This window comes from Sulfitobacter sp. 1A15106 (assembly GCF_043556995.1).
GTDB lineage: Bacteria > Pseudomonadota > Alphaproteobacteria > Rhodobacterales > Rhodobacteraceae > Sulfitobacter > Sulfitobacter faviae.
Genome location: NZ_JBIFFM010000012.1, coordinates 55008 through 111281, shown reverse-complemented (window position 1 = coordinate 111281; position 56274 = coordinate 55008). Strand labels below are relative to the sequence as shown.

Genomic DNA, 56274 nt, shown 5'->3' with positions numbered 1-56274 from the left:
GCGTGAGTTCATCTAAAACAAATGGCTTTTTCCCGACTGGGCTCAGTAGTTGACCTGCTCGTAGCCATATTTGCCCCCGTAATCGCGCCACTCGACGAATACCGAACGGTGGCGGATGCTCGGACAATTGTCGCCCCACCTCTCCAGCCCCACATGATCTTTCGGCAAGGTTCCGATCGATGAACGCTGCCAAGAGAAGTCTCCTTGAACGCCATAAGTTCCAAGTACAACGACCGCGCTCCGCTCGCAGTCCCCCTCGCTGCCTGCCTCATATTGTCGAGCGTTCCGCACATCAAAGATTCGTATCGAGCGCACGAAGTTAAACTCCGGACCGCTGATGTCGATGTCGGCGCGTTCTCGACCAAGCGTAATAGAAAAGTCACTGCTCTTATCACCCGTTTCAACCCTTTCCGCCGGGAACACGCCCGTCGATGACAGGCCGACTTCCTGAGATGGGGCAACGGTAATCGTCTGGAGCAGCGGATGACGCGGTATATCGAACAGAATGTCGAAGATACGGCCGCCATTTTTACCAGTGCCATTGAGTTCATGGGATGCTCTCATCGGACAACGCCATATCTGCAATGGAGGCTCTACTGGCCAGGGGGTTATTCTTCGAATGAATTCCGCGCGGGCGCGTGAGCATGGCACTGATGCGGGCCAACCCCCTGAAAGACAGAGGAGAATCGCGCAATCGATCGGATAGGTTTGCGCCCTAACCCGCTCGGCCGTTCCGAAGAAAGACGTGGAGCCAAGAGCGACAAGGACGACGAAACGAGTAAGCGCTTTGGGCATGAATACTCTCCTACAGTTTTGGCAGGTTGACGGTCTCTCTAGATATTTTATATTCATTGCGCCAATAGTATATTTTTGAAAGACCTGCTCCGATGACTATTAAGGCCTGCTAATTTGGGTATGCTCGCCGCCACTCGAAAGCGCTTCGAGGTATTCGATCACTTTCACTGGTGTCGACGATTTTGCCTCTGCCAGCACTTCGGGATGAAGCGGCGGCTCGATAGAACCGGCAGGTACCTGCTCGTCCAGCCAGAGCACCGACAACTCAGAGGAATCCCACAGGTATACCCATCCAACCGTGCGCTCCCGATCATTTCCAAACAATCGGGCTATGGGCTCTGCTTCTTCTTTCAACAGTCTCACCGCTTTCTTCATTCCAGTTTCCAACCACCAAGCAGGATTTCGATCACGTCAGCCATTTTCTGGCCCAGTGGATGGCGATCGAATCACACTGCCTGTAGTTGCACTGTCGTGAGCCGCGAATTCACGATACGAAGCGAACGCCAGCGAAATAGAACGAAACGAACAACGGTACGCCTTTGATAAAAAATGGAAAATACTTTGTTCCTCCGTTGGATGACGGAAGTGACTTTAAGGAGTTGTTCAGACGGTTGAGCGCGGCCGGAGCGGGTCGGCCTACTGACAAAGATGGGATACCCTTGGGACCGTGGACACCCGAGCTTCTTGCTACCGCAATCACTCAGATCGAAGCCAACCGGTCCGGGATCGAGCTGCGAACAGTGCAGCTTTGGTACCAAGACAACGAGAAAGGAATCAGCGCCGAGAACATTCGATGGCTGGCAAGGGTGTTTGGGTGTGATGATCCGAAGGCGACCAGCGAGTGGCAGACGGAACTTAGTGTGGCCCGGGCCCGATTGGTAGCCAGGAGGCGAGCGCTGCGTGCGGGGTCAGACGGCCACGATGCGCATAGTCCTCCAGATACGGTTCAGAACGCGGCAATCGATGTTGGTACCGTGGTTCCGTCACCGTTGGCGCACAAAAGTGATGTTATTTCGCCGAGGCCGGGATTTAGCCTGGCGAGGACATCGGAGGCCGTGTTCAACCGGGGATCCCCTTTGGATTTGTCGGCATCGGTGTTCGCAGGGGCCGTGGCCCTTGGATTTTCCTCTTATTTTTTGGGCATTCACAGCATTGTTTATCCGCAGGCGAATGGTGTGATTAAGCAGGTTGGATACCTATGGGCGCCGAACTGGACCCTCCTCTTCATGGTGCTCATGCCGCTATACTTCGTATTCGTGCGCGATTTAGTGGTCTTTTGGAGAGGCGCAAGGCGGTCACAGTTAAACCTTGAAGGTGAAGGGATCGCGAATGACGACTTGTGGATGCGAAAAGTCGCGGCCTTTTCGGTGACGTATTGGGCAGCCTTTCTTGTTTGCTTACCTATAGCTACTGTTCTTCAGTGGATCGATAGGTGTTTAACCCCATTACTGACTCGCGATGCTGGCAATTACCCGGTGGAATGGGCTCGGTTGGCGATTGAGCGCCCCCACGTCATTTCGATACCGGAGGCGGTTGCGTTCACCGGGTTCGCCTATCTCTACATGGGTGTGGTATTTTATCTCTTCTTTGCGGGGCTCATTTTGCTCTTCACAATTGCATACGATTTTTGGGAACTTGGACGAGATCCTGAACCTGGGGTAGATGGAGAATATCACTGGCAGTCCAATCAACTCGATCTCAAAATCATGCGCGGGATTTTCCGGTGCTGTATTCTGGGACTCTTGATTGCCTTATGCATGAAGCTCCAAAGCACTTTTATGCTTTCAAGTGAATCGACCATGGCGGGTTGGTTGACTCGCGATTTCCTGTCAGTCTTGGGAAATCATGAGAAAGCAAGCGACTGGCTCGAATACAGCATGCCGACGAACTATAGCAGCCTGCTGATCGTATTGGCGACCTGCACTGTGTTTTTATATGGGCTTGTTCGAGTCCACGCCGCGTTGCGTCAGCAAGGAGACATTGGACATGGCCGAAATCAGAGAGAATTGGGAATCATGTTGGCGCTCGTCGCCCTGCTGATCATCGTCTACGTCCTGATCGGTGCAATCGCTGGTTTCTCGATCTTGCTGTGCATCGGGCTGCTGTCTGCAATCTACGGCCTGATTTATCCAAGCATCGATACATGGCGGGCGACTGACCAAGGAGAAGAAGAAAGTGTATCATAGCTGGCTCGATCGTTGGGATGAGCGACGCGCAGAGCGGGGGGACGAAGTAAAGAGGCGGACAGACTTCGCTCTGGACACTGAACTTGCCTTCCCTGGCTCCGGACATCCGGCAGGTATCGAGGCCTTCTGTAAACTTGCAGACCAGGCTGTCGAGGACCCAACCTATTTCGATGAACCGAGTAACAACGACTTGGTCGTCGAACGCAAAGGAGATTGGGCCAAATTTCCTTCAGGAATTTCCACTGACGTCGCAGAGAACAATCTCGTCTGGGCGAAAGTAACAGAAAGCAGATCATTCGATAAAGCTTTGGTTGTGTTTCACCATTGGAATGCGAGCGCGCGGTATCAACAGTTGGCGAACTTTTTCACGCGGCGCGGGATCACGGTCGTCGAGATGGCACTGCCGTATCATTTCGAGCGTAGTCGACCCGGCGCTGAATATGCCGATTACATGCTCAGCCCGAATCTTGGACGGACGATGCAATCCGTGAGACAAGCAGTATGGGATGGCCGAAAGCTCATTCGCTGGCTGAAGTTGCAGGGTTATAAAGAAATTTCCGTACTCGGAATGAGTTTGGGTTCTTGGGTTGCCGGGTTGATTGCCGCCAACGACAAAACTGTTTCAAAAGCAGCGCTATTTCTGACGGCTGGTAGTCTTGCTGACATGGTGTGGACCGGTCGCGCGACGCGAACGATTTGCGAAAGCCTTCTGCCCGCGATCGAATTGGCCGATCTCAGAAGGGCCTGGGGACCACTTAACCTGACGAACCATGCGCATCGGCTGGCGCGGGCTGATCTCGAACTACATGTGGTATTGGCCAAGCGAGACAAAGTGGTGCTGCCCGAACTTTCTAAGAGGTTGATCAAAGGGCTGAAGGACGCCGGAGCCAAGCCCAGCGTATTGGAACTGAATTGCGGCCACTATTCGCTGTCCATGCCGCCCTACATCGTGTCGACCGGCCGAAGCGTGGCTCGCTTGTTGAAAGCCAGCCCCTGAGCCGCTGACCGACGAGACTGGACCGGGTCTTCCGCTGAATTGCGCTCGTAGCCTAGTTATCGAATTCGGAACCCGCGCGACTCGGACCAAAAGTTTCGCCCGAAGTTATCGGTGAAGCGAATCCAAGAAGCGCCCATATTCCTCGCTAACTTCGCGCGCTTCCTCGAAGGCGCGCGCGCGCTCCTCGTCGAGGCAGCGAAAATAACTCTGGATGTCGCGAAAATAGAGATCAAAGTCATCATGGATGATGTGAACATACTCCGAAGCAGCCTTTGGGTCCCTTGGCACAAATGGGCGAGGTGGGGAAACGCATGTGTCGGCGAGTGCCGAGCCACTTTCAAGCGACAACAACACAGCCAACGCTCGCAGCAACCGCGGGACGCACGACTGGGGGTAACTCAAACCACATGTTTCCTTGAACGAGCGCATGTTTCGTGCCTAAAGATATCGGGATCAGCGTATAACCGCATCGTCTTAAATATACTATTGCGGTCAGTAATATACTATCGTAACTCTAGGCTTCAAGTGGGAATGCCTAGGTGTGCGTCTTTGAGAAAGCGTGAGCCGGGCCATGAACTGGGACATCGAAGCACCAAATGTGGTTACGGAAGCCAGGTTCCGCGAACTCGTGGAAAGCGGCTATAGCGCAGAAATCCTGTGCCAGGAGTCGGCACACAAAAAAGGCCCAAGTTATTACGGGGTCTGGGTCATGCGCGTTGTCTCTGACGACGGCGTCGAAAAGCTCCTCGTCACGGCCCGCACCCGGACGACCTACAACGATATCAAGATCCGCGAGTTCAAGACGATCTCCGGCGTGGTATCTTTCTTCATTGGCCTTGGCTTTGCGCATATCGACCTACCGCTTGAAGCGGGGACAAGCCGGAGCCACAAGCTCGCCCCATCAGACAAAGCCCCATCAGACGAGGGCGCTGACAACTAATCTCGTCTGTCTCTGGCTGGTCGCAGCACCTGCCTCAGCGCAAATGGTTCTGGTCATGGAGAGCGATGGCTCTCTGACCCCATCCCGGCCTCAGAGCGGTTTTACCCGGAACTACAATGACGGCGTTGGTCAGGGATCGGCTCCCGATGGTTTGGCCATTCTTGGTGAGATTGAGGCGGCTTCCGAGCCTGACGCGCTGAGGTTTGCAGCACTCGCCCAGTCAGCACCCTTGCCCCGCGCAGACGTTCTCTCGGGCATCGAGGCAACGGGCCTGCGCTATGCCGACCATCCCGGCCTGCGCCGCGCGGGACTGTCCGTCACGGATTGGCTGGCTCTCTACCGGGCCAATATCGAAGTGGAAAGCGCCTACAGACAGGATGCCATCTCAACTGCGGGCGCTTTGGGTCTGGGTCAATTGATGCCAGAAACCGCGCGTGATCTTGGCGTCGACCCGCGCGATCCTCTGCAGAACCTCGACGGCTCCGCCCGCTATCTCGCGATGATGCTGGAGACATTCGGCGATCCGCATCTGGCGCTGGCCGCTTACAACGCCGGACCGGACGCCGTGCGTCAATACGGCGGCATTCCCCCCTACCGAGAAACCAGAACCACGTGGCCCGCGTCATGGCCGTCGTGGCCCGATTGGAAGGATCAAATTCATGATGTCCCAACCTTTTTGGAAATCATTCCTCAAAACACTTATCGGCAATGTCACGAGAGCGCGCAGCGCGGCAGTGCATTGGCGATACCGCTTTTTCCAAACAAGTTGGATTTCAAACCTCTTTGTAGCCTCGCTGGCGCTATTCCTGTTCATTGCCGAGCCCGCCCTTGCACAGAGCATCGATCTCTCCCCGATCCAGAGCTTGTTGCAGGGCATTGTCGATGCGCTGACCGGACCTCTTGGTGTGGTCATCGCCACACTCGCGGTCCTCGGCGTTTTCTTGAGTTGGTTCTTCAACATCATCGACCTGCGCCAAGCGCTTTGGGTCCTCGTGGGCATCGCCGGTGTTGCGGCCGCCCCCACCATCGTTGCCGCGGTTTTTGCCGGTGGCTGAGCGCTCGCCTCTCTTTCTCGGCCTCGTGCGCCCGCCCAAGCTTCTGGGCCTGCCTATCATGTACGCGATGGTCTGGCTCTTCGGTTCGGTGCTCTTGTTCGTCTGGGTCCAGCACATCGCGGTGCTGGGCGTGGCCACCATTCTCTATCCGGTGCTGTGGAAGGCCGCGGATTGGGACCCGCGTTTCATCGACGTGATGATGACGGCCCTGCAGGAGACACCGCCCACGCGCAACAGGTCCATCCATGGCGGGGACAGCTATGCCCCGTGATGACGCCCGTGATGCTGCGCTCGATGTCCGCACCATGACGCCAGACTGGTATGCGCGCGAGACCCGCCTCGCGCATATGCTGCCCTATGTGAGCCTCGTTGACGACCAGACCGTGCGGACCCGGGTGAACGAACTCTTCCGCTGCATCCGGCTCGAGGGGATCAACAGCTACACGACCGACGATGCCTATCTCGACAAGGTGACGGCGCTTTTTGCCCGCATCATCGCGCAGCTTGGGCCTGAATTCAGCTATTACGTCCACAAGGTCTCCAAGGCCATCAGACCGGATCTGGACCCCATCCGTGAGGACAGCTTCGCAGGCGAGGTCGACCGGCGCTGGCGCGCGAAACTCGAGACCAGCGGGCTCCGCGACAAAACACTGACGCTCACCGTCATTCACCGCCCGCCCCCGAAAAGCCTCCTGCCGTTCCTGAGCCGCAGCGCGCCGGACCGACTGAAGGAGGAGACCCGCAAACGCCTGCAGCGCCTCGGTGAGGCCGTGAACGTCTTCCTCTCGGGGCTTACCGAACTCAAGCCGCGCCTGCTGTCAGCCGGATCGGGAGAGTTGGTGGGATTTTTGGGCGCGCTCAACACGGGCACCGAGCTGCCGCTCTATCCGGCGGGCACCTACGGCTTTTTGTCCTTCAACGTCGCCAATACCCGCGTGACGTTTCACGGCGACCATTTCGAGCTTTCCGAGGGCGTCGTGGGCCACCGCTACGGCAAGAGCTTCACCATCGGAGAATACTCGGAAGGCACCTCCTGCACCATGTTCGACATGCTGAACCTGCCGGTCGACATGATCGTGACGCACTCCTTCACGCCGATCAATTCGAACCTCATGGCGGGCCGCATCAAGCGGCAAAAGCGCCAGATGCAGGCCAGCCAGGACGCAGCCCTCTCGCTCCTGGAAGCCCTCGATATCGCCGCCGATGATCTCGAGGCCAAGCGCCAAAGCTTCGGCGAGCATCACATGGTCGTGACGCTCTTTTGCGACACGCTCGAAGAACTGCAAACCCTCAGCGCCGAGATCGTGAACGCCGCCGCAACCGAAGGCGTGAAGATGATTGGCGAGCGGGTCGCGGCCAAGGCGCATTACCTCAGCCAGCACCCCGGCAACCAGCCAAAGCGCGTCCGCGCCAGCGCCGTCACCAACCGCAACTTCGCGGATTTTGCGGCCTTCCACCGGACGCAGCTCGGCAAACCTGCAGCACGTACCCCCTGGGGCCGGGTCGTCACATATTTGCCCACGCCGGAGCAGAGCGCCTACCGGTTTTCCTATCACGAGCAGGGCAGCCCGGACAAAGAACCGACAAGCGGCCATACCCTGATCATGGGACGGCCCGGGTCGGGCAAATCGGTGCTGTCGGCCTTTCTCATGACTCAGGCCCGTCGCGCAGGGGTGCGGATCTTCGTCTTCGATTACCGTCTTGGCATGGAGATGGCGGTGCGCGCCAATGGCGGGCGCTACGCGTCCCTGAACGCCGGTCAGCCCACGGGCCTCAATCCGCTCTGGACCGAGACCGATGCGCGCGGCACCGCCTGGCTCTCTGACTGGCTCACAACCCTGCTCTACCGTGCCGACAAGCCGCTGACACCGGCACAGACCAACCGCATTCAGGAAGTCGTGCGCCAGAACGCGCAGGCGACAAACCCCGCCTTGCGGAACTGGCGGGATTTCGCATCGCTTTTTGTGTCTACGGATGACGGCGGCGATCTGCACCAGCGCCTGCTCGAGTGGACCGAAGACGGCCGCTACGGCTGGATCTTCGGGCAGAGCCTCGAGGACACGTTCTCGCTCAAGGGCGATGTCGTGGGCTTCGATCTGACCGGCATTCTCGACAGCGAGGCCGACAAGGAACGGATGGCGGTCCTGTCCTATCTTTTCCGCCGGGTCGAGCGCGAGATCGAGGATCGCCGCCCCACCATCATCGTGATCGACGAGGCCTGGAAGGCGCTCGACAACGCATATTTCGCCGAACGGTTGTCGAACTGGCTCGTGACTGCGCGCAAGCAGAACACCGTCGCGGTGATGATGACGCAATACGCGAGCCAGCTCGAGCGCACCCGGACCGGCAAGACCATCGTCGAAGCCGTTCCGACGCAGATCCTGCTGCCCAATATCCGCGCCAATGCCTCGGACTACGCCATGCTGAACCTCACGGAGAAGGAGCTCGACGTCCTTCTCAACACGGGCAGCAACAGCCGCCTCGCACTGATCCGGGACGATCAGGGCTCGATCGTCGTCGATGCCGATCTGAGCGCACTTGGGCCCAATCTCACCATCCTTGGCGGCATGGAAAAGGGCGAAGCGCTCGTCGGCCCCGATTACCGCGACCGCCCAGACTTCTGGAGGCTTTCATGATCCGTATTCTTGTCGCTTTGGCTGCGCTCGGCGCGCTGGCCTCCTGCACCCAGTACCGGGAGCCGCAGGCGAACTGCTTCACATTCCTTGCGTCCACGGCACCCGTCGCGCCTGATTGTGACTTCACGCCCCTTGGCACCCCGGAGGGCAACATTGAAGTCTAGCCTGCCTCATATCCTCGCGTTTTGCCTGCTGCCCGGTCTCGCCTTGTCTCAAGGCGTGCCGACCAATGACAGTGGGCTGACCGCGCGTGACATCGTCGAGACCGGCGATCGCGAGGCAGACTTGGCTGTTCAGGCCGACAAGCTAGCAGTGCGCGAACTCATCGCCGAGATCGAACGGGAGCAGCTGGAAACCCTGCAACGCATCCTCGATGCCCAAACCAGCTTCGGCGGTCAAGGACTGCCGGCGATGGTCTCGGGCCTGGAAAGCGGCAGTGGCGATCCAGCCCGCTCTGTCGAGGCGGTCTATGGCACGGGTGACATTGATCCCAATCCCGGCGGTGCGCAGATGTTCGGGGATGCGGCGGAAAACATCGAGCAGCTCATTATCCGCGTGGCTCAGGAGACCAGCGGCTTTGCCGGCGTTGGCCGCGCGGGCCTCTCCCCGGTCCAATGGCGCGCACTCCTACAGGCGCTCATCTGGCAGGAAAGCCGGTTCACGATTGGCGCCCGCTCACCCGTCGGCGCCTTTGGCCTCACCCAGATCATGCCCGGTACCGCCAGCGATCTGGGCATCAATCCGGAATACTATGACAGCCCCTACCTGCAGGTGCATGGCGGTGCACGCTATCTCGCGACACAGCTCAACACCTTCGATGGCAACATCATCAACGCCCTTGCGGCCTATAACGCCGGACCCGGCCGGGTTTTCGAGTATGGCGGCGTGCCACCCTTCCGCGAGACCCAGCACTACGTCCAAGTGATCCCCGAACGCTATAACCTCTATTTGACCCGTATCGGCGGGATCGAAGCGCTTGGCACGATCGACCCCGCGCTTCTGGCCAATGCCAACCTCTCGCTCACTGGGCACGGCGCGGCCTTTTATGGCAGCAACTCACCCGCCGCGATCAGGCAAGCCGCCATGCGCATCCGCGATATCGTCGAACGGATTTCCGAAACCGAGGACGTGCAGGAGAGCGTCGCACTCAACACCTATGCCCGCGCCGAACTGGTGCGTCTCGTGGCCGCCCGCATCCGGCTTCAGGCCGCCCGCACCCGCGTGCTCTCCGCCGAAGAGCTGGCCCAGGCCAGCGCCCGCATGGCCGAAGGCGCGTTCATGGATTTTACGATCAGGGAGATTGAATGATGGGACATCTGCTCTTGAGGACAGCTTTGGCCACGACACTTGGCGTTGGCTTGCAGCTCAGCGCCCTACCCCCTGCCGCAGCACAAGGTGTACCGGTCGTCGACACCCAGAACATCGCGCAAAACATCCAGCAGCTGCGGCAGATGATCGAAGACGAGATCCTGCAAAACGAGCAGCTGACGCAGCTCCGTGAACAGCTCGGCCTTCTCACGGATCAACTCGCGGAGCTGCAACGAACCTACGAGGCCCTCACCCGCCTTGCCGAACTGCCGGAGATCATCCGCACCGAGATGGAAGACGAACTCAATGGCCTGCTCGACCAAGAATTCGGCGACATCCTCGCGACGATTGACGCGATCAAGACGGGGGATTTCTCGGGCCTCTCGGGCTCCGGCGCAGGCGAAATCGAAACCCAGATGGATCGGGTGCTGGCCGATCTCGGATTTGACGATGACACCCTCTCGGAAATGGCCACGAGCGGCAATCCCGGGGCCAACCGCGTGGCGACGCAGGCCACCACCGGTGCCCTTGTCTCGGCGGCGGCCCAGAACAGCTATGAGGATGCCGGCCAATCGCTCGAGCGGGTCGATCGCCTTGTCGGGCTCATCGACGACATGGAAGAGCTCAAGCAAAGCGTCGATCTCAACACGCGCGTGACAGCTGAATTGGCCATCGCCCTCGTGGCGATGTGGCAGCTGGAAGCGATTCAAACCGTGGGCGATGGCACCGGCGGCGTGATCGATGCCGCCACCATCGCCGAGGAGCAGCGCTTCATGGATTTCACGCTGCCCGAGCTGCGGGCCGAGTGAGTGCGGGGTGTGACGCGTGGCGAGTGAACAAGAGATCATCGAGGAAGAGCTGGTCTACGGTGCCCTGCGCCGTGAACGGCTTTGGCAGCGTCTTGGCCTGATAGGCCTTGTCTTCGGCATCATCGGCTGTCTGAGCGCGGCAGCTGTCTCGATCCTCGATGTCGATCCGCCCCCCGTCGTTGTCCCCTATGATCCCGCCACCGGCTTTGCACTCCCCGAAGCATCGGTGGGCGCTTCCTCGGTGACCGCCAACCAGGCGATCATCGAGGCGGAAGTGTTCCGCTATGTGACCGACCGCGAGGTCTACAACCAGCTCGACAACGATCTGCGCATCCGCAGCGTCCTGCGCCGCTCGGACGGGGCTGCCGAGAGCGGGCTACGCCAGATCTGGAACAGCGCAAATGAAAACTATCCGCCGACCGTCTATGGCCCCAATGCCCGGCTCGACGTGGAAATCCTCAGCATCAACCGGATCGGATCCAACCGCGCCACCGTGCGCTTGCGCAAGCGGCTGACCTCCATCAACGGCACCCAGACCGGGCTCTTCACCGCCACGCTTCTCTTCGAGTTCCGTCCCGAAACCCGTCGCTCCATCGACGAGGTCTGGACCAATCCCTTCGGCTTCACCGTGCGCGAATATTCCATCCGCTCCGACAGATTGGAGAATTAGTTTGATCAATAAGGTCTTTGTTGCTGCCATATTTGTTTTGCTGCCTGCCCTTGCCTTTGCCGATGCGATCCCGCGCGGTGGTCCAAATGACAGCCGCGTGCGGCTGGCAACATATCAAGAAGGTCAGGTCTACCGCCTCAGCGTCTCGCTTACCCATGTGACCACGGTCGAATTCGGTGAGGGTGAAAGCATCCGCTCGATCATCGCGGGCGACACCGAGGGCTTCGAGATCGATGGCGTGCCGGGCGGTCAGGCCTTTGCGATCAAGCCCGTCGCGCGCGGCGTCCATACCAATGTGACCGTCTACACGAACAGGCGAAGCTACTATTTCAACGTCCAGGAGGTCCGCAGCCCGACCTTCTATGTGGTGCAGTTCCGCTATCCTGATGACGCTGCGCGCCCGACCCGGGCCATCGCCGCCCAAGCGCCGAACTACAATTACGGTGCCAGCGCGCGGACCGAGTTCACGCCAACGCGCATCTGGGATGACGGGACGTTCACGTATTTCGCGTTTCCGCGGAACGCACCTGTGCCAGCGATCTTTCGCTACGCGGGCGGCCGCGAGCGCACGGTCAACACGCAAACCCCTGAAGACGGCGTGATCCGCGTCAGCGGCGTGAACCGCCAATGGGTCCTGCGACTTGGCGAAGAGGTGGTCTGCATCGAGGCGATCCCGCCCGCGGAGGCCACCTCATGAGCGATACCGAGAACACCGAGCTGGAAAAACGCCTCGCCGCCCTTGAGAAAGGCAGTGCCCGCGCCACCACGGCGGCGCAGCGCCGGTCGCCCTTTCTTGCGCTGATCGTGGTCCTCGTCATCGGCGCAGGTGGTGCCCTGCTCTATCTCCTCTCACAGCCCGACGAAGAGGAAGCCTTGCCGACGGCCACTCCGGACGTCTTCCAAAACGAAGGGGATGGCTTTGGCGCTATCGAGACCTTGCCCCCGCCCGAGCCCGAGGTTGTGTTTGTCGGACCGGATCCAGTCGAGCCCAACGCGGAGCTTCTGGCGCAGATCACCGCACTGCAGGCTCAGATCGAGGAATTGCGCAACGCCCCCGAACCGGTCGTCGAGGAAGACACCGCCGCCGCAGAGGCGATCGACGCGCTGACCGCTCAGATCGCGGCGCTACAAGCCGCCTCGGAAGCCGCACAGCAACGATTTCAGGACGAACTGACGGCGCGGGATCGCAGCCTTGAGCAACTCCGCATGGATCTGGAACTGGCCCAACTCGAGGCCAGCCGACCGCAACCCGCGCCAACGGGCCCCACGGAAGATGAGCTGCGCGCACGCGAGCAAGAGCGACTGCGCCGCGAGGAAGAAACCCGGCGCATGGCCGAGCTGGAGCGCCGCGCCACGGAGGAACGCGCCTTCCAGGAGCGGCGCATCACCTCGCCCACCATCGCTTTTGGCGGTGCCTCCGGAGCGAATGAAACGGCTCTGACCGAACGCACCTTCGGCGAGGTAACGGATTTCGTGCTGAATGGTGCGTTGCCCTCGACCGTGACGCAGGCCGAGGTGATCGCCAATCCCTCCAACACGATTCTACAGGGCACCATGATCCAGGCCGTCATGGAAACCGCCCTCGACAGCTCGCTACCCGGCCAGACCCGTGCCGTGGTATCCGAGGATGTCTACAGCGTCGATGGCACGCGCCTTTTGATCCCGCGCGGATCCCGTCTCATCGGGCGCTACCGCGCCGGCGTCGATATCGCGCAGCGCCGGGTCACGATCGCCTGGGACCGGATTATCCTGCCCGCGGGTCAGACCGTCCAGATCAGCTCCTTCGGGGGCGACGAACTCGGCCGCTCCGGTGTCACAGGTTTCGTGGACACGCGCTTTGCCGAGCGTTTCGGGTCGGCCGCCCTGATCTCGCTGATTTCGGCAGCACCTGGTGCCGCCGCCTCCGAGGTCCAGGATGAGACTGCCGCCGACGTTCTCGAAGACGTTGGCGATGATCTGGCAGATGCCACGGACAGCGTCATAGGCGATTACCTCTCCATCGGCCCCGTCATCTATGTCGACCAAGGCGCGCGCGTCACTGTCATGGTCGACCGCGATCTGGAGATATTCTGAGCCCATGTCGCTGAGCTATCTGGAAACCTCACTCGACCGGATCGAAGCCGCCGCCCGCGACGATGTCATCGAGATCTGCATCAATCCCGACGGGACCTGTTGGGGCGAATTTCAGGGCGATCACTTCATGCGCGCGCTAGACCAGAGGCTGACCGGCGTTCAGGTCAGGGACCTCGGCAACCAGATCGCCTCATCGGCCAATACCACGATGAGCAAGGACCGCCCCATCGTCTCGGTTTCGATCACCTACAAGGGGCGCCCGATCCGCGCGCAGGTCATCACCCCGCCCGCCGTGCTCTCGGCCATGTCGATCAGCCTGCGGTTCTTCTCGAGCCTGCCACTCGAGGGCATTGCGCTCGATTTCCTCTACGGAAAAGAGCGCAAGCTCGAAGACCTGCGCGTGGAAAAGAAGCGCGCCTTGCGCGCCGTGGTGGCTGCCGGATTGATCGATGATGCGCTTGCCTTCTGCGTCGAGAATAAACTCAACATGATCGTCTCGGGTGGCACCTCCACCGGCAAGACCGTCGCCGCGCGCAAGATCCTCTCTCACGTACCGGCCGAGGAACGCATCGTGACCATCGAAGAAGCGGCCGAGCTTCTGCCGACCCAGCCAAATGCCGTGACCCTCATCGCCAATCGTGACGCGGAATTCCAGACCGCCGATGTGCTTCTCACCGCCACGCTGCGCATGCGCCCCGACCGGATCATCCTAGGCGAGGTGCGCGGCAAGGAGGCCATGACCTTTCTGGAAGCCATCAACACCGGCCATGGCGGGTCCATGACCACACTGCATGCCGAAACCCCGCAACTCGCCGTGCAGCGGCTCGCGATCGCGGCACTCAAGACCGAAATCCCGATGACCTATGCCGACATGATCCAGTACATCGAAAATTCCATCGATGTGATCATCCAGGCCGGCCGCCATGACGGCAAACGCGGCATCACCGAATTCTACCTCCCCGGCGCAACTGAGATTGGAACTTCCTCATGAAGACCTTTGAATACGATATCTTGTCCTTTCCCATGACCCGCAAAACCAGCCTTGCCGACATGCAGGCCAGCCTGAACGAGAAGGGCGCAGACGGGTGGGAGGTGGTGTCGATCAGCACTTCGGAATTCGCCAATATCGGGCACACCGTTTTCCTGAAACGCGAAACCACACCCGCTGGAGCCACGGCATGAGGCAGGCGCAGCACCTCGCCTTGGCCGCACTGGCCCTAAGCCTGACGCCTGCCTTCGCCGTTGCCGAGCGCGACCTAGTGCCAACCCTCGATCGCAGCTTTGACGTCTGTCCGGACCGGCCCGCCGAGCCCATCTGGATGCAGGAGATCCCCCTGCGCCAAGCCTATCAGCGGGTTCTGGTTCAGGACATCTATCGCGCCCAGAACCTCGAGCGGGTCGTCGAGATCGGCAACTGCGACTGCGCGACCCGGTTCCCGTCCTGGGACGCGGCCAAGGCGATGTTTCGGGAGAGCTACGCGAGCGACGAACGGTGGGAAATGCTCGAAGCCTCGGAAGGCTACAATCGCCGCGCCAACGCCGCCCGAACTGCCGCCAAGGCCATCTGCGACGCCGCAGGCAATTGGTAAGGCAATCCCGCGATGAGTGTCGTCACCTACTTCGTTGAAACCTCCCAGGCCTATCTCGACACCGCCGCTGAGACCCAGTTTGGTGCGGTTGCGGCAACGGTCGGCACGCTCCTAGTTTTGGGGACAACGTTGGTGGTGATCCTCGTCGGAATCAACATGATCTATCAATACCGGGCCATGGATGGGCACACAGCCTTCTGGCTCGCGGTCAAGATCGGGCTCATCGGGATTTTCGCGACCAATTGGATGCAGTTCAACGCCTTCTCGTCTGCCATTCTCTATGGGATCGACAGTATCGCGGGCGCGCTTGTAGCTTCCGTCGGCGGCGGCAGCCCGGGCCCTTCAGGCACCTTCGCGGAGGAATTCGACCGGCTGATCGCGGAGCTGGGCGACTACCTCAATGCAGCCGGATCAGAGCTGAACTGGATGGCCGGGGCCATGCTCGACATCGTCGGGGTGCTTCTGCTCTCGATACTCGGCGGGCTGGCCGCTTTCATCCTCGTGGCCTCTCGACTGATGATCGCGCTTCTGATCGGGATCGCCCCGGTGATGATATTCCTGACCCTCTTCGAGGTGACCAAGGATTATTTCGCGCGCTGGCTGTCCGCGCTGATCTCCTTCGCGATCTACCCTATCGTGGTCGCAGGGGTCTTCGCGACCATCACCGGGGTGGCCTCGGCTCTCATCGGCGAGTTGGGTGATCCGGAAGGGGCTTCCAACATCGGCGCGCTCATACCCTTCTTTATGATGGTGCTCATGGCCAAAGGGTTCATCATCGCAACACCCTTCATCGTCCGCGCGATCTCCGGCAACATCATGATGCCCGCCCTCTCCGGTGGTCTCGGCGGCGGCTACAGCTTCGTTCGCGCAGCGACGGGCAGCCAGCAAGCCTACAACCGCTATCTGATCGGCGGTGCGAGCGGCGCAGAATACGCAGCCCTCAGGGCGCGGCAGTTCTTTGGCGTGCAGCAAATGCCAGTGCGGCAAGGCATGGGACAGACGGGTTCCGGAGGCGGCACAGGATCCGCAGACTCGGGATCAAAAATGCTGGCGCAGCTGGCGAGACTGGGACGGCTTGGGCGACGGTGACGGCCCAAAGCGGTAGTTCAGGCGCTGCGAACGGCAGCTTTCCAAAAAAATTAGGAGCGGGGTTGCGTCGCCTACCTCGAAACGATGATCTAGGCGATGTACCGTCGCGCGAACGACAGCGAGTTTACGTCGAGAGGGTAGGAGTTCAGATAGTCGGCAGCCGTCAAATCACCCAACGTGGCCATGTGGAGACCGCCTTCGCGCAGAGAGAATGGCCCTTGCCAATCAATAGCGCTGATCTTTGGCCAAATTTGCTTCCTGATCTCTTCGCGATCTGCCAATTCACGTTTTCCTTCATCTTCAAGTATCGCGATAAAGGTGATTGGAACTGCCGCCATATCTGACCAACTCGCGTGAGGATATGCGCGGATCTCACGAATAGAACGAACGGCTTTGCCGAGGTCAGATTCGCCTTTCGGGTACTTCGAAAGGATTGCTTTGCGCAAAGACGCCACCGATGCCACGAAAGCATCTGGAAAAGCAAATCGGCCAAAGAAGGTTTCAAGTGCTCTAGCAAATTCGAGCTGCTGCCTCTCGTCTTCGCACCCGCGTTGCCGCTCCCAAGAGACAAGGAGCTTTTTTGACACGCTCATTGTGCGAGAGAAATCGACAACTACATTGTCTGGTGTTGCGGACAGAAAGCCGAAACGAGGTGCTTGGCCTCGTTCAATCTCCCCAATACGTTTCGCGTCGACAACCACCATTGGGCAAACAGAGACATACGGGACGCGCTCAGACTCCCGAGCTACGTCGCAAGTCTGAGATATCACAGCAAATCCGACTGTCTCGGAGTCGAATACTGCGCCTCCGTCGTCTTCGCCTTCATCTGTCAGCTCTGAGACGTCGCGAAACAGAAAGTCGCCACAATCAAGGGAGAAATCGCCTTGCTGCCATTCAGCAAGGCGAGCCAGAAAAACTTCGTCGCTCTCCGGTGTTTTCTCGGTCAACCGGCACTCCCTTTATGCCTTGTTTCGACGTGCTTTTGCGCGCCGCAGCTTCGGTTGACTGAGCGGCAAGATTTCTGTTTCGTCCATTCCGCTCGATGCTTCGATGCTATCGCCCCAGTGTCTTGGCACGTTGAACCTTTCGGCGTCTTGGGTCAACGCAGGTCCGAAGGTCGGGCGGCCCAGACCTTTGCCTGCAAGTGCACGGACAAGTTCATACTCACCGCCAGACAGCAAATCCAAGAAGGTTTGCCCCGGTTGCGCATTGCCCAGAAGCAGATTGCGGTTCTCTTCGGCTGACCCTCTGTCGATGAACCTGAGAGCGGTCACGACTTGCCCCAAGCGCTCATGGTTTTCAGCGGACACAGCCTTTCCAGACGCCCAATGATATGGAGCGCGCGCGGACACCTCGAAAACCTCTGCAATCTGAGCCCATGTTAGTCCAGAAATCCGCCGAAGCTCGTGGACCAATTCGGCAGGTGCTGTGTTCGCGGTCCGATTATTGTCCTCGAAGGAGAAAGACACCGGAATGTTCAGTGCAGTGCTGCCTTCAAGGTATTCTTGGCGCATGGCGAACGCTTGAATGTCTCGCTCGAACACTTTGAAACTCTGCCCATGCGAGAACGGTGCAGCCACTTCGGGTGCGGTTTGATCCATCACATCAAATCGAGTTGCCCCATTCACAGCGGGAGCGAAAAGGATCGCGGCGGATGCCGCGCCTGCGGAAAGTTGTTCAATCAGCATGTCACTTGACCCCAAAACGTTCCAAGAATTTTTCGGTCACACTCCACCGGAAGAAAGCATAGGCGCGCGCAGCTACCTTGTCGAGTTCGGCACACAGCATTTGGGTATCAAAGATCTGCCCCTCACAATTTGTGCTGTAGGAATCCACGTCGAGAACCCAGCTTTTCACATCAACCGGCGGTGCCATTTCGACGTCGTGGCTGAACTTGGGAGGCGCGAGGCCATACCGAGCGATGATCTTACCTTCTTTGGTCGAGCCTGTGATCTCGGTCATGGAAAAGTCGATGTGTTCGACCAATCCTGATTGCAGGACATTCAATAATTCTTGATGAATTAAATCCGACATGACTTCAAGGTCGTCAGGGTCCTGCAGACGATCAACGTATCTAAACCCTACACGCTGCACCAGCTTAGGGCGAATAGTCTCAACGAGCTTCCCAAGAATGAACTCGAACCGAGACAGGAAGTCATCTCGGGACACATAGCTCGCCGTTTCCAAAGTGATCGCATCCGGCCCCAAAGACACACGCAGCACCCTGCGTGCATCGAAGAACCGCCAGACAACAGTGGTGACTTGCCGGTGCTTCACCTCGTTGCCGTCGATAACGATGTCCACGCCTTGGATCGTGTCGCTCTGAAAATGTGGGTACTCGTCACGGATAGCCTCTTGGAAATCTGCGATGTAGCTTTCTTCTGCGATCTTAGAGATCCGAGGAAATTTCACTTGCCCGAGCACACGCACCAGGGGCGCGTTGCTCAGGAGCACACGATCAGGAACCTCCCCGAAGAGGGGGTCGTCGCAACGATCTGCCATGTTGTTCGCCCTCTTTTTTGAACGGATTATAGCATATGAAGTAGAGTGTGAAGCAAGAATTTCTAGCCTTCAGGAGGTAAAGATTGGTTTAACGGCTGGCACGCTACTCAATTGTGAGGTGGGTCAGCCCGCAACATCAAACCGAAGTAACAGACACAATGCAGCCGAACGGATGCGTTGGCTCGGCCCATACTGTGGCTTGGGGTTGGCACACGACGCAGCAGCCATTCGTGCGCTTCGCAGCGAACGGCAGCTCTCCGTCCTCCCCGACAAACAGGCGATGTCCGCCACCCTATCGCGCAACCAGCCTTTCACCATCCTCCTCTCGCAGCATCGCTTCCATTTCGTCCAAGCCATCGACTGCAGAGCGCATCTGCGCCTCATCAGCTACGCTCGCTGCTTCAGAATCCGCGACGCCGCTGCCAAAATCCATCTCCATCTGGCGCTGTTCCTCGGCGATGACGGCTTGAACGACAGGCGCGGTCTTCTTTGGAGCGGCGTCGGCTTGGCCTGACGGTTGACCATCGCCAGCCTGGCTCGCCCTCTCCACATCGGCTTCTGTTCCCCCTGGCCCATCCGACGGCGGCGTCATCGGCATGGCGCGCACACTCAGCGGCAGCGTGCCCTGCGATCCCCCTCCCCCCGGCTTCGGAAACGGCAGCTCCCCCGTCTGTGCCGCATGGATCGCCTTGAACAGCCGGTCGTCAAAATATTGGATCCGCTTTGCACGGACCGGCATCTGGGCATCGATCACCATGACGATTTCATCGAGCGGTAGGCGGCGCGCCTCATCCTCGGGCAGGAGAGAGCTTTCTTCGGTCCGGGTGGACTGGCTACGGCCCTCGAAGGGGTTTTTGCCAATGGACTGCGAGCGCGTGATGACGGTCTTCGTGGTCTTGCCGACAGCCTTGCTGAGCTCTTCGACGGTCTTCTCATCCGAGGGCGTGAGATAAAGTTTCACGCCCGCGTTGCCCTGCAGCGCACGGCGGGTGTTTTCGCCATAGATTTCATCGAGGGCGGGGATCGTTTGCGTGACCACGGCCAGATGTCCACGATAGGTCCGCAAGGTCTCGATGCTCTCGACCACGATGGGCATCTTGCCGAGGCGATTGAACTCGTCGAGCATGATCATCACCGGCCAGGGCTCATCCGGCCCGGGATCCTTTTCCTGCATGGCGGAGAGGAGATCGGAAAAGAAGAGCCGGATCAGTGGTGCCAATGGTTTCACCATCAGCGGCTGGACCACGAGGTAGACCGAAAAGGGTTTCTTGCGGATCGTTCGGAAATCAAAATCCGACACCGCTGTCGCCTCATCGATGGCCGGGTTCTGCCATTGATCGAGCCCCGATGTCATCAGGAGCGAGACGTAAGAGGTCAGCGTATCGTTGTTGGTCGAGGCCAGCCGCGTGAAGATCAGCTTGGCGGCCCTGTTGTCCACCTCATGGCCCCGCGCGAAATACTCCTTCTGCTTGTTCCCGCCCGAGGCGGCGATGCGGTAGATCTCGCCCAAGGTCGGACGCTTGCGCTGGAAAGCCAAGAGCCCTGCTGCCACAAAGAGATCGATCCCGCCCTTGAGCAGCCCCTGCACCCGGTCGTTGTCGCTTTGCAGGAAGAGCGTCGCCAGGAGCTGCAATTCCATCTGCTGGCGCGCGGGATCTTTCAGTTGATAGATGCGCAGGAGCGGGTTGTAACGATGCGTGCGCTTGCCCTCCCAATCGGTGGGGGCAAAGCGATAGACCTTGTCGCCCTGGGCTGCGCGGTGCCGGGCCGTGGCCTCGAAACACTCGCCTTTCACATCGAGCGTCACGGCGGAGCCTTGCCAGGTCAGCAGGTTCGGAATGACGAAGCCCGTGGTCTTGCCGCGGCCGGTGGGCGCCACGATCAGCGCATGGGGGAAAACCTTCGAGCAGATGTAATTTGCGCGGGAGCCGGGCGGCCCAAGTTTGCCGAGGATGAACCCGGTCCCGGGCGCCCCGAAGAAGCCATTGGCCTTCATCTCGCGCGCACTTTGCCAATGGGTCTGGCCAAAGCGTGTGAGGGCCGAGCCTGAAAGGGCGAGGCTCAGCATCAGGCCGGCGGCGGCGAAGCTGCCGATGATCAGGTGAATAAGTTGTGCGTCCTCCGGGCGGCGATCGAGGATCGCCAGATAGTTCTGCGCGATATAGGCAAAGTCGATCTCGGCCCCGAAGCCGAGATCCTGGTAGGTCAGCACCGCCGAGGCGATGGTGTAGCCCATGGCCCCGGTCACCAGCGTTACCAGAAAGACCCCTGTTGCGATCCGCGCTTTTCCCATGGAGGCGTTCAATGGACCTGACCCCGCTCGGTTTCGCCATCCACGTCTGTCGCGCGGTGTTTTTCATATTCGGTGTCGGCAAGATCATCGACCACCTGGCGCAAGGCCTCCGTGTTGGCCGTCGCTGCATCGGATTGCAGGTAGATCTTGGCGACATAGAGCCGGTCGAGGCGGTCCTCGAGAACCTTGTCCAGCGCATCGGCATCCCCGGATGTGAGCCGGCCCAATTGACGGTCATCCAGCACCCGCGCGATCTCGGTTCGGAAAGCGTCCCGCTCCGCCTCGGTCTCGAAGGGCGCGGACAACTCCCCCGCCCGCTCATGGTCCAGGACACGCGCAATCTCGTCTGCAAGGCGGTCGGCACGGTCAGACTGCGAAGCAGTTTCATCGCGGGTCGCGAGAATGTCGTCGCGCGTGCCAGACCCGAGCCTGTCGCGCATCTCGGTTTCGCGGCGGACCTGATTGATAGCCTCCGTGTCCCGGATCTCGACGACGGCGGCATAGGTCGCGCCAAGCCCGCGGGCGAGGTGGGACGGCATGTCCGGATAGCGCGCGCGCAAGTCATCCGTGACAGCATCTGCAACGGGCGTGCGGACGTCGCGTCCCTCCATGATCCGGTCGACTTCGCGGGTGATCTCGCTGGCGCGGGCCGCATCGGTGATGGTCTCCCTGTAGGGCTCAGACCGGTCGATCACATCGCCTGGGCGTGCGAGCAGGTCCGGGTGTGCTTCGAGATACGCGCGCTGCTCCGTCTCGATCCGGCGCTCCGCTCGCGATACAACCTCCCAATCCCAGTCCTCGATCTGCTGCGCTGTCAGGCCGTCTGCGCGCATCTCCTGACGGATTGTCCCTTCCATCGCCCGCACCGCGCCCTCATGATAATGGAACCGCTCGCTGACCGCTTCCGCTTCCATGACACCATCCCGGCGCAGGACGTTCTCGCGCTCCAACAGCGTGCCAAGTTCCACATGCACGTCATTGAGAATGTCGCGCGCCTGTTCCAGATCGGCGCGGCGTTCAAGGTTCAGATCGCGCGCCTCAGCCACTTTGGAGAGATCATTGGCGATCCATTGATGCTCGAGAGCTGCATTTGAGGCGCCCGTCTCGATCCGGGCCACCACTTCCGATGTGCTGATGCCCGTGCCCCGTAGTGCTACGTCAATGCGCGATCTCAAGTCGGGCTCGGCCAGTCGCTCGCGCTGGCTGGCGTCAATATTGGCCTCGGAATAGATCCCGCCCTCCGAGGGGGTCTCTGACAGCGTGGATGATCGCAATCCGAGAGGCTGCATGTGCTGGACCTGCGTCTGGATCTCGATGAGGCGTTTTTCCAGCACGGGACGTTCCGCGTCAGACTTCTCGGCGATCATGCCCTGCACCCGCGCGAGCTTTTCCGCATAGAGGCTTCTGAGATCCTCGAAGCTTTGATCCTCAGCCATATACACATCTCCTGTTCGGTCCACCTGTCCGCCATGCGCCAGCACCTCGCCCGCGCGGAAGAGTGCCGCGGCGATGTCTTCCCGGGCCTCCCGGGAGGCCTCTGCGGCAAGCGAATGGTAGACGGTTCTGGTGTTGACGATCTCCGCCAGCGTCCGGGTCAGGTCCTGCCCCACGCGTTCGCGCTCGCGGGGCGCGCGACCCTCTTCTTTCGCGGCGTAGATCTCGCTGGTCCGGGCCGGGTAATGCACGACGCCGCGCTCCACCCGCCGCGTGGCTTCCAGCCGCACGCCGTACTTCTCCGCCTCCTCGACCATGGCGAGGCGGAAGTCATCATAGTTGAAGCGATGGTCGCGCCCGAGGAAGAAGAACTCGCCTTCTTGCGAGCGGCGGTTCAACACCAGATGCGCATGGGGGTGATCGCGGTCCTCATGCACCGCGATGATGTAGTCGAAATGGCCCGCGTCGGTCTGGAAGAACCGCTCGGCCACATCCGTCGCGATGTCGCGCACATCCTCCCCACGCGTGCCCACGGGGAAGGACATGAGCATGTGGGTGGTCTGTCCGAGCTTGGGCTTGAAGCCCGCATCCCACCGCTTGGCAAAGCGCTCCGTCAGGTCCTTGATGTCACCCGCCTCGAGCTTCGCCTTGCCATCCAGGAACCCGCTACTGTCCACGATATGGGTAGACTTGGTGGTGAGGTAATCGAGCTGGTTTGCGAGCTGCGATTTGGTATGCGTGCCCCCGCCCCGGATCGCCTTGAAGACCGCTGGCCGATGCCCTGCTGCCGCGCGAGTAAGCTGGGTCTGCTTGGCCACGTGCAGACCTTGCATCGAGCCCCGGACGCGGCTCCAGCCATCCCGGAAGACCTCGCCCGTGACGGCATGGACGGCATCATTCAGCCGCATGGGCAAACTCCCTCAGCGCGGCTGTGGCCTGCAGATGCATTGCGTCCCGACGGCGGCGCAGGAGCAGATCGATCTCGTCAGCAGAATCGAGGATGAACCGCGCCAGCCCGCGCATCTGCGCAAGGCGCAGTTCGGTAAACTCCGGGCCAGCCCCCTGCCCCTGCCGGTTGGCCTGCGCCATCTGCTTGGCGATCTGCGCGACCCCATTACCGACCTCGTGCAGAGAGGCGCGGTAGCGCGCCATCTCTGCTGCCATCTGCGCGTCCGGAACGAACACCCCGCCTGCCGCCTGAATGAGCCGCCTGAGCCCCTCGGCACGGCTCTCGATCCCGGCCTCGACCAGCACCTCGTCGAGCGCCGCAAGCTCCGCAGCCGTCACCTTCACACTGACCGCTGAGACCGGAATTGCGGCATCCGTCTGGCGCTCGGCATCGGCTTTGAGCGTGTACTGAATCGCCCGCACCGACACGCCAAAGCGTTCCGCCAGCACTGAAGTGGAAGCGCCTTCCGCAGCTTCGCGAACGATCTCCATGCGGTCCGCATCTGTGAGGCGTTTTGAGCGAGACATGCGAAGAAAGACCCCCTATTTCCTGCCACCTTCCACCAAGGCTGCCCCTACCTTACGATAATATACCTAGCTGTCAATTATATACTTACGTCGCACTCAGGCTCAGGCAGCCTTGGTGTGCGCTTCCCCCGCGGCCCGCAGGGACGCGGCTCTGCCGCCCTCACCACCGGGCGACACCTGTCCTAGGGGTCCGGTCCGCCAGCCCCGCCCGAGGCTCTGGCCGAACACGCATGTGTTCGGACGGAACCGCGGGCGGGCGCAAACCCCACCGACAGGGCGGACAGGCAGGGTCAAGGAGGGCCAGATTTGGGTCCCCAAATCTCTGCCGCAAAAACCGGGAGGCCCTGGCCGATAGGTTTTTGTGGATGGCCCCCTTGAGGCTGACTGGCCGGTCTGTCGCGGCCTGGTCATTCCGGGCGGAGTGCGTCCGTTGAACGCGCACGGACCAGCATCCCTGGAACAGAGATCGGGCCGCCCCAAGATCGTCCTGGGGCGGCCCATCCTCGTCAGAGGATTTAGTCCTGGGGATCTTTCGCGCTCGGTGGGAACATCACCAGCTCCGAGACCGCGACCGGGAAGTCGAGCTTGAGGCTGAAGAACTCCGAGCCGTCCCCGTTGCGAGTGTTGCGGAACATCGCACCCACGCGCTGAAAACGGGTGCGCTCCTGGCCATCGGTATCGGTGAACTTGACGGGGACGGTGGCGACGTAGTGGTTGGTCATTTGGGTCTCTCCTTGTTGCGATGGGGATCACCCGGCACGGGGGCAAGAGGGCCGGTCGCAAGCGCAAATGCGGAGGGTCCGCGGCTAGCCGTGGAAGCCGTATTTGTGCTTGCCGAAGCGTGAGCTGAGGGCACGATTGGGCCGACCCCGTGCGATCCACATCTATGAGCAAAAAGGAGAGACCCGGATGACCCTTGCCATCACGCAGCCGCCACCATCCGCGTCCCGCCGAGCCTGGCCGGGGTGCTGACGGAGCCCGCCCGCGTGGATGCGATGTTCCGAAACACCACCCGAGGGACGCGCAAGTCTTTAGCCTCAAGTGCGACGTTTCGAGCCTTCGTGTGTTGCGATGCTGACGATGTGCGTGAGGTGCGCACCATCCCCAACCCGTACCGATGCGGATGGGCCGCACTCTGACGGACTTGGTAGAGGGATAACGGTGCTGGCCACCGCAGACTGCCGATCACGCGTGACCGATCGCACGCGCCATGAGACATGACGAAAGGGCCGCGCCAAGCGCGACCCCCTCTCTTCAATCCTGCGCAGTCTTCTTCGCCGGGTCCGCAACCCGCATGACCGTCAGGCCTTTCGCTTCCGCCTTCTGCCCGAGGTTCAGCGCGACCCCGTTGCCGCCGAAGAGGACAACCCCCGTCGCGGCGAACTTGTCGTCCAGCATTTCGTCATTGCACTTGAACGGTGCCGCCCGTCCATGCGCGGACCAGCGCGGATCGAAGCGCGCCTGTGCTATCCCGCGTGCCCGGGCCCACCGAGCCGCAATCATCTCCGCCCCGTGCTTGCCACCCTTGTGGCAGAGGAAAATCTCCTGATTGCGGTTCTGCTTGATCCGTTCGCGAACCTTGTCGAGCGTGTTGAAGATCACATCGACATCGGTCCAGTCGGTGGCGCCTGAGACGATCAGGGGCACCCCCTCGACTTTCGACTTCTCGGCGGTTTCGCGGTCGTGCTGCTCCAGGAGCTGCCGTGCCTCGAAGACCGCCCCGGTCTCTTGCGCGCGGACGCTTGCGCCCGACCCGGCTGCCGGGATGTAGGCGTGGCCCGTCTCGATCTCGTAGCATTCCGCCGCTGCCTCGCTCATCACCTCGATGGCGCTGACAATCTCGCGCAGCTGCACAAAGCGCGCCTGCGCCTCTTCGAGCGCGGTCTCGGCGATCTCCGATCCGTCGTGGGATTTTGCCAGCGCGCCGATCTTGTCGGCGGTGCGGTCGACCTCCTTGCCGAGTGCCACCTTGCGGCGCTGCAGGATCGTCGCGAGCCCATGGGCCAGCGGTTCGATTTCGGCTTCAAGCCCGGTCCCGCGCAGCTGCCCGAGCAAAGCCTCGAAGCTTTCGCGGATGATGCGGTCGGTCAGGATGTGATCTTCCGGGATCGGCAGCTGCGCGTCCTTCTCGGTCAGTCCGAAAAGTTCGATGGTCTCGTAGGTGTTTGCGGTGTCGTAAGCCATGTTTGGTCTCCAGTGTTCGGTTCCAAGGCCACCACGTGAGTGTGGGGGCATGGCCGAATGTCTGGTTTCCGAATCTGCCCGGGTCAGGGACGGCGCAGCCGCCGGCTTGCCGGGCGCAAAAGTTTTCCGTGCGCAACACCCGAGACACGCGCGCCCTCACGCACGGGACCGCGCCGCGCCACGGGCGCCGCCCTCGCCGAAAAGTTTTGCGATCCTTGACGCGGGCTGATTTGGGGGCCATCCGGAGGATATGCTTCCGCACTCATGTGTGTGTGTTTTGACGGTAGGTTTGCCCGACCCGAGCAGGCAAACGGCCCGACCGGACGCGGAAGACGGATGGAGCGGCGGGATCGTTTTGGCCTCGGGCCAAAACAGACCAGAGCGCAATCCGGAGGAGCGGCCGGGGAGGGACGTGCTCGCGAGGCGGGCAAACCGGGATGCCAGGCGCGACGCCGCGGTGAGGCCGCATGGCCGAATGCGCGACGGACCGAAGGGCCGTTCTCCCCTGCGACACGCGAAGCCGAGCTGGGGAGGCCGTAAGGCTTTGGCCACGGTTGATGTGCAGGGACTACGCTGCCGACTATAGGGATTGCTTGTCCAGGCATTCGACGTGATGGGCGGAAACCGGACTTTCGCTGCGCCGCAAACAAAAATGATCCACCTGAAGAAAGCAGACTCTCGGGGTTGCGACGCGACATTTTTCCGGGTGCAGGCGCGGCGAAGGACTGGTTCGAGCCGATGCTCATCAGTGACGATCTGCGCAGCGAACTTGTGCCTTGGGTCTACAAAGCCACCATGCAGCCCGTCAGCACATTCATGAACTCACTCTGCGAAAGATTGAGCGCAGCCTCCCGCCACGCGTAATGCTTCAGAGTGATCGACAGGGGGCACGCGTTTCATGCCAGTCCCCGACGATGCCCCCCCGTGAGGCTGGGACCGGCGCACCCCGGGGTTCGGAACTTCCACCCGCCTGACGCGTTCCAGCCCTATACAGTTTTTCAGAGATCGGCTCGGCCGGAGGGGGAGTTTCTCATGGCGGAGAACAAAAGCTCAACTTGGGATGTAAAGACAATCGGGATCGCGGCGGCGGCAGTCGTTGGGTGGGGGGCTGCCATATATGCATTCACCGACACTGCAGAACTTCAGAAGCAGACCGACCGCACTATCTCGCGCTTGCAAAGCGCTATCAGCACGCAGCAGGAAGCAGCCGGAAGCGTCGAGGAATTGCAGGCGGAGCTCGCATCGCTGGAAACGGAGACCCAGTCCCTGCAGGAGCAGCGCGACGGCATCCAGTCGGACATCGACACCTTGCAGCCGAAGCTTGACGAATTGATCGTACAGCAGACCTCCATTGACGAAACGGTGGCGCAGAAGCAGCAGCAAAACAATGAGCTGGAGCAGCAGATCTCGTCGATGCGTGAAGAAATGACCAGCTTTGAAACCCGCAAGGCAGACATCCAAAGTCAAATTGTCTCCCAGACGCAGGAGTTGACCGACATAAATACCCGGGTCGAAGAAGCTCGGGCGCGTGAGGCCGAAGTTCAGGAAAGCCTCGCAACACTTAGTGAGGACAACGCGCGGCTCGCCGAAGAAGTCTCCACCGGCGAAAGCGAGCTCCAGTCTCTGACGGCGCAGGAAACGAATTTGAGAGACGAGGTCGCAACCTTGGAAAGCAGCCTGAACGACATGCAGGCCCGGCAAGCGGAGCTTGAGCATAGTTTCGCCAGCATGACCGAGCGGAAGACCGCCCTGGAAACCGATGTCGCTGACGCCCAAGAGCAGCGAAACGAAATCCAGAAAATTGTAACGGACCTTACCAGCAATGTAGAAGAACGCTCCCGCAAGCTGTTGGAGATTGAGGAGCGGATCTCAGCCGCGGAAAACGGTCAGGGGTCTTCTGCGGGCGGCAACAACAGCAACGGGTCGGAAGACAGTCATTCGGAGGCCGAATCAACCGCCACGCGCGAGATGCAAGGCACGCAGGAAAATACTGGCAACGGCGATGATCCGGTCGCTTCCCAAGCGGAAACTTCAAATTCAAACTCCTCCGGGCAGCCCGCCGAAGAGAATGAACGAGGCGACATGTCGTCCGACGCCGAAGGTGAGGACGTAACCGAGATCGACAGCGACATTAACGACAGCGCCGACTTGGTGGATTCGTTGCAGGAATCTGGCGGCCTCCCGCCCGAAGACCTGTCAGAAGCGGGTAGTCAGAATGCCGGATCCTCCGGCACATCATCGAAAGATGAGATGCAGAGCCCGACATCGAGCAGCGATCAGAAGACTGACACAGCGACCGATGGCGCATCGGGTGATACGTCCTTGATCGAGGGCAACGCGTCTGACACGTCATCGTCGGCGGAGGCGGAAAACCAGAACACCGAAGGCGAATCTGCTGGTTCTGATACCGAAACCGAAAGTGAGAACGCCGCCGAACCAACTCAGAAGCCACAGAAAGCCGGTAACTAAGCACAGATACTCACGCTTTCGGCGATCCGAGGGCTCGTGAGACGATACTTGCGCTAATTTACCGGCAAGACGCAGCCTCCCAAGCAAAAAAATGCCGATTGATAGGCGCTGAAAATATTGCGAACATCGCCGTCGTTTAGCAGCAATGGCACTGGGCCCAAGGTCAGCTTTGGCGAGTGCAGTGCCGCTACAATAGATAGACCCCGAAAGGCAGCTTTGGGCCGATTGTACTGTTTCATTCCAGATCGACGCCGCCGAGGCGCGGCGCATGGACATGCGTCCGGACAAGGACTGCAGCGACCGCGCCCGCGATAGCGCCGAAGAGATGAGCCTCCCACGAAACGCCGGGTTGGCCCGGAAGAACGCCCCAGAGAATTGAGCCATAGAGGACACCGACCACCAGTGCCGCGCCCAGCGTGATCAATGAGCGATCCACGAAGCCGCGCGCGACGAGGAAGCCAAACCAGCCGAAGACCAACCCTGACGCACCGATATGGATGGCGGAGCTTCCGAACAGCCAGACGAGTCCGCCGCCGAGGCCGATCACCACTGCGTTCACCGGCAGCAAGGCCCTCGTGGTCGTGGCCACCAGCAGCCCACCCATCACCAGGAGCGGCGGCGTATTGGCCATCAGGTGCGCGAAACTTCCATGCAGGAGGGGCATGGCGATGACGCCATCCAATCCGCTGACGTGCCGCGGGATCAGGCCGAAGGCCGGGTTCAAGCCGTAACCGATGATCCAATTGACGAGGTGAATCGCCCAGAGCAGTACGACAAAGGCGACAAGCGCTGCGGCGCGCCGGAAGAAGGCGCGCATGTGATCCCGGTTCATCATGTTGGCGACAGTAGACGTCACCACAGCGCCTTCAACGGCTTCCGCACGCTGCACAGGGTGCCACCTCCGGGAAAGGGGGTTTGAGGCGGCCAACTTGGTCAAGGCCCAAGGCAAGAGAACGGCCTCGATCTTACACGGTGTTCCCCGGACGAAAGGGCTGCGGTTCACGCTCGGGGCGCTTCAGGGCTTCGGCGAATTTGCGGGCATTGTCATCGATCGTGCTGTGCCAAAGCTTCGAGACGAAGGCCCGGGCGTCTTGGACTGTCATGTCTTTCAGCGGAGAGGACAGCGCCATGAAAAGCTCATCCTCGCTTATCGCAGCGGCGCGGTGCATGGCATCCGCGTAAAATGACGGGTCGTTGAGAACCTGCTCGCGCAGCGGCATCCGCGCGAGGTTCTCTTCAGGGATCGCCATGAAGATCGTGTCCTGCAGGTCGGTCAGATACGCACGCCACGATGTGGACACCGGCTTTCCCGCCGCCTTGGCCTCCAGATATGCATGCCTTGTCCTGTCGAGCTTTGCCCTTGCATGGGTCATGATGACATCACGCTTGCGGTCAGGCAGCGCAAATCCGGTGCAACGCTCGATATGAGCAAGAAGCTCTGCAACCTCTGCTTCTACATCAAAGCTCTCGAACCACGGAGCTTTTCCCAGTCTCGCCACCATGCGCCTACCCTCGTCTATTCGATAATATATTATCGTATATCATATTCAGCAGATCGCAAGCGGGTGGCGTCCTTCACGCAAACGGACATGAAAAAAGGGGAACCGTGATCCCACGGCTCCCCTTTGGGTTCAGATCGTCTCCCCCTCGCGCGCCAATTAGGCGACGAGCGACAGCCCCGCGCCTGCGTCCTGCGGCTGTTCACCGCTGTCGATGAACGGGATGATCGAGAAGGTCTGCCCGCCGCGCTGTTCTTCGTTCTGCACGGCGTTGACGCGCAGGTCGCCATCAGGCGTGTTGATCAGCAACGAAAGGTAGTCATTGCCCGTGCGGCTGCTTTTCGCCATCCAGGCCGAGCCGACGCGGATCGGTGCGCCCCGGGGCGAGCTGACCTCGATGCGGTAATCGGGGTGGGTCTCCTCGGATTTGTAGCTGTTCTCGATCAGCATAAACTCCAGATCGAACATCATGTTGGCGATGTAGCCGGTGAAGGCGTTGTCAGCGTCCATGGCGGTGAGCTCGCCCGAGATCGAGCCAGATTTCATCAGGCCGTTCGAGACCAGTGGGATGATCTCGAACGCGCCGCTCTGGGCCGCACGCGCCTCTTTCGTCTGCACCGCGTTGACCCGGAACGGACCCAAGCCGACATCGATCTGGATCGAGATGTAGGGGTTGCCGCTGGTATTGCCGGTCTCGTTCCAGGCCGTGCCGATGCGCACCTTGCGGCCTGATTTGTTGACTGCCGTCACGTCAAAATCCGGGCTGCGTTCGGACATCTTGGCCCGCGCCTCCAACTGGATAGCGATATCAAAGCGCGTCGAGTGGATCATGCCGGTGTACTGAGCGGCTGTGGTCTCGACATTGCGGGTGAGGGTTCCTGCGAACATGGGATGGTTCCTTTTGGATTGGCCGGTGTCTGACGTCCTTGCCAGCGCATCCGGGATTGCTTTCTCGACCCCTTGAGGGATCACAAATCAGAAAGCCTGCTTTCCTTTCAGCCCCGCCCACGGGTCAAAGCTGCCGTCCGAGTGGGAATGCCCCCGCGCCTCCGGGTGCTACGTCCCTCCCCTGCCCGTCTGGTCTTGATTGGCTGCCCGGATTTTCCGCGCCGTCCTCCGATCGCGCGATGAAGAACTCCGCCTCTTTTCCGTTCAACCGTTGCCCGCTCCGGTCGGTCAGGCCGATGCAGCTACCGTTCGGCACATAGGTGATGAGGTACTGACCGAGCCGGTCCTTGTGGACAACGTAGCCGGTATTGGCCCAGTGCACGGTCTGCCCGGCATCGACGGCGGCCTTGATTTCACCGAGTGTCATGCGATCCTCCTCAAGAAGAATGGTGGGGAAACGACGCAAGAAGCCCGATCTTCCAACCGGGCTTCCATGCAGTATTCGTTTGGCCAACGGCCGAGAGCTGTCAGGCGCTTTGCGTGGCTTGCGTCGCGCGCGCCGCCATCCAATCCTTCAGGCCAAGAACCGTTCGTCCGGCGGCGACCTCGGAGGCCCAGGCAACCCTTGGGTCGCCGCAGGGCTCGGAGCCGACATGCCGGTCGATATGGCCATTTGCCATCCAAGGCTCAGGTTGTATCCGTCGCAGCCAGTCCGCCATGGTCGGGATGCGGCCCTGGCAGTCTTCGCGGATATGCTGCTCGCCGATCCAGCGTACGGGGATCTCTCGACCAGCTTTATTGGTCAGGGTCAGGCCGAAAACCCGTTCCGCCTCGAACAGGCCTTGGGCATGATGGCGCATGGCTCGGTGCGTGAAGAGCGCGAGGTGCTCTTTCGAGGCGTCAAACCAATCGTGCACAGCCTGATAGTCAGACGGCACCCCGCCGAATTTCCGGGCAGAGCTTTCAGCATGATGAAACGGATGGGCCATCTCACAGCCCCTCGACATAGCTGTGCGAGCATTCGACATAGCGGTCCGCGTGATCGAGGGTGATGCTGTCGCCGGTGATGTCCCAGGTCAGCGTGCCATATCCGCCTTCGTTATTTTCGAACCCCGGGTGATGGTGATAGGCGAGCGACCAGGCGAAGTCGCCAACTTCTGTGGCAAGCGCCTCCGGCAGGTTGACCTCTGCAGGCTGCACCGTCACATCCTCGACATTGCCGGAGTCGCCATAGCCTTCGTATTCGACAGCGACCTCGCTGATGCCAAGCGCACGTAATTGCGCGAGCAGCTCCGTTCGGGATGCCTTCAAGGTGGTTTCGCGCTCCGCGCGCCATTGAGCCGCCATTGCGGCACAGTCGATCTGGGGATTGGTCATGGGTCTGTCCTCTTTTCTGAATTTGGGGGGGCCGGGCCTGGCATTGGTCAGCGCGCGCCCGGAAAGCGCAGATCGGCCAAATCCCGATCCACGCCGCCCGACCGGAAGCTCGCTTTGACTTTTCAGGCGGCTTGTTCTGCCGCCTTGGTGGTTCCCTGCCCAACGATCCGGGCCAGAATGCTCCCCGTGTCGATCCCGTCCCCGTGCGGCAGGAACACCCGTAGCTGGAAGGCGATGATCTCGGTGAAGCAGCCGAGCGCCTTGAGGCCGTCGATCATGCCCCGATCCGCACCGCCCAACTCAAGGCGCATCTCGCCTGCGACCCGGCGACGGGTCAGGGTCAGACCCAGGCCAATATCGACCGGCGCCGTGGTGCTGAGCGCAGCGGTCAGCATCTCCTGCGGTGTTTGCGGGTTGGACACGAGGAAGCGGGCGCGCAGCGCGGCCGCCCCTTCCTCGCTCAGCGTGCGACCGATCATGGCGGTCGCCCCGTCTGGCGTCACCCGGTAGATCCGCTCATTGGTGGTCGGAATATCCTTCCAGATCGGCAGCAGCAGCCCGGTCAGCAGGTAGAGCTTGGTCGTGGTGGTTTTTGGCAGGGACGCTGCCTCGGCATCCCAAAGGCTTGCAAACTCGGGCCTTCCGATGTCTTCCCAAGCCGAGGACTCGAACCGAGTCTCCTCGAGGTAGCTGGACCCGTTTGGCCGCACCGCCTTGCGCATCAGCGTAACGATGTCCTCATCATACATCTGCATGGGCCGCGCCGAGATGAGCGCCGCGCGACCGGAGGCGCGATTGACCATCGCCAGCTTGTCGGGATTGCGCGATATGGCGTCATCCGCCGACAGCACGTGGACCGGGTCCGTCACCTCAAGTCCGATGATCCGCGTCACCGCCCCGGATTTCGGGCAGGTCCAGAGATCCTCTGTGGAGACCTGCTCGATCCTTTCGCCACGCAGGGTTTCCACGCCGAAATCGAGCGTGCCCGCCGCGCGCGCCCGTTCAGTCTGATCGGCAATCCGCCTCATGAATTCCGCAAAGAGCGCATTCTGCATGTTGATGGGCAGGGCAAGCACCCGATTCAGAAACCGCTGGATCGGCGGCAGCTCCTCGAGCAGCACCCCGTCCTTGTCGATCAGCCGCAGGGCTGTCCAGTCGGTGAAGCTCTCGTAGCTCATCGCCTCAGCGCGCCCTGCGGCAAGATCGGCGAAATACCCACGTAGTGCGGCCCGCGCGATCGGGCTTTCGAGATTGTCCTCCTCGCGGAACATGCCTTGCGAGCCGGTCTCGCGCTGACCCTTGGTCAAGGCCCCTAGCTGGTCGAGGCGCTTGGCTATAGTCGAGGTGAAACGCTTTTCGCCATGCACATTCGAGGTGCAAACCCGGAAGAAAGGCGCGCTGACCTGGGCAGAGCGATGCGTGCGGCCGAACCCCTGGATGGCCGCATCGGCGCGCCAGCCGGGCTCCAGTAGGTAGTGCCGCCGCCGTTTCTGGTTCTTCGCCGTTTGCGCCGCATGATAGGACCGGCCCGTACCGCCCGCATCGGAGAAGATAAGGATGTCCTTCTCACCGTCCATGAAGGCTTGGGTTTCGGAGGAATTGCTGCTGGCGGCGCGCTTCTCGATGAAGAGATGACCATCCTCGGCCTTGAGGGGCCGGATGGACCGCCCCGTGACTTCTGCCACGGCCTCGTCGCCAAAGGCCCAGAGGATCTGGTCGAGCGCCGAGGGAATCGGCGCCAGCGTCATCAACTCCATCATGGCCGCATCTCGCAGGGCGAGCGCCTCGCGCGAGACAACGAGCGCCCCGGTCTCATCCCTCAAGGGTTCCGCCACCATATTGCCGTCGATCTCGACCAGCTTTTGCGCATGGATCGGGAAGGCCTGTTCGAGGTAGCCGAGAACATAGTCGCGCGGCGTCAAGGCACCCTCGACGAGTTCATCCTCGGGATCCATCGTCTCAAGCCGGCGTTTCAGCAGACTCTCGCCCGTCGAGACCACCTGGATGACGCAAGCCTTGCCCGCCGCTAGATCGTCCTCGATGGCGCGGATAATGCTTGGAGCCTTCATGCCCATCAGGAGATGGTTGAAGAAGCGCTGTTTCGTGCTCTCGAAGCGGGACTTGGCCGAGGCGCGTGCGGCCGACGCATTGGTCTCGCCCGAGGCGTCGTTGACGCCGGTCGCTGTCAGCGCGGCCTCGAGATTGTGATGGATCGTCCGAAACGCACCCGCATAGGCGTCGTAGATTTCGATCTGGGCCGGGGTGAGCGCGTGTTCGAGCACGTCATACTCCACGCCGTCGAAGCTGAGGGCGCGGGCCGTATAGAGCCCAAGCGTCTTGAGATCACGGGCAACCACCTCCATGGCGGCGACACCGCCGGCTTCCATCGCAGAAACGAAGCTCTCACGGCTTGGGAAGGGGTATTCGGGGCCCTGCCCCCAGAGCCCCAGCCGCGCGGCATAGGCCAGGTTGTGCACGCTCGTGGCACCCGTGGCCGAGATGTAGAAGACGCGAGCGCGGGGTGCTGCCAGTTGCAGCCGCAGGCCCGCAAGGCCCTGCTGGGAGGGTTTGACCCCCCTGCCCTGCTCGGACCCGGCCGCGTTCTGCATGGCATGGGCCTCATCAAAGGCCAGCACGCCTTCAAAGTCTTCGCCCATCCAGTCGAGGATCTGGCTCAGTCGCGTGGTGCCGCATTTGCCCGCGGACCGCAGCGTGGCGTAGGTGACGAAGAGGATACCGTCACCCATAGGGACAGGCTGGTCCGGTTTCCATTTGGAGAGCGGCTGGATGTCGGCTGGCGAGCCGCCGAGATCGGTCCAGTCGCGGATGGCGTCCTCGATGAGCGTGGCGGATTTGGAGACCCAGATCGCCTTCCTGCGCCCGGAAAGCCAGTTCACGAGAATGAGCCCCGCGCATTCGCGCCCCTTGCCGCAACCGGTGCCGTCGCCGAGGAAATAGCCAAGGCGATAGGCCCGTGCGTCCGGGTCATCATCGGCGCGCGTCAGCTTGGTCTGGTCGTCATCGATTGTAAACCGCCCCGGCAGATCGCGCCCATGGGCATCATGGGCCATGATGATGGTCTCGAGCTGCGCCTCGGAGAGATCTCCCTCCTCGATCAACCGTGCGGGCAGGCGCAAGTCATCACTGCCCGTATTTGAGGGCATGGGCGGGGCAACCGAGGCCATGGCGATGCTTTCGACCAGCGGCGTCGGATGTTCCTGCGCACCCGCGATCTCGATCCGCTGCGGACGGTAGCGCGCATAGATGTCCGAGATGGGCATGTTGTTGCGCGGGGTCTGAAGGCTCGTGAAGCTGAGCGGACGGACGGCATTGGCCCTGGCTGTGGGGGCGGTGATAACACCGGCAGCGGTCTTGCGCGGGACAAATGATCGAACGGTCGGCCGAGCATGAGGGATCGCTTCAACCCGTTGGGCCGGGCTCATCTCGGTCCGTGTTGCGGCCACGGCATCGACAAATGGAAGGGCTTCATCCAGATCGCACAAAGTGGCGCGGATCATCTCGCCGCCCTCCTGCACCTTGTCGAAGACCATCAGCTGGGTTTCGACAGAGGTGCCGAGCTTGCGGTAGACCTGCCCCGGCATCGTCAGCGCCAATCGTGGCGTTAGGAGACCGCAGGCGCGGGACCAATGCGCGGCATCGCGTTCGGGCGTGAACCCCGTCGGCATGATCGCCACCAGGCGCCCACCTGGTGCCAGGCGCTTTGCAGCCGCAATGAGATGTTTGGCAGCGATGTGCTTGTCGCGGGATCGGTCGACCGAGGAGGCGAAGGGCGGATTCATCACCACGACGTCGGGTAGAACCGGCGTCTGCAGCAGATCGTCGATATGCTCGCCGTCATGGCCCGTCACATCGCCACCAAAGACCGCGCGCAGGAGGCGCTGGCGAAAAGGGTCGATCTCGTTGAGCAAAAGCGTGGCACCGGCCCGGGCGGCGAAAGTAGCCAGGGCACCGGTGCCAGCCGAGGGCTCCAGCACGGTCTCGCCCTTGCGGATCGCCGCGGCCCGCAAGACCAGCGCCGCGAATGGCAGCGGCGTGGAAAACTGCTGCAGCCGGATCTGCTGCTCTGACCGGCGCGTTTCCGTGAGAAGCCGTGAGGCAAGGAGCTTTGCAGCGGCGATGTCACCTGCCGCACCGTCCCCACCCAGCAGCACCTGGATGGCCGCAGCCTGCATCATGTCATAGGCTATGCGCCAGTCCCAGGCGCCCCCGGCATCACTGCCATGTAACGTCTCGCGCATGATGCGCGCCAGCGCTGAGCTGCGCAGGGGTTGGTGGTCGATCTGCGCGCCGATCTGCGCGAGGGCAGAGACGAGATCAGCGCCGGAATCGACGGGAGCGTGATGCGTTGAGCAAGGCTTGGCCATGGGATTTTTCCTTTGGATGAGGGTCAGAATTCCAAAGGACAAAAAGCCAGCTTTCCCCTTTTGGGGTTAAGGATCTGAAATCAAGAACCGGGGCGGGGCAGGACTGCCAATGCGATCAGACGTCATCGGTCTTTGCGGCAAGGTCACGGAGCCAAGCAGAAAACGCGGCTTCACTCACCTGATCGGCGGCAAGGTCCTCCATCATCCGGACACCCTTCCCGGGATCGGGCCGCAGATTTACGCCATTGAGCCGCAAGAACGCAAAAGCGGCCACGAATGCTGTTCGCTTGTTGCCATCGACAAAGGCATGCGCTTTGGCAAGACCATAGGCATAAGCTGCCGCAATCGCGAACACATCCACGTCCTCATAGGACGCGCGGTTCATTGCCCGTGTGCATCCCATTTCCAAAAGGGCCGGATCGCGGGTGCCTGGCGCACCGCCGTGGCGCGCGATCTGGCGATCATGGACGACGTACGAAGCGGCCAGCGGAATCCAGACCCAATCGCTCATGCAAGTGCTTGGAGCAGATCGCGGTTCTCATCCATGACGATCTCGGCGGCGGCAAGCGCGGCCTGAAGTTCCGGGTTTTCCGTCATCAGCTTCAGCCCGCCATCATCCGTGCGCACGGCATAGAGGGTATCCCCCTCCTTGGCATCCAGGAGCGCGAGCATCTCTGTGCTGAGTGTCATGACGGCGGAATTGCCGACCTTGCGGATTTTGGCTTCGATCATGGCAGGGCCCGTATGGTTATACGTATGTATATACGAGACCTCTGCGCTAGGTCAAGTTCGCTCCTGGCGCTTTTCGTCAATCAACGTCTGCAACTGATGCAACGCGTGGGCGTGCGATATCGGCGGGCGCGGATCTTTGAGCGCTTCCTGCACCCTGGATCGAAACCAGGCATCGTGGGATTTCGTTTCAGCGGTCACGGAAATGGTCGTCGAGCCCCCTATCCAGAAGCTCGCCTAGGTAACTCGGCATATCGGCAACGCTCAGAGCGACCTGAGACCGGCGGTCGGGGGATTGGACCCTGGACCCGTCGACTTTGTCGCAGGCCTGTTTGCGATCTGAAGGCTGTTTCAACTCCGGTCTCCCATTGACGCGATGATCGAACGTTACAGCGAAGTTTCCCGAACGATAAGAGCCTTGAAATCTCTATCTCTTTCATCACCTCAAGCCACCCCTCGACATAGGCGGCGCTCTGGTCGAATTCAGGTTCCACCCCGATTTGCGCGCAAAGCATGCAGTTTCCGATTTCCGCGACTTACCCTGACAGTCAACCCAAGAAAGCTATCATTTCTGCTTGTCACATTGCTTGATCAGCCATTTGTGCAAGGCGGGAGCTTGGTCCGGTTTGGTTTTGAAATCCGCCGCCTGTTCGAGGAGCGCGCGCATGGCTTCGCCGTCTTTGCCGAGGGATTTGTTAGGCCAATGGGGTTTGTGCGCTTCCCATGCTGTCAAATAGCCGTCAGCCCAGATGGAAAACAGGACCGGGTCCGCCGGGAACAGCGCCTCCGCCGGAGCGCCGTCCCGCAGCAAGGACAGACGGTGATTGTAGGCTAATACGATCAGGTCGAGGAGTTTTTGCAAGTCCGCATCGGAGGCGAGATCTTCTGCCACGACATTGAAAACCGTGATGATCCACTCGGAGGGTTTGATGAACTTGGGCGCGGTGCAAAGACCTGTCAAAAAGCCTTCCATCCAGGCGGGTGTGATCTTGGCCGGACGCAGAAGCTTATCCAGCGCCTTTTGTTCCTTTGTGCCGAACGGTGCGACCTCGGCGTAGATTCCCGGGGCCGCGCGTTCCTCGGTGACCTCAAGACCGCCGAACGGCATCGGCGGCGCGTCCTGATGGACCCACGCCTCAAAGCTCATGGCGTGCACGAAATGCATGATCGGGGCCTTCTTCAGGTCGCGGCCCTCGGACATGGCCTGGGCCACGGCGACAAGCTCAGGAGTTCTGGAGTTCTTTGCGGCCGCCAGCAAGGCGGCATTGCGGGCAAAGATCATGGCCCAAAAGTCGCGGCGGGTCTCCAGATGCTGCCAAAGCTTGCGGGTCATGGCATTTTGGGTCGTTGCACTTTCGATGGCATCTGACGATGCGTCGCTGTCCTCAAACCAGCTGTCCGAGATCGGGAAGTGATCGGGCCAATGCTCACTCGCCATGATCAGGCTGCCCCGTGCGCGGACGGTGAGAGTGGAGACGGCGCCTTCGGGGTCAGCAATGGCCGCGATGTCTTCAATATCTGCCGATCGCGGGCGCAGATCGGCAAAACCTGCGGTCTCGACGACATCGAGCAGACCCGCCGCGGGCATTGTCCCATTTGCTTGCCCGTCCGCAAGCGCCCAAGACAGAGCGGTGAACGCATAATCTGCTGTTGCCTCCAAGGCGCCGGACTCATTTGCAATCTGCGCGATCATCTGTTTTTGCTCGGTGGCGCTGGTGCACGGAAGCACAAAAGCGTCTTTCACGCCAAACCCCTGTTTGAGCAGCACCACCGCCAAAGCACGTTGGCCACCCGATTGAATGGCCATGGAGAAGCTCTGCGCACCGCTGCCATCGACCATCGAGGATACAACGCGGTGGATCTTGGGTTTTGAGCGCGTGTCAATTGCCTGCGTCCCGGTTTTGAGGGCGGATCGGATGATCTCATCCATACCGCGCAAGGTGTCAGGGTCTTGTAGCCAGCTTCGGATCAAGGTGATGCGCGATAACAAGGTCTGAGACAGATCACCCGCCTGCTGGCGCAGAGCGAGACCGGTTAGCGCTCCGGAGCTCACCGAGGCGTCTTTCGCAAGAAGCAGCGCTGCGGCGGCATCTCCACATAGGGACTCTGGTCGGGTAGCGAGTTTGCGAATGAAAGCAAAGCGCGCTTCTGGCGGCAAGGTTGGCAGCATCTCATCCAGCATCGCCAGCATGGCCGAAACCGAGTCTTCGCCGATGCCATTTAAGCCTTTGAAGATACCGTCGAACATCTCATCGGGGATGTCGGGAATGCCGTTGATGTCGGCAAAGGCATCCGGGTCTTCGGGGATGACCGCATGGGCCAGCGATGGTGGCGGGGTCAGGCCCGCACGCGTCCAGGCGCTGGAGAGAGACAAGGCCGTTTGGGATGTCAGGTCGGCGTCGAGCAAGGCCACCACATCGCGCATGTCATCCAGTAAGGTGCGCCCTTTGCGCTGCCCGCTCTCATCGGCCATGCGGGCCTCATCCAGTGCGGCGACCAGCATCGCCATCTGGCCGTCCGATAATGGGCCACTCGCGGCCTCTTGGATCAGCGCAGCGCAAAGGTCCGGGCGCGCCAGAAGATCCTTGCCAAACCGCCGTAAAAGCTCTGACTGCTGCAACGGCAACTTTGGCGCTTCCACGGCCCGAACCATCTTTGAAAGAAACGCGTCCACCCTGATCCCCCTCGGTTGACATCATTGCATTGCAGAAAGTTTGGTTCTGTCCAAGGCAAAACCATATCTTGGCTGATCACTCGCCCGAAATCTGCCCTATCACGTTGCGAATTCGCGCGCGTTCCGCCTTGAGAGAGGCCCGCTAGGGAGCTGGCAATCGCTTCTCTTTGAGCAATGATTTGACGTCTTCCTGTGCCTTTTTCCAGGCTGGCAGGTGACGCGCGCGGATACAGGCGTTCGGGCATTTGGTTGACAGCCATAGCGCTGCCTGTGCGTCGCGGGCGTTACCAAAGCCATCTCAACGGCCAGGCGCCACCTTAACGGACTTCTCGAAACGCTTTTCTGCCGCCGCAGCTTCTTTCAGGAGTGCGTCGAAATTGTCAGGTGGATTGCCATCTTCCAGCATCCCTTTGAACGTCGCATAGGCATCCGTCTTGCTGCCATAGGCGCGCAGGGTCTTGTCGTCGTTCACCCAGGCCACCACGATGACCTTCGCATCGCTGTTGAACCGGTAGAACAGCCGATACTGCTGGAAGAATTTCGCCCGGAACCAGTGCTTGCGGTGATCGCCGAGTGTGCCGCCTTGCCGGAAGGCGGCGGCTCCCGGATCTGCCGGTATGGCCTCGGTGACCAGCTTAAAGATGGCGGCCAGCCGTTTCGTGGGGTTTTTCTTGCGCCAGGTCTTTGGATCGCGTGCCTTACGCGCTTCAACCTCCTCGATCAGCCCTTCGAGCTGGTCCAGAAAGAGCGGATGCGCATAAATCGACCATCCGTTTACGACAAGGGGCGCCCCTGCGGGCACGCTATCGCCGCTCATTCATCCTCGAGCGATAGCGGCGCATCGAGATCGACGTCAACGTCTCCGACCAGTGCTGCAAGACGGTCATGCAAAGCCCCATCGAACGCCCGAATGCGGTCCGGATGCGCCTTGATATCGGCCTCGACAAAATCGAGAAAGGCTCCGAGCACGGGATCTTCCTCGTCGCTGCGCACGGGCTCGATATAGACCCTGCCACTCGGCTCGGTACAGTAGCGAATCTGGTCGCCCTTGCCCAGCTTGAGCTGCTTGCGCACCCCCGCCGGCACGGTCGTCTGATACCGATCCGTGAGTTTCGAGACATCTTGTGCGAGCGCTGTCATGGCAGTCTCCTGAAAGAATGGGGGTCTTTGCTGCCTGCGATAGGTAATGCATTTGCATTGCCTTGTCAAGACAAGCCACAGGATCTGCTGTCGCCGGGCAGGTCGATGACCCGTCCGGCGCAGCACCTAATTTCGCCCCGCCAGGAACTCCGCCAGCACAGGACTGGCCGCACCCTTCGCGGAACTGAGCAGCTCCGAGCCCGCAAGCGAGGCCTTAGACAGGCGTACGAGCCCACCGGTTTACTCGATGCGGTAGCAGCGGCGTTTTTGCCGCCCGCGTCTGTAGTGCGTCGCGGTGACGATCTGGCAGGTGCTGCCATCGGTGAGCGTCACAGGTGCTGCAAGCTTGATCTTGTCGCCTTCGGTATAGTCTGGGATCGCAGCCCAGTCCCGGCAACGCTGGCGCCAGTCCTGGGCGTAGCTGTCCGGGTCTTTCAGGTCGGAGAGGAGCGCGATCAGCCCAAGGGGAGCACGAGACTCGTTCGGGCCAGCGCTTTCCTCCATGTCCTTGTAGCCCCAGCAGCCGTCATCGTATCGGGTGAGGAAGACAGCCCCGAAAGTGATGGAGCCATCCGCATCGGTGACATAGGTCGCGTCTTCGACAGCGGTGCCGTCGAGATTGGTGACCCTTGCCGCCGCATACCAGGTTGAGCCGACCTTGCAGGCCTTGACCAGTTCGGTTTTGCGCGTTTCGCCCTCAAAAGTGCAGAGCCGGGTGATCTCCTCTCTCTCATCCACGTAGGTTTTAACGCGGCCGTCGGTGTAGAAAAGCCATCCCATTATGCCGCCCTCCGGTCATCGATCTCCATCAGCGCATCCAGCGGCACGCGGTAGGGCTGCATTGCGTCGAAATCCTCGCAATTGCCGCAGTTCTGCACGATCGCGAAGGTGTCGCAGGCATCCTTGAGGACGACCCGGAAGGTGCCGCCGAGGCCCGAGGGCACTTCGTAGGTTCCGCCGATGAGATAGTCCGAGGCCCGGCGCACAAAGACGCGGATACTGTGACCATCGGTGGCGAGCCGGATCGCCCCCTGCCCCCGGTCGATGAGCACCTGCACATCGTCGAGGATGTCGGTGTAGAACTGGCCGGTCAGATCGCGAAACGCCATGCGGCGCTGCGCCATCCAGTCGGTATCCCGAAACGGGTTCATGCCGTCGGCGAAAGCAAAGGACGGATCGGCCTGCTCGGTCGTGACGATACGGGTGGTCGTGCCATCGATGCCGTTTGAGCGCAGATGCACGCCATTGCCGACGATGAGGATCAGGGCCGGCCTGTCCACGGGACCGTTCCAGTTGGGCAGGAAGGTTTTGCAGGCGCGCGCATGTGCGATTTGCGCCGCAACAGCGGACGCAGAGAACTTGAGAATAGCCATGAGGATGTCTTTCGGTTGGGTGTGGGAGGTCGACCCACGCGGGGAATGCCTCGCGCGGGTCGCGTGATGGCTCAGGCCGCTTGCGCGACCTCGCTGTCAGGCTCCGGGGTGTCCGCAGCGGGCTCCGCCTCATCACAGGCGACACCGGCGGTCTGCATCATAGGCGGGCACCAGGCGGCCACGGCAGCGCGCTGCGCGTCCGTGAGCGTCGCGAAGGGCTCGGCGAAGAGCTTGTCACAAAAGGCGACGATCTCCTTCTTGCTCGACGAGGCCAGCGTCACCGCCTCCTGGGCGAGACCCAGATCCTCGCCGAGGATCTTCAGGAGCCAAGCCTTCTTAAAGCGGTTGAAGAGCGCCGCATTCGGCGTCCAATGCGCGCGAATGTCGGGCATGATCTCGATCTCGAACGCATGCATCAGGTTGTCGCGCTGGCGGTCCCGCGCGAAGCAGGACTGCGTGGTGCTGGCGGTTGCAAAGGCGACGAACTTGGCCTTCTCCCCTGCCTCCAGCGCGCGAAACGCCGCGAACTGATCGGCGGGCGCGCGGGTGTCATCGAGCCAGGACAGATCAAGCGCATCATGTGCCGCCGCCACCTGCTCGAGCGAGGTCTCGTCGATCTCGTCCATCTTGGCATGGCTGCGGTATTCCTTGCGGGCCTCGACCTTGATCGCCTGCGTGACACTCATGCCGCTAGCCAGAACGTCACTGACCAGCTTGAAGAGCGTCAGATCAAGCGTGGCTTCCGGATGCAGCGCCATCGCGGCCCCCAGTGCCATGGCCCGCTCGGTCTTGAGATCCTCGGCCAGCGAGGCTGGGTAGGTGATTTCGCCGGCGTCCGGGGCCTCCTCCGCGGTCGGGCTTGCCGAGGAGCCGCGCGCGCCCTCCTCTTTGACGGTGTCTTCCGGGCGGACGAGACCAACATGGAGCGTGATCTGCCCACCCTGCCACGACGCGATCACCCCAGACCGCGCGAGGTCCTCGGCGCTGTAGGCTTCCTGCAGATCGCGCGCTTCCTCTTCCAAGGCGTCCACGCGCTCGTAAAGGGCATTGTAGGCACCGTCCTCGAGCCCCTCATCCTCCATCTCGAGCTGCAATTTCTCGAGTTCGGCGCTGATTTCATCCACGCGCTTTTGCGCAGCCTCATCAGGCTCGATCGGGCCGGGATAGACGCGGCCGTAGTCGGCCATGGTCGCGTAATCATAGCGGACCATCGCATCGGCCCAAGCAAAGCCCAACCTCATACGGGCGTCCTCGGCGGCTGCACCGAGCTTCTCAAGCAGGATGGTTTCGACCAGCGCTGCATCCTCCAGCACGGAATGCTCTTCCAGAAGGTCAGCCGCGACGGCGCCGCCGCGGGCCTCGTAGTCCGCGCGCACGAAAGCCCCGATATCATCGCTGACCTGCACACCGCGGGATTTGAGCGCCTGACGGACCGTGTAGGCCTGCAGATAGCCGCCGTCTTTTGTGAGCGCCTCGAAGACCTCGCGCTGCGCCTCCTGGCTCGGGTGGTCGGCGAAGGCCTTCATTGTGTCGAGCGTGATCACCTTGCCCCGGGCCGCGGCGCGGATGTCGGGGTGGATAAGGCCATAGCGCAACCGGCCTTTCACGGCCGCCACCGTGGCGCCGAAGGTCTTTGCGATCGTCTCGGGCGTCTGGCCGTCGACCTCCATCATCCGGGCGAAGGCCTCGAACTCGTCGATGGCATTCATCGGTGCCTGGGTGATGTTCTCGGCGAGCGACAGTGCCGTGGTGACGTCGCACTCCTCAGGGACAAGGCGGCAGTCCACCTTGGTTTTCGCCGTGAACCCCTTACTGGCCTTGTCAGCGATCAGCTCCTTCAGGGCTGCATGGCGCCGGCCACCGGCGAGGACAGCATATTTGCCGTCAAGCTTCTGAACCAGAAGCGGCTGGAGCAGGCCCAGCACAGCGATACTGGCCTTCAGATGGACGATGTTCTCGGGGTCATAGGTTTCCGGCGCGTTGCTGCGCACATTGGCGGGATGCGGGACGAGATCGCCGATAGCGACGGTAAGGGGAGCAAAGCTTGTGGTCATGGGATATCCTTCCAGGAGGGTGAGGTGTGGCCCGCGCGCTCACGCGCGTGACCAATCCCCGGCTTCAGGGATCACCACGACAAAAGGCCCACTTTCCCTTTGAGGGTTCAGCGGGCCTTCATCGTCTCAGATGTCAGGGGGAGGAGTCCCCTGCCCTACCAGTCGCGCGCCAGCATGATGGTCAGCACGCGCATGGTGGTGGCAGGATTGTCCGGGGTCTCAGCCCCGTAGCGGAAGTCCGAGTCTGCTTCATAGAGATCGATCTTCCAGAACACGGTCTCGCCCCGGATCTCGACCGCGCCGAAATCGTGCCAGCCTTCCGGGTCATTCTCGGGCTCGAATGTGGCAAACTCACCGGTTGCCTTCACCGCCTCGGCCATGAAGCCGTCACCAGCCTCCATGAGCGAACGGGTGACATGCATGCGGCCTTGGATGGGCTGCGCGGGCGGCAGCCCAAGGCATGTGAGCTTGCGAAACGCGTCGTTTAGCGCCGCGATCACGGTCGGATCCGGACGGTCTGGCTGGGATTGAACATTCATGGACATGGGGATCTCCTTTGAGAAGTTGAAACACCCTTCTCAAAGCCTACTTTTTCTTTTCCGCCTGGCGGATGAATTGAGGTCTAAGGCGCCTTGCCCGAAAAGCCCTCTGGCTCTGTGGTTCGGGTTGGGGATGGTTTCGATCCAGCCACCCTGTTCCTTGATGCTCTCGAGCGCTGCCGAGAGCGGATAAGCGCCCTCGGCAGCGCTCCACCAATAGGCACCGCGCTTGAAGGTGATGATCTTGCGGCGGCCGTCTTTGAGTTCGCGCCGGTCCGCGAAGCGGCAAACTGTCCGGGGGACAGTTTGAGGCAAGAACGGGCGGAGCCCGGCCACCCGCAGCGTCTTGGGTTCCTTGCGTGACATGGGCGTCTCCGTTCTCCCTGTGGTCAGGCGGCCTCGGCACTGCGCCCTGCCCTGCCCGTCTCCGATCTGGCGATCAGATAGTCGCAGGCGCGCTGCGCGTCCGCGGCGTGCTTGAAGATCGCACCCTTGTCCGACCGAAGAACGCGCAACCAGTTGTGGAGATAGGCGGCATTCATCTCGAGCGTATGCGCCGTGAAGCCGAGCGTCTGACCCAGGAACACCGAGGTCAATTCCGCGACGATCTCCTCGCGCGCATAGGACGTGTTGCCAAACTTCGAGAACCCGAAATCACGGTTCAGTCGATGGGGGGCTTTCGTGGCATGGGCCAGCTCATGGGCCCAGACCCCGTAGAAATTGCGCGGGTCCTGGAACCGCGTGATGGATGGCATGTAAACCTTGTCCACGGGGGGCAAATAGTACGCTTCCGTTCCTGTGAAGACGGTCGTGATGTCGATGGCATCGAAAAACGCCTGCATGTGCGGGATGGGCTCGGACGGGGGATGTTCAGGCGCTGGCTGCGGGTCGGGGTAGAAACTGTCGGGCAGGCCCTCAATCTGGCAGGCATTGAACACGCGATAGGATTTCTGGAAGCGGAATATACGGGCTTCCTCGGAGTGATCATCCCCGTCGCTGCGGTCGTCCTGGCCGCCCGTGTCTTTGCGGCTTTGACCGTAATAAACGACGACAGAGGATTTTTCGCCCTTGCGGACCTTTGCGTCCAACGCATTGGCTTGCGGCAGCGTCATCCAGAAGGGAGAGCTGTGGCCCGCCATCACGGTCCGCATCGTCAGCAGGAAGTTGTTCACTCCCTGGTAGGGTTCTCCGCCCACGCGCAGGGGACGAGAGCTGCCACCTGCTGTCCAGGGCTTGCGCCACGGCAGGACGCCGCGCTCGATGATGCGGATGATTTCGTTTGTGATGACCTCGGAGGCATCGAATTTGGGCGTGCGGGATCGGGCCATGGCTGGCCTCCTTTCGAGTATTGGTGAGAGGAAATGGTGATCAGGATGACTGGCGGGGCCGCGGATCGTTGAGGATCCTCGCGCCAAGTGCGTCGACCATGTTGATGTAGGCGGTCAGCGAGACGGACCTGCCGGAACCCGAAGGTTCAGGGTCGACCGATCCGTCCCGCGCCATCCGTGGCAGGTTCGCGACGGCGATGACATCGGTGACGGGTCGGATATCGATGAATGGCGTTCCGCGTGCGACCGCAAGAGTGGCCAAGGGAAAGCGCTCGATCGGCGCAAAGGTCGACACGGTGGTCCAACCGAGATGGATGAATGTCCCACCCTCTCCGCAGATCACATGCGCGTTTGGCAATGACGCCGCTTGCCTGAGATAGCCGAGATCACGCAGGACGGTCTCGCGCTCGAGCCGTTGTGCCTGCCCCGTCTGGCCGGTTCGGCGTAGTTCCTTGTGTCGCCACCACGAGGCAGCGGTCGCGCGCAACACGCGCAAGATACCTGTTTGCATGGGAATGCCCTTCATCAGGAACGGCAGACCAGAACCCGGCCCGGACCCATCTGAGGGACCCCAAAGGCCCTCATCCGTCAGTCACAAAACCCGAAGGACACTTTCTCTTTTCCTGGGTACGGACCCTGCCCTTCTCAAAACCAACGGGCCCTCAACAAAATGCTCAAGACCGTGTCATCTCCAGAAGCCTTTGATTTGGCACAGCCAATTCAGATCGGCAGGCAGGGTCGGCAACGCATATAGGCAGAAATCCTCCTGAAGGCCTGCCTACAACTGTCCACACGGTGCATTTTTCGATCGTGAAGCGTCACGTTGCCTTACGGTCAAGTCTGCAATAGAAGCAGTGTTTGAGGTGCAGATTTCTTGCCCCAGCCTCCTCAGCCATGCCGCCCCGCCATCCGTCCGGCGAAGCAACCTCACCCGTGCCATGCTTTTCGAACACGAGCGCAAACGCCGCCGTTGCCACCTGTGTTCCCATTCGCTCCTGCGTCACGTTCCAGGCATGCTCCGAAATTCCGACCATCAGCATGAGATGGTCGGCAAACCGATGCATATCACCCCAATCCTTGAAAAATCCGCCCGTGTTGCGCGCCCGAGACGCGAACTCGGGACACGCCTGCATGCTTGTCAGCAGATCAAGCGCGGTCCTGTTCTCGCACAAAGCCAGGCAGGAACAACGCAAGTAGCGTGATGATTGCACTGGACACGCTATTGGGCTTCGGCTCCAGCACCGCACCGAGATAAGCAATTAAGGCCGCGAGCACCACGGTCCAGCTCAGCCCGCATCATGCCGAATGCTAAACTGACTTAGCGCAAGGCCGGGCCGTCCAGGCTTATCGACCCAGCCTTTCGTTGTTCGCAGGCGGCAACGAGGCCGGCGGAAGCTCGCCGTTTCTGCTGCATTATGGCCTGGTGATGTTCGTTATGCCTGACTTCTGTCGTGCTCAGCGCTATCTATCCGACAACACTTGAAACGGAGCGAGCTATGAGATTTTCTCGAACACTGGCCGTAGTGGCGATTGCAGCCGTGTCAATGGCCGCCGTGCCTGCATCGGCAGACCCTGGGCGCGGCAAGGGCAAGGCGCGCGGCGACCACCACAACGGATTTGCAGGACTTTGCCCGCCGGGACTTGCAAAAAAGAACCCGCCCTGTGTGCCGCCGGGGCAGGCACGCAAGACCTATGATCACTACGGCTCTAGAATCGGGGACATCCTTCGCATCGGTGATTACGTGGTTATTCGCGATCCCCGTAGGCTAAATCTAGAACCACGTGACGATTGGCGCTATTATCGCGAGGGCAACCGGGCCTATCGGGTTGATCGTGACACCAGAAAGATCCTCTCCGTCATCAACCTTATCGATGCCTTCACAAACTGAGCCGTCGGCGTTGATGATCGGCTCTGACTCAGTTTTGGTGCAGATTGACAATCTGCCGCCGTACTCACCCGACTTGAACCCAATCGAAATGGCGTTCTCGAAACTCAAAGCGCACCTGCGGCGGATCGGGGCCAGAACATTCGACCAGATGTTCGACGCACTCGCGGAAGTCTGCGATCTGTCCACACCGCAGGAAAGCTGGAATTACTTCTGCGAAGCAGGATATGGATCAAGTTAACGGCTCGATGCTCTAGAGGATCGCGGCAGACCGGATATCCTCGGCGGCGAAGTCGATCAGTGCGCGGATCTTGCGTGGCAGGACCCGACCCTCTAGATAGACCGCGCTGACAGGACCGCTGTCGCCTCCGAATTCCTCCAGCAAGGGGACCAGAGCGCCGGTCTCTATGGTGTCGCGCAAGGCGAACCGCGGGATGTTGGCGATCCCCAAGCCGCCGAGGGCCAGATCCATGGCAGCGCGCGCCGAGTTGACCTGAAAACGCCCCCGGATCTGAACAACTGTCTCGGTCCCATTTCTTTCGAAGACCCATTTGTGCGGAACCCGCCGGTTGGTGTCCACAACACAGGAATGGTTGGCGAGTTCTTCGGGCGAGCCGGGCTTCCCGTGTGCTCGGATATAGTCCGGGCTGGCCACCAGAAGGCTGCTGAAGGTGCCAAGCCTGAGCGTTTTGAGCGACATCATCTCGGACCGGCCAATGCGAAAAGCCAGGTCGATGCCGTCGCTGGCCAGATCGACATAGCGGTCATCGAGCCGCAAATCGAGCGTAAGAGCCGGGTTTTGCCGGGCAAACCGTGCCAGCATCCCCGTAACGTAAACTTCGCCGAACGTCACAGGAGCTGAAATGCGAATGACGCCGGTCAGGCCGCGCGATCCTTCGGCAACGCTGCCGAGCAGGTCATCGAGATCATCAAGGAGCGCGGGCGCCCGCGCAATCAGGTCCTCACCCGCCGGCGTCAGCCCCACCTTTCTTGTCGTCCGCTGAAGCAGTCGCACGCCAAGGCGATGCTCGAGCTCGGCCACATATTTGGAGGTCAGTCGGTTCGACACGCCGAGTTGACGGGCAGCCGCAGTGAACGAGCCAGTCTGCGCGGTGGCCACGAAAGCCCGGAGTTCGTCGACGATGTCCAAGGCAAATCACTTAGTACATTTTGCGGATAGTCATTCTCTATAGTCGTCATTTCATTGATTGATGGCAAGGTGCATCTTCCTGACAGATCAAACAGCGCGTGAAAGCGCGCACTGAAAGGAGCAAGTCATGAAAATCGCAATCATTGGGAACGGCAATGTCGGATCCGGTCTGGCAAATGTCCTGAGCAAAACAAAACATGAGGTCGGGACCTATGGTCGCGCCGACGATGTGGCAAACGCCGTGAATGAGGCCGACATCGTCATCCTCGCGACACCCTATGGGTCGGCTGCCGAAATCGCCAATCAGGCAGACTTCACCGGCAAGATCGTCATCGATGTGTCCAACCCCGTCACCGAGGATTTCTCGGCCCTGCAACTCGGCACCACCACGTCGGCCGCCGAGGCAATCGCCGCGCTGGTTCCGGGGGCATCCGTCGTGAAGGCTTTCAACACGATCTTCGCCCAGCACTATGCCGGGGATATCAAGCTGGCCGGTCAACCGTTGCAGACCTTTGTCGCCGCCGACAACGAGACGGCGCGCGACACCGTCAAAACGCTGGCCGCAGAGGCCGGGTTCGACCCGGTCGATGCCGGCCCCCTGTCCACCGCCCGTCAGCTCGAGCCGCTTGGCTTCCTGAATATCCAGTTTGGCTATGTGCTCGGAAAAGGCACCGAGATCGCGCCGCGCTGGCAGTTCGCCGCCTGACCCAACCTCCCGAACAAAGGAAAAAGACAATGTCCAACGTGAACCATCATAACGCGCTTCAATCACCGGTGATTCCCGGTGTGGCGAATGCCGATCTGGCAGCCACAATCCTGCGCGTCTCTCTGGGGATACTGTTCATCGCCCATGGCTGGCTGAAACTGGCGATCTTCACGCCGACGGGGACAGCCGCCTTCTTCGAAAGCCTCGGCTTTCCGGGTGCGCTTGCCTATCTCGTGATGGCGGCGGAGCTTGCCGGCGGCGTCGCGCTGATCCTCGGCGTCTGGACCCGCTGGGTGTCGCTCGCGCTGGTGCCGGTCCTGCTCGGCTCGATCTACGCGCCGCATGGCGCGGCCGGCTTCTTCTTCTCAAATGAAGGCGGCGGCTGGGAGTATCCGGCGTTTTGGGCGATCACACTGGTCGTGCAGGCCCTGCTGGGCGACGGCGCCTATGCACTCAAGCGCAGCCGGACCTGATCCGATCCGTCCTCATGGTGCGGGGCAATCAGCCCCGCACGCTTCCGCAAAGGGGTTTCACGATGACCAATTCAACCGAAAAGTTCGATATGAATGCCGCGCCGATCCGCATCGATACCGTTCGGCTCAGGGTGCGGGATCTCGATGCCGTTTCATCCTTCTACCGGGACGTTCTGGGGCTGGTGCCGCTGGCAGAGGCCGGAAGCAGCGTCACACTGGGCACCGAAGAAACACCGCTGCTCCATCTTGATGGCGACCCGGCGTTGCGCCCACGCGATCCCAAACAGGCAGGGCTGTTTCACACCGCCTTGCTGCTGCCCTCGCGCGGCGATCTGGCCCGCTGGCTTGGCCATGTGGCCGAAACGGACGTGCGGCTGCAGGGCGCATCGGATCACATCGTCAGCGAAGCGCTCTATCTGGCCGATCCCGAAGGCAATGGCATCGAGGTCTATGTCGACAGACCGCCAAGCCAGTGGCGCGATAGCGCCGGCGATATCCGCATGGCCACGGACCCGTTGGACCTCAAGGATCTGATACGCACAGCGCAAGGTCGGATTTGGGCCGGTTTCCCGAAAGGCGGCATCATCGGCCACGTTCACTTGCAGGTCGGCGACACGAAAGAGGCGGATCGCTTCTACCGAGATGCCCTCGGCTTTGACATCGCCGCGTCGTATCCGGGCGCGAGCTTCTACGGCAGTGGCGGCTACCACCACCAGCTCGCCGGCAATATCTGGAACAGCCGCCGGGCCGGCAAGCGGGATTCTTCGGAAGCGGGACTCGATGAGATCACTCTTGGCGTCGATCCCTCGGCGCGGCAGGCGATCACGCAGCGCCTTGGCGGCGACCGCTTCATCGATCCCTGGGGCACCGCCTTCGCGCTGGCGCAGTGATGCGCTTTGCGAAGCTGATAGTAAAAAAGGAGACAAGACATGCTTGTGAATGGAAGATGGGTCGAGAACTGGCAGCCGGTCCAGAAGGCTGATGAACAAGGGCGTTTCATACGCCAGGTTTCGGAGTTCCGGAACTGGGTCACCCCCGACGGACGCCCCGGCCCCACGGGCGAGAGTGGCTTCGAGGCCGAGGCTGGGCGGTATCGGCTCTATGTCGCGCTGATCTGTCCTTGGGCCTCGCGCACTCTGATCGCACGCCGCCTCAAGGGGCTTGAGGATATGATCCCGGTCACGGTGCTCAATCCGACGCTGACCGATCAGGGCTGGCAATTTGGCGGCTATCCCGGCGCAGATGAGGATCCGCTTTACGGATCAAAATATATCCATGAGCTCTACACCCGCGCCGATCCGCATGCTTCAGGCCGTGCAACGGTGCCGGTTCTGTGGGACATGAAGCGGGGCGTCATGGTGAACAACGAAAGCGCCGATATCATGCGGATGTTCGATACGGCGTTCGAAGCGATCGCCCCGTCAGAAATCCGCCTCTATCCAGCCGATTTGTCCAACGAGATCGATGTGCTGAACTGGCAGGTTTACGAGAATCTCAACAACGGGGTCTACAAGGCTGGGTTCGCCTCCAGTCAGGAGGCCTATGACGAGGCCGTCGATGGGGTGTTCGCGATGCTGGACCAATTGGAGACGCGCCTCGATGACGACCGCCCGTATCTGTTCGGCGACAAGCTGACCGAAACCGATATTCGTGCGTTCGTGACGCTCATCCGGTTCGACGCAGCCTATCACGGATTGTTCAAGACCAACCGCCGGCAAATCGCGGATTACCCGCATCTTTCGGCGCATATGGAACGCGTACTGCGGCTGCCGGGCGTCGCGGAAACGGTAAACATGGATCACATAACGCGAGGCTATTATTCGATCAAAGCGCTGAACCCGACAGGGATCCGGCCGACTGGCCCGGAGCATATCCGGCGTTTACTGGGCACTATAGCCGAGTAGAAAGCAGCATTCGGCGGACGGGTACAACCCTTCTCTGGAATTGCCAAACTAGCGATATCAGAAAGGAATATCTGGTGGCCATCCAGTGCGCTCTATTCCAACACGACAATTCCAGTGTGCTTTGACTTATGCTCGGGTTCTACATGGATGGTAATACGCACATCTGGAATCGCTTTGGCGATGCCAACTTCAACTCTATCGCAGATCTCGTGAGCGTCAAAAACCGTCATGTCGCTTGGGACCACAAGATGGAATTCTACAAATGTCGCACTACCCGCATGACGGGTCCTGAGATCGTGCGCTTCGACCGCGCCGGCCGCTTCGATTGAGATGGCTTCACGTATGCTGGCCAGAATCTCTTCTGGAACCGCCTCGTCCATCAGGCCGCTTAGCGATTCTTTCACGACGCGAGAACCAGACCATATGATATTGATCGCAACCAATGCAGCCATTAGCGGGTCAAGGACCCACCATCCGGTAGCCAGTGCAAGAAGAACTCCCATCGCGACGCCTGCGGACGTAAACACATCGGTCCATAGATGCCTCCCATCGGCGACCAACGCGGGAGATTTCAGCAGACGCCCTCTTCGAACCAGAACGAAGGCCCACATCGCATTGAGCATCGTGGCCGTTCCGTTAACCAAAAGGCCCTCTATCGGAGCACCAATCGCGCGAGGGCTTTGGAAGCCTTCATAGGCCTCCAGCAGAATGAATATCGCCGCAACGATGATCATCACACCTTCCAGGACGGCGCTGAAGAACTCCGCCTTGTGGTGACCAAAGGGATGATTTGCGTCCGCAGGCCGGGCCGCGATCCGTATTGCAACGAGCGCGGCGAAAGCAGTAGCGAGGTTCACAGTGCTTTCGAGCGCGTCCGAGAGCAGCGCCACGGAGCCTGTCATCAGCCATGCCAGTGTCTTTAACGCGAGAACAATGCTCCCAACGACAAGACTTCCAAAAGCGAGTTTAAGCGCAGAAGGCATTTTTGTTTCCATATAAAGGCATGTGAATTACAGGCCGACAAAGAACTATTCAAGCTATTGAATTTGCAAATGATAATGCTTATCATTCCGATCGGGAGGCAAATCGGTGTCAAAAGAAACCAGCTCCGCTCTTACTCTCAAACGCAGGCTAATGTGAGAGCACCGCCTATTGGCAAGCAGCCCGGCGCTGGCACAGTGACACCGGGTGCTGATCTAATTGTTCGGGCTGGACTTCAAGCTGGCCACCGCATCAAGGAAGGCCTGATCCAGCACCGGATCGTCCCATTTGCCAGCGACAGCCATCCAACGATCTAGGTCATCCCGGAAACTCGGATCATCGCTCTTGATGTGAAACGTGAACAGGCGATTGACGATGTCCCGCATCAGTCTTGCCATCTGGGCGTCGTCGATATGGGCGGCCTCAAGCCATGGTATTTCGCGGCCCTCGGCATCGATCACGAGGACATCGGAATAATCCCCCGTCCTGGTTGTTGGCACCGTGCCTGCGTGCAGGTCTTCGAGGCGCGAATTGCGGATGCAGATCATGGCCATGATCTTCGCAAGATTGGCCGCGATGCGGTCTTCGTCAGCGGGTTTCATGGTCAAATCCTCATGTGATAGAAAAACCCCATTATCCACGAAAAGAAGCGTGGGCAGAGCCATAGCTATGAAAACCATAGAAAAACCTCGAACCTGTCACCGTTTCGCGCGAAATGAACTGTTCCCTTCGGGAAACAGGTAGTTGGCCAATATTGTCGGCTCCCAGTCATTGGAGTGCCGACATGATCACGGAACTGAAATCCGTCAGGGACATCTGGAAGAAGATGCCGAGCGAACATCACGGGCGCGTCTTCCTCGAAGAAATGATCTGGCCCACCGGCCGGTTTTGTCCACACTGCGGCAGTGTGCGGTCTGTGGCGCTTCGCTGTCAATCTGCGCGTGCCGGACTGTATCAATGCTCCGAGCACGAATGTCGTCGTCAATTCACCGTCACCACAAGAACGCCAATGCACTCGACCAAACTGGATCTTCGAGTGTGGATTGCCGCGATTTTTCTCGTGCTGACATCAAGCAAGGGGATCTCCTCGGTCGTCATGTCACGAATCCTGGGCGTGAATCAGAAAACTGCTTGGAAACTCGGTCATGCAATCCGTGAACTGATGGACGACAGAGAGGGGATCGCCAGTCCGTTGAGCGGAACAGTTGAGGTCGATGAAGCCTTTGTCGGAGGGGCCCCCAAGTTCAAGAAAGGGGTCAAAAACAAGAGGGGGCGTGGCACCAAGAAACCTATCGTGCTTGTTGCCGCTGACCGCAACGGTCAAGCCAAAGCGACCTTGGTTCCGAATGCCCAAAGCGCAACGCTCGGCCCGATCATGACAGAATGGATGGACCCACAGTCTATTCTGATGACTGATGGCAATAGGGCTTATCGCAAAATTGGCAAATCATTTGCTGCACATCATAGGGTCAATCACGGTGCCCGACAGTATTCCCGCCCCAGCCTCGGGGCGCACATCAATACGGTGGAAGCCGTCAATTCTCAGGTCCAGCGCGCCCTTGTCGGGGTCTATCATCGCCTTGGACGAAAGCACCTTCAGCGATATCTCGACGAGATCCTCTGGCGCTGGAACCATCGTCAGCCAGTTGTGAAGGTCCGGCTGAAATCAACGAAATCAGGCACCAGGACCGTCACGGCCACGACCTGGAAGCCGATACCTGTCGTCGAACAGATGCGCGGGCTTCTCTGCTGCGCGATTGGGCGGCAAATGCGCCGCACGCCTGAATGGGGATTGAGCTGGCCATGAAATAGGCTGATGCCTTAACGGCAGCAACGAGCCCAAAGTGAACGGCATCTTGCCATTTGCCTACAGATGGTGACAGCGTCCGTAACAGACAGGTAGGGAACACACCGGATGACGGATTTGACAGATTGGGTCCCGCGCCCACGACCTAAGCGCGTTACGCTCGAAGGACAATATGTGCGGCTCGAACCTCTTGTGTCCGCCCACGCTGACACACTGTTCATGGCAGCATCCGCCCCGGGGGTGGAAGTTCGATTTCGCTGGCTCTCCGAAGGGCCGCCGAGCCGCATAGAGTTCGATAACTGGCTGGAAGAGGCATCCGCGTCGATCGATCCCATGTTTTTCGCCGTGATTGACAAGGCCAGTGGCCGCGCCGAGGGGCGTCAGGCCTTGATGCGCATAGACACGACCAATGGCGTGGTGGAGATTGGCAATATCATGTGGGGTGCAGCATTGCAGCGGACCCGAATGGCGACCGAGGCCCTCTACCTTTTTGCAGATCGCGTATTCGGCCTCGGATATCGCCGGTTCGAATGGAAATGCAATGATTTGAATGATCCATCGAAACGCGCGGCCAAGCGGTTTGGCTTCCGCCCCGAGGGCGTGTTCCGACAGCACATGATCGTGAAAAACGCCAATCGCGACACGGCCTGGTTCGCGATGACGGACGGTGACTGGCAGCGCATGAAGCCTATCTATGAGGATTGGCTGGCGCCCGAAAATTTCGATGATCACGGGCAGCAGCACAAGCCCCTGCGAGTCTGACTTGCGGGGTGCGTTTTCGATCAGAGCCAAAGTCCGCTTTGTCTGCTGAGCCGCCATACGAGTAAGGGGCCGGCCCCGGCTTCTTTTTGTGGATAATAGGGTAGAAAAATGTCG

Annotated in this window: 59 protein-coding genes and 3 pseudogenes; 27 read left to right on the top strand and 35 right to left on the bottom strand. The window is 60.6% G+C overall.

The genetic code is table 11. The features are described 5' to 3' along the window. Window positions 1-42: 42 nt before the first annotated feature. Both ACGYKA_RS17420 and ACGYKA_RS17415 read right to left on the bottom strand, forming a co-directional pair. Complete coding sequence (locus ACGYKA_RS17420) at window positions 43-795, bottom strand: hypothetical protein (RefSeq protein ID WP_249777989.1); 753 nt, start codon at window positions 793-795, stop codon at window positions 43-45. Between the two features lie 99 nt (window positions 796-894). Further along, window positions 895-1170 (bottom strand): hypothetical protein, encoded by a 276-nt coding sequence (locus ACGYKA_RS17415; protein ID WP_132446209.1) that lies wholly within the window; start codon window positions 1168-1170, stop codon window positions 895-897. 164 nt (window positions 1171-1334) lie between these two features. On the opposite strand from ACGYKA_RS17415, the gene ACGYKA_RS17410 reads away from it, so the two are divergent. From ACGYKA_RS17410 to ACGYKA_RS17330, 17 genes and pseudogenes are all read left to right on the top strand, one after another. After that, a complete protein-coding gene (locus ACGYKA_RS17410; protein ID WP_394439344.1) occupies window positions 1335-2981 on the top strand; it encodes an RcgA family putative transporter in 1647 nt (548 codons plus the stop codon). Continuing rightward, the gene (locus tag ACGYKA_RS17405; RefSeq protein ID WP_394439342.1) at window positions 2971-3978 is read left to right on the top strand and encodes an alpha/beta hydrolase family protein; all 1008 of its coding nucleotides are present in this window, start codon (window positions 2971-2973) and stop codon (window positions 3976-3978) included. The genes ACGYKA_RS17410 and ACGYKA_RS17405 overlap by 11 nt, the downstream gene beginning before the upstream one ends. A 571-nt stretch (window positions 3979-4549) precedes the next feature. After that, window positions 4550-4918 carry a hypothetical protein gene (locus tag ACGYKA_RS17400; protein WP_394439340.1) on the top strand — a complete coding sequence of 123 codons (369 nt, stop codon included), beginning with the start codon at window positions 4550-4552 and terminating at the stop codon, window positions 4916-4918. A 43-nt stretch (window positions 4919-4961) separates the two neighbouring features. Beyond that, window positions 4962-5581, top strand: a pseudogene (locus ACGYKA_RS17395) (lytic transglycosylase domain-containing protein). Between the two features lie 107 nt (window positions 5582-5688). Further along, the gene (locus ACGYKA_RS17390; RefSeq protein WP_037931816.1) at window positions 5689-5973 is read left to right on the top strand and encodes a TrbC/VirB2 family protein; all 285 of its coding nucleotides are present in this window, start codon (window positions 5689-5691) and stop codon (window positions 5971-5973) included. Next, complete coding sequence (locus ACGYKA_RS17385) at window positions 5966-6244, top strand: type IV secretion system protein VirB3 (RefSeq protein WP_394439338.1); 279 nt, start codon at window positions 5966-5968, stop codon at window positions 6242-6244. The genes ACGYKA_RS17390 and ACGYKA_RS17385 overlap by 8 nt, the downstream gene beginning before the upstream one ends. Next, window positions 6234-8609, top strand: coding sequence for a type IV secretion system protein B4 (locus ACGYKA_RS17380; RefSeq protein WP_394439336.1), 2376 nt, complete (start codon window positions 6234-6236; stop codon window positions 8607-8609). Before ACGYKA_RS17385 ends, ACGYKA_RS17380 begins: the two co-directional genes overlap by 11 nt. Beyond that, window positions 8606-8773, top strand: a complete 168-nt coding sequence (locus ACGYKA_RS17375) for a hypothetical protein (RefSeq protein WP_317939009.1) — start codon at window positions 8606-8608, stop codon at window positions 8771-8773. The genes ACGYKA_RS17380 and ACGYKA_RS17375 overlap by 4 nt, the downstream gene beginning before the upstream one ends. Then, a complete protein-coding gene (locus tag ACGYKA_RS17370; RefSeq protein ID WP_394439334.1) occupies window positions 8763-9917 on the top strand; it encodes a lytic transglycosylase domain-containing protein in 1155 nt (384 codons plus the stop codon). Before ACGYKA_RS17375 ends, ACGYKA_RS17370 begins: the two co-directional genes overlap by 11 nt. After that, window positions 9917-10726 (top strand): type IV secretion system protein, encoded by an 810-nt coding sequence (locus tag ACGYKA_RS17365; protein WP_394439355.1) that lies wholly within the window; start codon window positions 9917-9919, stop codon window positions 10724-10726. The genes ACGYKA_RS17370 and ACGYKA_RS17365 overlap by 1 nt, the downstream gene beginning before the upstream one ends. Before the next feature lie 16 nt (window positions 10727-10742). Then, the gene (locus ACGYKA_RS17360) at window positions 10743-11396 is read left to right on the top strand and encodes a virB8 family protein (RefSeq protein WP_394439332.1); all 654 of its coding nucleotides are present in this window, start codon (window positions 10743-10745) and stop codon (window positions 11394-11396) included. A gap of 1 nt (window position 11397) precedes the next feature. Continuing rightward, complete coding sequence (locus ACGYKA_RS17355) at window positions 11398-12093, top strand: TrbG/VirB9 family P-type conjugative transfer protein (protein ID WP_394439330.1); 696 nt, start codon at window positions 11398-11400, stop codon at window positions 12091-12093. Next, entirely contained in the window at window positions 12090-13469 is a 1380-nt protein-coding gene (locus ACGYKA_RS17350; protein WP_394439328.1) for a TrbI/VirB10 family protein, read from the top strand. Before ACGYKA_RS17355 ends, ACGYKA_RS17350 begins: the two co-directional genes overlap by 4 nt. Before the next feature lie 4 nt (window positions 13470-13473). After that, a complete protein-coding gene (locus ACGYKA_RS17345; protein WP_394439326.1) occupies window positions 13474-14460 on the top strand; it encodes an ATPase, T2SS/T4P/T4SS family in 987 nt (328 codons plus the stop codon). Beyond that, window positions 14457-14651, top strand: a complete 195-nt coding sequence (locus ACGYKA_RS17340) for a DUF4177 domain-containing protein (RefSeq protein ID WP_108693659.1) — start codon at window positions 14457-14459, stop codon at window positions 14649-14651. Before ACGYKA_RS17345 ends, ACGYKA_RS17340 begins: the two co-directional genes overlap by 4 nt. After that, entirely contained in the window at window positions 14648-15058 is a 411-nt protein-coding gene (locus ACGYKA_RS17335) for a hypothetical protein (RefSeq protein WP_394439324.1), read from the top strand. Before ACGYKA_RS17340 ends, ACGYKA_RS17335 begins: the two co-directional genes overlap by 4 nt. 12 nt (window positions 15059-15070) lie before the next feature. Then, window positions 15071-16147 (top strand): type IV secretion system protein, encoded by a 1077-nt coding sequence (locus ACGYKA_RS17330; RefSeq protein ID WP_394439322.1) that lies wholly within the window; start codon window positions 15071-15073, stop codon window positions 16145-16147. Between the two features lie 89 nt (window positions 16148-16236). Here ACGYKA_RS17330 and ACGYKA_RS17325 read toward each other — a convergent pair whose 3' ends face one another. The 8 genes from ACGYKA_RS17325 to ACGYKA_RS17290 all read right to left on the bottom strand — a co-directional run bounded on the left by ACGYKA_RS17325 (window position 16237) and on the right by ACGYKA_RS17290 (window position 26036). Then, the gene (locus tag ACGYKA_RS17325) at window positions 16237-17094 is read right to left on the bottom strand and encodes a hypothetical protein (RefSeq protein WP_133344173.1); all 858 of its coding nucleotides are present in this window, start codon (window positions 17092-17094) and stop codon (window positions 16237-16239) included. Between the two features lie 12 nt (window positions 17095-17106). Beyond that, complete coding sequence (locus tag ACGYKA_RS17320) at window positions 17107-17835, bottom strand: hypothetical protein (protein ID WP_394439320.1); 729 nt, start codon at window positions 17833-17835, stop codon at window positions 17107-17109. Window position 17836: 1 nt separating this feature from the next. Beyond that, on the bottom strand, window positions 17837-18649 hold the full coding sequence (locus ACGYKA_RS17315) for a TIGR04255 family protein (protein ID WP_133344171.1): 813 nt from the start codon (window positions 18647-18649) through the stop codon (window positions 17837-17839). A 292-nt stretch (window positions 18650-18941) separates the two neighbouring features. Next, window positions 18942-20942 carry a type IV secretory system conjugative DNA transfer family protein gene (locus ACGYKA_RS17310; RefSeq protein WP_394439318.1) on the bottom strand — a complete coding sequence of 667 codons (2001 nt, stop codon included), beginning with the start codon at window positions 20940-20942 and terminating at the stop codon, window positions 18942-18944. Between the two features lie 8 nt (window positions 20943-20950). Beyond that, window positions 20951-23284 carry a relaxase/mobilization nuclease domain-containing protein gene (locus ACGYKA_RS17305; protein WP_394439316.1) on the bottom strand — a complete coding sequence of 778 codons (2334 nt, stop codon included), beginning with the start codon at window positions 23282-23284 and terminating at the stop codon, window positions 20951-20953. Continuing rightward, a complete protein-coding gene (locus tag ACGYKA_RS17300) occupies window positions 23271-23852 on the bottom strand; it encodes a helix-turn-helix domain-containing protein (RefSeq protein WP_394439315.1) in 582 nt (193 codons plus the stop codon). Before ACGYKA_RS17300 ends, ACGYKA_RS17305 begins: the two co-directional genes overlap by 14 nt. Before the next feature lie 515 nt (window positions 23853-24367). Beyond that, complete coding sequence (locus tag ACGYKA_RS17295) at window positions 24368-24574, bottom strand: hypothetical protein (protein ID WP_007120662.1); 207 nt, start codon at window positions 24572-24574, stop codon at window positions 24368-24370. A gap of 532 nt (window positions 24575-25106) precedes the next feature. Further along, the gene (locus ACGYKA_RS17290; RefSeq protein WP_394439313.1) at window positions 25107-26036 is read right to left on the bottom strand and encodes a DUF2493 domain-containing protein; all 930 of its coding nucleotides are present in this window, start codon (window positions 26034-26036) and stop codon (window positions 25107-25109) included. Between the two features lie 684 nt (window positions 26037-26720). On the opposite strand from ACGYKA_RS17290, the gene ACGYKA_RS17285 reads away from it, so the two are divergent. Both ACGYKA_RS17285 and ACGYKA_RS17280 read left to right on the top strand, forming a co-directional pair. Next, window positions 26721-26900, top strand: coding sequence for a hypothetical protein (locus ACGYKA_RS17285; protein WP_394439311.1), 180 nt, complete (start codon window positions 26721-26723; stop codon window positions 26898-26900). A gap of 168 nt (window positions 26901-27068) precedes the next feature. After that, entirely contained in the window at window positions 27069-28505 is a 1437-nt protein-coding gene (locus tag ACGYKA_RS17280) for a hypothetical protein (protein WP_394439309.1), read from the top strand. A 235-nt stretch (window positions 28506-28740) separates the two neighbouring features. Here ACGYKA_RS17280 and ACGYKA_RS17275 read toward each other — a convergent pair whose 3' ends face one another. From ACGYKA_RS17275 to repC, 22 genes and pseudogenes are all read right to left on the bottom strand, one after another. Beyond that, complete coding sequence (locus tag ACGYKA_RS17275) at window positions 28741-29322, bottom strand: rhomboid family intramembrane serine protease (RefSeq protein ID WP_394439353.1); 582 nt, start codon at window positions 29320-29322, stop codon at window positions 28741-28743. Between the two features lie 148 nt (window positions 29323-29470). Beyond that, window positions 29471-30007 carry a hypothetical protein gene (locus ACGYKA_RS17270; protein WP_394439307.1) on the bottom strand — a complete coding sequence of 179 codons (537 nt, stop codon included), beginning with the start codon at window positions 30005-30007 and terminating at the stop codon, window positions 29471-29473. 156 nt (window positions 30008-30163) lie between these two features. Next, the gene (locus ACGYKA_RS17265) at window positions 30164-30892 is read right to left on the bottom strand and encodes a DUF736 family protein (protein ID WP_394439305.1); all 729 of its coding nucleotides are present in this window, start codon (window positions 30890-30892) and stop codon (window positions 30164-30166) included. A gap of 124 nt (window positions 30893-31016) precedes the next feature. Beyond that, window positions 31017-31319, bottom strand: a complete 303-nt coding sequence (locus ACGYKA_RS17260) for a hypothetical protein (protein WP_394439303.1) — start codon at window positions 31317-31319, stop codon at window positions 31017-31019. Between the two features lie 100 nt (window positions 31320-31419). Then, window positions 31420-31881 (bottom strand): DUF6915 family protein, encoded by a 462-nt coding sequence (locus ACGYKA_RS17255; protein ID WP_394439301.1) that lies wholly within the window; start codon window positions 31879-31881, stop codon window positions 31420-31422. Between the two features lies 1 nt (window position 31882). Beyond that, window positions 31883-32269 (bottom strand): DUF6878 family protein, encoded by a 387-nt coding sequence (locus ACGYKA_RS17250; protein ID WP_394439299.1) that lies wholly within the window; start codon window positions 32267-32269, stop codon window positions 31883-31885. A gap of 122 nt (window positions 32270-32391) precedes the next feature. Then, window positions 32392-36654: a strawberry notch-like NTP hydrolase domain-containing protein gene (locus ACGYKA_RS17245; protein ID WP_394439297.1), complete on the bottom strand. Its 4263-nt coding sequence runs from the start codon at window positions 36652-36654 to the stop codon at window positions 32392-32394. Window positions 36655-36769: 115 nt separating this feature from the next. Further along, on the bottom strand, window positions 36770-37165 hold the full coding sequence (locus tag ACGYKA_RS17240) for a type II toxin-antitoxin system death-on-curing family toxin (protein ID WP_108693367.1): 396 nt from the start codon (window positions 37163-37165) through the stop codon (window positions 36770-36772). Further along, window positions 37162-37386, bottom strand: a complete 225-nt coding sequence (locus ACGYKA_RS17235) for a transcriptional regulator/antitoxin MazE (protein ID WP_108693368.1) — start codon at window positions 37384-37386, stop codon at window positions 37162-37164. Before ACGYKA_RS17235 ends, ACGYKA_RS17240 begins: the two co-directional genes overlap by 4 nt. 51 nt (window positions 37387-37437) lie before the next feature. Beyond that, window positions 37438-37584 (bottom strand): StaA, encoded by a 147-nt coding sequence (locus tag ACGYKA_RS17230; protein ID WP_394439295.1) that lies wholly within the window; start codon window positions 37582-37584, stop codon window positions 37438-37440. A 20-nt stretch (window positions 37585-37604) separates the two neighbouring features. Beyond that, window positions 37605-37910, bottom strand: coding sequence for a zincin-like metallopeptidase domain-containing protein (locus ACGYKA_RS17225; protein WP_394439351.1), 306 nt, complete (start codon window positions 37908-37910; stop codon window positions 37605-37607). Between the two features lie 38 nt (window positions 37911-37948). Then, the gene (locus tag ACGYKA_RS17220; RefSeq protein ID WP_394439293.1) at window positions 37949-39631 is read right to left on the bottom strand and encodes a YecA family protein; all 1683 of its coding nucleotides are present in this window, start codon (window positions 39629-39631) and stop codon (window positions 37949-37951) included. A 724-nt stretch (window positions 39632-40355) separates the two neighbouring features. Next, a complete protein-coding gene (locus tag ACGYKA_RS17215) occupies window positions 40356-40874 on the bottom strand; it encodes a type II toxin-antitoxin system YhaV family toxin (RefSeq protein ID WP_394439291.1) in 519 nt (172 codons plus the stop codon). Continuing rightward, on the bottom strand, window positions 40871-41197 hold the full coding sequence (locus tag ACGYKA_RS17210; protein WP_005668772.1) for a type II toxin-antitoxin system PrlF family antitoxin: 327 nt from the start codon (window positions 41195-41197) through the stop codon (window positions 40871-40873). Before ACGYKA_RS17210 ends, ACGYKA_RS17215 begins: the two co-directional genes overlap by 4 nt. Before the next feature lie 126 nt (window positions 41198-41323). Beyond that, window positions 41324-41977: pseudogene (locus ACGYKA_RS17205) on the bottom strand (DUF6927 domain-containing protein). Then, a complete protein-coding gene (locus tag ACGYKA_RS17200; RefSeq protein ID WP_394439290.1) occupies window positions 41977-42570 on the bottom strand; it encodes a regulator in 594 nt (197 codons plus the stop codon). Before ACGYKA_RS17200 ends, ACGYKA_RS17205 begins: the two are co-directional and overlap by 1 nt. A 71-nt stretch (window positions 42571-42641) precedes the next feature. Further along, entirely contained in the window at window positions 42642-44624 is a 1983-nt protein-coding gene (locus ACGYKA_RS17195; RefSeq protein ID WP_394439288.1) for a ParB/RepB/Spo0J family partition protein, read from the bottom strand. Between the two features lie 155 nt (window positions 44625-44779). Beyond that, window positions 44780-45169 (bottom strand): DUF3768 domain-containing protein, encoded by a 390-nt coding sequence (locus ACGYKA_RS17190; protein WP_394439286.1) that lies wholly within the window; start codon window positions 45167-45169, stop codon window positions 44780-44782. A 33-nt stretch (window positions 45170-45202) separates the two neighbouring features. Further along, on the bottom strand, window positions 45203-45529 hold the full coding sequence (locus tag ACGYKA_RS17185) for a DUF6330 family protein (RefSeq protein ID WP_394439284.1): 327 nt from the start codon (window positions 45527-45529) through the stop codon (window positions 45203-45205). Window positions 45530-45552: 23 nt separating this feature from the next. Beyond that, entirely contained in the window at window positions 45553-46491 is a 939-nt protein-coding gene (locus tag ACGYKA_RS17180) for an ArdC family protein (RefSeq protein ID WP_394439282.1), read from the bottom strand. 40 nt (window positions 46492-46531) lie between these two features. Then, window positions 46532-47002, bottom strand: coding sequence for a hypothetical protein (locus ACGYKA_RS17175; protein WP_394439280.1), 471 nt, complete (start codon window positions 47000-47002; stop codon window positions 46532-46534). A gap of 307 nt (window positions 47003-47309) precedes the next feature. Continuing rightward, entirely contained in the window at window positions 47310-47624 is a 315-nt protein-coding gene (gene repC, locus ACGYKA_RS17170; protein ID WP_394439349.1) for a replication initiation protein RepC, read from the bottom strand. Between the two features lie 363 nt (window positions 47625-47987). Between repC and ACGYKA_RS17165 the strand changes: the two genes are divergently transcribed. Both ACGYKA_RS17165 and ACGYKA_RS17160 read left to right on the top strand, forming a co-directional pair. Continuing rightward, window positions 47988-48380 carry a hypothetical protein gene (locus ACGYKA_RS17165; RefSeq protein WP_394439278.1) on the top strand — a complete coding sequence of 131 codons (393 nt, stop codon included), beginning with the start codon at window positions 47988-47990 and terminating at the stop codon, window positions 48378-48380. A gap of 52 nt (window positions 48381-48432) precedes the next feature. Then, window positions 48433-48618, top strand: a pseudogene (locus tag ACGYKA_RS17160) (transposase); the annotation flags it as partial. Between the two features lie 12 nt (window positions 48619-48630). Here ACGYKA_RS17160 and ACGYKA_RS17155 read toward each other — a convergent pair. Further along, window positions 48631-49527 (bottom strand): LysR family transcriptional regulator, encoded by an 897-nt coding sequence (locus tag ACGYKA_RS17155; RefSeq protein ID WP_394439277.1) that lies wholly within the window; start codon window positions 49525-49527, stop codon window positions 48631-48633. Window positions 49528-49654: 127 nt separating this feature from the next. On the opposite strand from ACGYKA_RS17155, the gene ACGYKA_RS17150 reads away from it, so the two are divergent. The 4 genes from ACGYKA_RS17150 to ACGYKA_RS17135 all read left to right on the top strand — a co-directional run bounded on the left by ACGYKA_RS17150 (window position 49655) and on the right by ACGYKA_RS17135 (window position 52610). Next, window positions 49655-50233, top strand: coding sequence for an NADPH-dependent F420 reductase (locus ACGYKA_RS17150; protein WP_394439275.1), 579 nt, complete (start codon window positions 49655-49657; stop codon window positions 50231-50233). A gap of 29 nt (window positions 50234-50262) precedes the next feature. After that, the gene (locus ACGYKA_RS17145) at window positions 50263-50706 is read left to right on the top strand and encodes a DoxX family protein (RefSeq protein WP_394389410.1); all 444 of its coding nucleotides are present in this window, start codon (window positions 50263-50265) and stop codon (window positions 50704-50706) included. Between the two features lie 62 nt (window positions 50707-50768). After that, window positions 50769-51596 carry a VOC family protein gene (locus ACGYKA_RS17140; RefSeq protein WP_394439273.1) on the top strand — a complete coding sequence of 276 codons (828 nt, stop codon included), beginning with the start codon at window positions 50769-50771 and terminating at the stop codon, window positions 51594-51596. Between the two features lie 39 nt (window positions 51597-51635). Further along, window positions 51636-52610, top strand: a complete 975-nt coding sequence (locus ACGYKA_RS17135; RefSeq protein WP_394439271.1) for a glutathione S-transferase family protein — start codon at window positions 51636-51638, stop codon at window positions 52608-52610. 92 nt (window positions 52611-52702) lie between these two features. On the opposite strand, the gene ACGYKA_RS17130 is transcribed toward ACGYKA_RS17135, so the two are convergent. Together ACGYKA_RS17130 and ACGYKA_RS17125 are read right to left on the bottom strand one after the other, a co-directional pair. After that, the gene (locus tag ACGYKA_RS17130; RefSeq protein WP_394439269.1) at window positions 52703-53593 is read right to left on the bottom strand and encodes a cation diffusion facilitator family transporter; all 891 of its coding nucleotides are present in this window, start codon (window positions 53591-53593) and stop codon (window positions 52703-52705) included. A 213-nt stretch (window positions 53594-53806) separates the two neighbouring features. After that, window positions 53807-54193, bottom strand: a complete 387-nt coding sequence (locus tag ACGYKA_RS17125) for a hypothetical protein (protein WP_394389401.1) — start codon at window positions 54191-54193, stop codon at window positions 53807-53809. 182 nt (window positions 54194-54375) lie between these two features. Here ACGYKA_RS17125 and ACGYKA_RS17120 point away from each other — a divergent pair, with 182 nt between their 5' ends. After that, complete coding sequence (locus ACGYKA_RS17120) at window positions 54376-55398, top strand: IS1595 family transposase (protein WP_394439267.1); 1023 nt, start codon at window positions 54376-54378, stop codon at window positions 55396-55398. Window positions 55399-55506: 108 nt separating this feature from the next. Next, entirely contained in the window at window positions 55507-56160 is a 654-nt protein-coding gene (locus ACGYKA_RS17115) for a GNAT family N-acetyltransferase (protein ID WP_295039777.1), read from the top strand. Window positions 56161-56274: the final 114 nt, after the last annotated feature.

Coding starts and splice junctions, on each gene's coding strand:
- ACGYKA_RS17175 (WP_394439280.1), bottom strand. CDS start 47,002: ATGCAAACAGGTATCTTGCGCGTGTTGCGCGCGACCGCTGCCTCGTGG.
- ACGYKA_RS17350 (WP_394439328.1), top strand. CDS start 12,090: ATGAGCGATACCGAGAACACCGAGCTGGAAAAACGCCTCGCCGCCCTT.
- ACGYKA_RS17165 (WP_394439278.1), top strand. CDS start 47,988: ATGAGATTTTCTCGAACACTGGCCGTAGTGGCGATTGCAGCCGTGTCA.
- ACGYKA_RS17240 (WP_108693367.1), bottom strand. CDS start 37,165: ATGAGCGATTGGGTCTGGATTCCGCTGGCCGCTTCGTACGTCGTCCAT.
- ACGYKA_RS17130 (WP_394439269.1), bottom strand. CDS start 53,593: ATGCCTTCTGCGCTTAAACTCGCTTTTGGAAGTCTTGTCGTTGGGAGC.
- ACGYKA_RS17305 (WP_394439316.1), bottom strand. CDS start 23,284: ATGCGGCTGAATGATGCCGTCCATGCCGTCACGGGCGAGGTCTTCCGG.
- ACGYKA_RS17265 (WP_394439305.1), bottom strand. CDS start 30,892: ATGTTCGCAGGAACCCTCACCCGCAATGTCGAGACCACAGCCGCTCAG.
- ACGYKA_RS17245 (WP_394439297.1), bottom strand. CDS start 36,654: ATGGCCAAGCCTTGCTCAACGCATCACGCTCCCGTCGATTCCGGCGCT.
- ACGYKA_RS17310 (WP_394439318.1), bottom strand. CDS start 20,942: ATGGGAAAAGCGCGGATCGCAACAGGGGTCTTTCTGGTAACGCTGGTG.
- ACGYKA_RS17190 (WP_394439286.1), bottom strand. CDS start 45,169: ATGTCCATGAATGTTCAATCCCAGCCAGACCGTCCGGATCCGACCGTG.
- ACGYKA_RS17280 (WP_394439309.1), top strand. CDS start 27,069: ATGGCGGAGAACAAAAGCTCAACTTGGGATGTAAAGACAATCGGGATC.
- ACGYKA_RS17415 (WP_132446209.1), bottom strand. CDS start 1,170: ATGAAGAAAGCGGTGAGACTGTTGAAAGAAGAAGCAGAGCCCATAGCC.
- ACGYKA_RS17335 (WP_394439324.1), top strand. CDS start 14,648: ATGAGGCAGGCGCAGCACCTCGCCTTGGCCGCACTGGCCCTAAGCCTG.
- ACGYKA_RS17250 (WP_394439299.1), bottom strand. CDS start 32,269: ATGACCAATCCCCAGATCGACTGTGCCGCAATGGCGGCTCAATGGCGC.
- ACGYKA_RS17235 (WP_108693368.1), bottom strand. CDS start 37,386: ATGATCGAAGCCAAAATCCGCAAGGTCGGCAATTCCGCCGTCATGACA.
- ACGYKA_RS17380 (WP_394439336.1), top strand. CDS start 6,234: ATGCCCCGTGATGACGCCCGTGATGCTGCGCTCGATGTCCGCACCATG.
- ACGYKA_RS17180 (WP_394439282.1), bottom strand. CDS start 46,491: ATGGCCCGATCCCGCACGCCCAAATTCGATGCCTCCGAGGTCATCACA.
- ACGYKA_RS17375 (WP_317939009.1), top strand. CDS start 8,606: ATGATCCGTATTCTTGTCGCTTTGGCTGCGCTCGGCGCGCTGGCCTCC.
- ACGYKA_RS17220 (WP_394439293.1), bottom strand. CDS start 39,631: ATGTTCGACGGTATCTTCAAAGGCTTAAATGGCATCGGCGAAGACTCG.
- ACGYKA_RS17300 (WP_394439315.1), bottom strand. CDS start 23,852: ATGTCTCGCTCAAAACGCCTCACAGATGCGGACCGCATGGAGATCGTT.
- ACGYKA_RS17290 (WP_394439313.1), bottom strand. CDS start 26,036: ATGGCTTACGACACCGCAAACACCTACGAGACCATCGAACTTTTCGGA.
- ACGYKA_RS17330 (WP_394439322.1), top strand. CDS start 15,071: ATGAGTGTCGTCACCTACTTCGTTGAAACCTCCCAGGCCTATCTCGAC.
- ACGYKA_RS17345 (WP_394439326.1), top strand. CDS start 13,474: ATGTCGCTGAGCTATCTGGAAACCTCACTCGACCGGATCGAAGCCGCC.
- ACGYKA_RS17400 (WP_394439340.1), top strand. CDS start 4,550: ATGAACTGGGACATCGAAGCACCAAATGTGGTTACGGAAGCCAGGTTC.
- ACGYKA_RS17315 (WP_133344171.1), bottom strand. CDS start 18,649: ATGGCAGATCGTTGCGACGACCCCCTCTTCGGGGAGGTTCCTGATCGT.
- ACGYKA_RS17145 (WP_394389410.1), top strand. CDS start 50,263: ATGTCCAACGTGAACCATCATAACGCGCTTCAATCACCGGTGATTCCC.
- ACGYKA_RS17275 (WP_394439353.1), bottom strand. CDS start 29,322: ATGCGCGCCTTCTTCCGGCGCGCCGCAGCGCTTGTCGCCTTTGTCGTA.
- ACGYKA_RS17270 (WP_394439307.1), bottom strand. CDS start 30,007: ATGGTGGCGAGACTGGGAAAAGCTCCGTGGTTCGAGAGCTTTGATGTA.
- ACGYKA_RS17140 (WP_394439273.1), top strand. CDS start 50,769: ATGACCAATTCAACCGAAAAGTTCGATATGAATGCCGCGCCGATCCGC.
- ACGYKA_RS17185 (WP_394439284.1), bottom strand. CDS start 45,529: ATGTCACGCAAGGAACCCAAGACGCTGCGGGTGGCCGGGCTCCGCCCG.
- ACGYKA_RS17320 (WP_394439320.1), bottom strand. CDS start 17,835: ATGCTGATTGAACAACTTTCCGCAGGCGCGGCATCCGCCGCGATCCTT.
- ACGYKA_RS17340 (WP_108693659.1), top strand. CDS start 14,457: ATGAAGACCTTTGAATACGATATCTTGTCCTTTCCCATGACCCGCAAA.
- ACGYKA_RS17420 (WP_249777989.1), bottom strand. CDS start 795: ATGCCCAAAGCGCTTACTCGTTTCGTCGTCCTTGTCGCTCTTGGCTCC.
- ACGYKA_RS17120 (WP_394439267.1), top strand. CDS start 54,376: ATGATCACGGAACTGAAATCCGTCAGGGACATCTGGAAGAAGATGCCG.
- ACGYKA_RS17125 (WP_394389401.1), bottom strand. CDS start 54,193: ATGAAACCCGCTGACGAAGACCGCATCGCGGCCAATCTTGCGAAGATC.
- ACGYKA_RS17210 (WP_005668772.1), bottom strand. CDS start 41,197: ATGACAGCGCTCGCACAAGATGTCTCGAAACTCACGGATCGGTATCAG.
- ACGYKA_RS17365 (WP_394439355.1), top strand. CDS start 9,917: ATGGGACATCTGCTCTTGAGGACAGCTTTGGCCACGACACTTGGCGTT.
- ACGYKA_RS17195 (WP_394439288.1), bottom strand. CDS start 44,624: ATGACCACAAGCTTTGCTCCCCTTACCGTCGCTATCGGCGATCTCGTC.
- ACGYKA_RS17115 (WP_295039777.1), top strand. CDS start 55,507: ATGACGGATTTGACAGATTGGGTCCCGCGCCCACGACCTAAGCGCGTT.
- ACGYKA_RS17135 (WP_394439271.1), top strand. CDS start 51,636: ATGCTTGTGAATGGAAGATGGGTCGAGAACTGGCAGCCGGTCCAGAAG.
- ACGYKA_RS17150 (WP_394439275.1), top strand. CDS start 49,655: ATGAAAATCGCAATCATTGGGAACGGCAATGTCGGATCCGGTCTGGCA.
- ACGYKA_RS17260 (WP_394439303.1), bottom strand. CDS start 31,319: ATGACACTCGGTGAAATCAAGGCCGCCGTCGATGCCGGGCAGACCGTG.
- repC (WP_394439349.1), bottom strand. CDS start 47,624: ATGCAGGCGTGTCCCGAGTTCGCGTCTCGGGCGCGCAACACGGGCGGA.
- ACGYKA_RS17295 (WP_007120662.1), bottom strand. CDS start 24,574: ATGACCAACCACTACGTCGCCACCGTCCCCGTCAAGTTCACCGATACC.
- ACGYKA_RS17215 (WP_394439291.1), bottom strand. CDS start 40,874: ATGAGCGGCGATAGCGTGCCCGCAGGGGCGCCCCTTGTCGTAAACGGA.
- ACGYKA_RS17200 (WP_394439290.1), bottom strand. CDS start 42,570: ATGGCTATTCTCAAGTTCTCTGCGTCCGCTGTTGCGGCGCAAATCGCA.
- ACGYKA_RS17255 (WP_394439301.1), bottom strand. CDS start 31,881: ATGGCCCATCCGTTTCATCATGCTGAAAGCTCTGCCCGGAAATTCGGC.